The organism is Arthrobacter gandavensis, from assembly GCF_039528575.1.
GTDB classification, from domain to species: domain Bacteria; phylum Actinomycetota; class Actinomycetes; order Actinomycetales; family Micrococcaceae; genus Arthrobacter_B; species Arthrobacter_B citreus_B.
The window spans coordinates 82034-122717 of the sequence record NZ_BAAALV010000001.1 but is presented as its reverse complement, the minus strand read 5'-3'; the positions used below and the strand labels follow the sequence as shown (position 1 = coordinate 122717).

At 64.9% G+C, this 40684-nt stretch carries 37 protein-coding genes and 1 riboswitch; of the genes, 16 read left to right on the top strand and 21 right to left on the bottom strand.

The features are described 5' to 3' along the window. Window positions 1-13: 13 nt before the first annotated feature. The 7 genes from galK to ABFX29_RS00605 are packed head-to-tail and all read right to left on the bottom strand — an operon-like array spanning window position 14 to window position 10751. Window positions 14-1156: a galactokinase gene (gene galK, locus ABFX29_RS00635; RefSeq protein WP_152228140.1), complete on the bottom strand. Its 1143-nt coding sequence runs from the start codon at window positions 1154-1156 to the stop codon at window positions 14-16. Then, window positions 1153-2304, bottom strand: coding sequence for a galactose-1-phosphate uridylyltransferase (galT, locus tag ABFX29_RS00630; RefSeq protein WP_152228142.1), 1152 nt, complete (start codon window positions 2302-2304; stop codon window positions 1153-1155). The genes galK and galT overlap by 4 nt, the downstream gene beginning before the upstream one ends. Further along, window positions 2301-4409, bottom strand: a complete 2109-nt coding sequence (locus tag ABFX29_RS00625; protein ID WP_152228144.1) for an alpha-galactosidase — start codon at window positions 4407-4409, stop codon at window positions 2301-2303. Before ABFX29_RS00625 ends, galT begins: the two co-directional genes overlap by 4 nt. After that, a complete protein-coding gene (locus ABFX29_RS00620; RefSeq protein WP_152228146.1) occupies window positions 4406-7483 on the bottom strand; it encodes a glycoside hydrolase family 2 TIM barrel-domain containing protein in 3078 nt (1025 codons plus the stop codon). The genes ABFX29_RS00625 and ABFX29_RS00620 overlap by 4 nt, the downstream gene beginning before the upstream one ends. A gap of 35 nt (window positions 7484-7518) precedes the next feature. Next, window positions 7519-8460: a carbohydrate ABC transporter permease gene (locus ABFX29_RS00615; protein ID WP_152228148.1), complete on the bottom strand. Its 942-nt coding sequence runs from the start codon at window positions 8458-8460 to the stop codon at window positions 7519-7521. Further along, window positions 8457-9368, bottom strand: a complete 912-nt coding sequence (locus tag ABFX29_RS00610; RefSeq protein WP_152228150.1) for a carbohydrate ABC transporter permease — start codon at window positions 9366-9368, stop codon at window positions 8457-8459. The genes ABFX29_RS00615 and ABFX29_RS00610 overlap by 4 nt, the downstream gene beginning before the upstream one ends. 27 nt (window positions 9369-9395) lie before the next feature. After that, the gene (locus tag ABFX29_RS00605; RefSeq protein WP_152228152.1) at window positions 9396-10751 is read right to left on the bottom strand and encodes an ABC transporter substrate-binding protein; all 1356 of its coding nucleotides are present in this window, start codon (window positions 10749-10751) and stop codon (window positions 9396-9398) included. A gap of 252 nt (window positions 10752-11003) precedes the next feature. Between ABFX29_RS00605 and ABFX29_RS00600 the strand changes: the two genes are divergently transcribed. After that, complete coding sequence (locus ABFX29_RS00600; protein WP_152228154.1) at window positions 11004-11789, top strand: DeoR/GlpR family DNA-binding transcription regulator; 786 nt, start codon at window positions 11004-11006, stop codon at window positions 11787-11789. Here ABFX29_RS00600 and ABFX29_RS00595 read toward each other — a convergent pair. Beyond that, window positions 11786-12598, bottom strand: a complete 813-nt coding sequence (locus ABFX29_RS00595; RefSeq protein WP_152228156.1) for a lysophospholipid acyltransferase family protein — start codon at window positions 12596-12598, stop codon at window positions 11786-11788. The two genes, ABFX29_RS00600 and ABFX29_RS00595, sit on opposite strands and share 4 nt — an antisense overlap. 91 nt (window positions 12599-12689) lie before the next feature. After that, on the bottom strand, window positions 12690-13532 hold the full coding sequence (locus ABFX29_RS00590) for a class I SAM-dependent methyltransferase (protein WP_152228158.1): 843 nt from the start codon (window positions 13530-13532) through the stop codon (window positions 12690-12692). 129 nt (window positions 13533-13661) lie between these two features. Between ABFX29_RS00590 and ABFX29_RS00585 the strand changes: the two genes are divergently transcribed. Next, window positions 13662-14615 (top strand): alpha/beta fold hydrolase, encoded by a 954-nt coding sequence (locus tag ABFX29_RS00585; RefSeq protein WP_152228160.1) that lies wholly within the window; start codon window positions 13662-13664, stop codon window positions 14613-14615. Here ABFX29_RS00585 and ABFX29_RS00580 read toward each other — a convergent pair. The 4 genes from ABFX29_RS00580 to ABFX29_RS00565 all read right to left on the bottom strand — a co-directional run bounded on the left by ABFX29_RS00580 (window position 14612) and on the right by ABFX29_RS00565 (window position 18592). After that, window positions 14612-15364: a glycosyltransferase family 2 protein gene (locus tag ABFX29_RS00580; protein WP_152228162.1), complete on the bottom strand. Its 753-nt coding sequence runs from the start codon at window positions 15362-15364 to the stop codon at window positions 14612-14614. The genes ABFX29_RS00585 and ABFX29_RS00580 overlap by 4 nt on opposite strands. Before the next feature lie 163 nt (window positions 15365-15527). Then, window positions 15528-16151, bottom strand: coding sequence for a malonic semialdehyde reductase (locus tag ABFX29_RS00575; RefSeq protein WP_152228164.1), 624 nt, complete (start codon window positions 16149-16151; stop codon window positions 15528-15530). An 86-nt stretch (window positions 16152-16237) separates the two neighbouring features. Continuing rightward, the gene (gene ligD / locus ABFX29_RS00570; protein ID WP_152228166.1) at window positions 16238-17275 is read right to left on the bottom strand and encodes a non-homologous end-joining DNA ligase; all 1038 of its coding nucleotides are present in this window, start codon (window positions 17273-17275) and stop codon (window positions 16238-16240) included. A 54-nt stretch (window positions 17276-17329) separates the two neighbouring features. Further along, entirely contained in the window at window positions 17330-18592 is a 1263-nt protein-coding gene (locus ABFX29_RS00565; RefSeq protein ID WP_246167489.1) for an MFS transporter, read from the bottom strand. A 229-nt stretch (window positions 18593-18821) separates the two neighbouring features. Between ABFX29_RS00565 and ABFX29_RS00560 the strand changes: the two genes are divergently transcribed. Further along, window positions 18822-19238 (top strand): VOC family protein, encoded by a 417-nt coding sequence (locus ABFX29_RS00560; protein WP_152228170.1) that lies wholly within the window; start codon window positions 18822-18824, stop codon window positions 19236-19238. Window positions 19239-19286: 48 nt separating this feature from the next. Here ABFX29_RS00560 and ABFX29_RS00555 read toward each other — a convergent pair whose 3' ends face one another. Beyond that, entirely contained in the window at window positions 19287-19700 is a 414-nt protein-coding gene (locus ABFX29_RS00555; RefSeq protein WP_152228172.1) for a hypothetical protein, read from the bottom strand. A 182-nt stretch (window positions 19701-19882) separates the two neighbouring features. Here ABFX29_RS00555 and ABFX29_RS00550 point away from each other — a divergent pair, with 182 nt between their 5' ends. The 4 genes from ABFX29_RS00550 to ABFX29_RS00535 all read left to right on the top strand — a co-directional run bounded on the left by ABFX29_RS00550 (window position 19883) and on the right by ABFX29_RS00535 (window position 24399). After that, on the top strand, window positions 19883-20503 hold the full coding sequence (locus ABFX29_RS00550) for an L-threonylcarbamoyladenylate synthase (protein WP_152228174.1): 621 nt from the start codon (window positions 19883-19885) through the stop codon (window positions 20501-20503). A 145-nt stretch (window positions 20504-20648) separates the two neighbouring features. Further along, a complete protein-coding gene (locus tag ABFX29_RS00545) occupies window positions 20649-22943 on the top strand; it encodes an alkaline phosphatase (protein WP_246167491.1) in 2295 nt (764 codons plus the stop codon). A 126-nt stretch (window positions 22944-23069) separates the two neighbouring features. Beyond that, entirely contained in the window at window positions 23070-23723 is a 654-nt protein-coding gene (locus ABFX29_RS00540) for a hypothetical protein (protein WP_152228176.1), read from the top strand. Between the two features lie 418 nt (window positions 23724-24141). After that, window positions 24142-24399, top strand: a complete 258-nt coding sequence (locus tag ABFX29_RS00535; RefSeq protein WP_152228179.1) for a metal-sensitive transcriptional regulator — start codon at window positions 24142-24144, stop codon at window positions 24397-24399. Between the two features lie 23 nt (window positions 24400-24422). Here the strand turns inward: ABFX29_RS00535 and ABFX29_RS00530 are convergent, their stop codons facing one another. The 4 genes from ABFX29_RS00530 to ABFX29_RS00515 form a co-directional block, all read right to left on the bottom strand. Then, window positions 24423-26324, bottom strand: coding sequence for a glycerophosphodiester phosphodiesterase family protein (locus ABFX29_RS00530; RefSeq protein WP_170287761.1), 1902 nt, complete (start codon window positions 26322-26324; stop codon window positions 24423-24425). A gap of 98 nt (window positions 26325-26422) precedes the next feature. Beyond that, a complete protein-coding gene (locus tag ABFX29_RS00525) occupies window positions 26423-27283 on the bottom strand; it encodes an oxygenase MpaB family protein (protein ID WP_152228183.1) in 861 nt (286 codons plus the stop codon). Between the two features lie 125 nt (window positions 27284-27408). Further along, entirely contained in the window at window positions 27409-28104 is a 696-nt protein-coding gene (locus ABFX29_RS00520; protein WP_211372384.1) for a potassium channel family protein, read from the bottom strand. Continuing rightward, complete coding sequence (locus ABFX29_RS00515) at window positions 28097-29452, bottom strand: TrkH family potassium uptake protein (protein WP_246167493.1); 1356 nt, start codon at window positions 29450-29452, stop codon at window positions 28097-28099. Before ABFX29_RS00515 ends, ABFX29_RS00520 begins: the two co-directional genes overlap by 8 nt. A gap of 243 nt (window positions 29453-29695) precedes the next feature. Between ABFX29_RS00515 and ABFX29_RS00510 the strand changes: the two genes are divergently transcribed. Continuing rightward, a complete protein-coding gene (locus ABFX29_RS00510; RefSeq protein WP_152228185.1) occupies window positions 29696-30862 on the top strand; it encodes an XdhC family protein in 1167 nt (388 codons plus the stop codon). Here ABFX29_RS00510 and ABFX29_RS00505 read toward each other — a convergent pair. Together ABFX29_RS00505 and ABFX29_RS00500 are read right to left on the bottom strand one after the other, a co-directional pair. Further along, complete coding sequence (locus tag ABFX29_RS00505; protein WP_152228186.1) at window positions 30857-31987, bottom strand: DNA alkylation repair protein; 1131 nt, start codon at window positions 31985-31987, stop codon at window positions 30857-30859. The genes ABFX29_RS00510 and ABFX29_RS00505 overlap by 6 nt on opposite strands. A gap of 194 nt (window positions 31988-32181) precedes the next feature. Continuing rightward, window positions 32182-32532, bottom strand: a complete 351-nt coding sequence (locus ABFX29_RS00500; protein ID WP_152228187.1) for a hypothetical protein — start codon at window positions 32530-32532, stop codon at window positions 32182-32184. A 347-nt stretch (window positions 32533-32879) separates the two neighbouring features. On the opposite strand from ABFX29_RS00500, the gene ABFX29_RS00495 reads away from it, so the two are divergent. Genes ABFX29_RS00495 through ABFX29_RS00470 form a run of 6 tightly spaced genes read left to right on the top strand, consistent with a single transcriptional unit; the run spans window position 32880 to window position 37761 of the window. Then, window positions 32880-34034, top strand: a complete 1155-nt coding sequence (locus ABFX29_RS00495; RefSeq protein ID WP_152228189.1) for an ABC transporter substrate-binding protein — start codon at window positions 32880-32882, stop codon at window positions 34032-34034. Continuing rightward, on the top strand, window positions 34031-35125 hold the full coding sequence (locus ABFX29_RS00490) for a FecCD family ABC transporter permease (protein WP_246167495.1): 1095 nt from the start codon (window positions 34031-34033) through the stop codon (window positions 35123-35125). The genes ABFX29_RS00495 and ABFX29_RS00490 overlap by 4 nt, the downstream gene beginning before the upstream one ends. Next, on the top strand, window positions 35115-35936 hold the full coding sequence (locus tag ABFX29_RS00485; protein ID WP_152228191.1) for an ABC transporter ATP-binding protein: 822 nt from the start codon (window positions 35115-35117) through the stop codon (window positions 35934-35936). Before ABFX29_RS00490 ends, ABFX29_RS00485 begins: the two co-directional genes overlap by 11 nt. Beyond that, entirely contained in the window at window positions 35933-36619 is a 687-nt protein-coding gene (locus ABFX29_RS00480) for a hypothetical protein (RefSeq protein ID WP_152228193.1), read from the top strand. Before ABFX29_RS00485 ends, ABFX29_RS00480 begins: the two co-directional genes overlap by 4 nt. Then, window positions 36616-37272, top strand: a complete 657-nt coding sequence (locus ABFX29_RS00475) for a hypothetical protein (RefSeq protein ID WP_152228195.1) — start codon at window positions 36616-36618, stop codon at window positions 37270-37272. Before ABFX29_RS00480 ends, ABFX29_RS00475 begins: the two co-directional genes overlap by 4 nt. Before the next feature lie 48 nt (window positions 37273-37320). After that, entirely contained in the window at window positions 37321-37761 is a 441-nt protein-coding gene (locus tag ABFX29_RS00470; protein WP_152228197.1) for a hypothetical protein, read from the top strand. On the opposite strand, the gene ABFX29_RS00465 is transcribed toward ABFX29_RS00470, so the two are convergent. After that, window positions 37758-38426 (bottom strand): MBL fold metallo-hydrolase, encoded by a 669-nt coding sequence (locus ABFX29_RS00465; protein ID WP_152228199.1) that lies wholly within the window; start codon window positions 38424-38426, stop codon window positions 37758-37760. The genes ABFX29_RS00470 and ABFX29_RS00465 overlap by 4 nt on opposite strands. A 294-nt stretch (window positions 38427-38720) precedes the next feature. Continuing rightward, window positions 38721-38886: riboswitch (cyclic di-AMP (ydaO/yuaA leader) on the top strand. A gap of 3 nt (window positions 38887-38889) precedes the next feature. Here ABFX29_RS00465 and ABFX29_RS00460 point away from each other — a divergent pair. Further along, entirely contained in the window at window positions 38890-39804 is a 915-nt protein-coding gene (locus tag ABFX29_RS00460; protein ID WP_152228200.1) for a LysM peptidoglycan-binding domain-containing protein, read from the top strand. A 334-nt stretch (window positions 39805-40138) separates the two neighbouring features. Next, window positions 40139-40651 (top strand): CarD family transcriptional regulator, encoded by a 513-nt coding sequence (locus ABFX29_RS00455; RefSeq protein ID WP_170287762.1) that lies wholly within the window; start codon window positions 40139-40141, stop codon window positions 40649-40651. Window positions 40652-40684: the final 33 nt, after the last annotated feature.

Sequence of the window (40684 nt, the reverse complement as noted above, 5' to 3'; positions counted from 1 at the left end):
GGATCTGCGGCGCTTAGTGATCCCGATGCGCTCCGGCTCCGGGCTCGACGGCGAAGATGTCCGGCGCGGTGTAGCCGGCGCGCCCGAAGGCCCGCACGACTGCGGCGCCAACCTGCCCGGCCTCCCGGGCATCCACCAGGGCGATCGCTGAACCTCCGAATCCCCCGCCGGTCATCCGCGCTCCGGCGGCACCGGCTGCCGTGGCTGTTTCCACGGCCAGGTCCAGCTCCGGGGAGGAGACCTCAAAGTCATCCCGGAGTGATTCGTGGCTTGAGGCAAGCACCTGCCCAAGGGCGCGGATCGGACGCCCCGATTCCAGGTGCGCGACGGCGGTGAGCACCCGGGCATTCTCGCTCACTACGTGCCGGGCCCGCCGATAGGCCAACTGGTCAAGCTGCGGTGCCGCCAGGACCAGGTCCGGCAGGGTCACCTCCCGCAGCGACTCCACGCCCAGCGCCCCGGCCGCCCGCTCGCAGTCGCTTCGGCGCTCGGCATACCCGCCGGAATCATGGGCGTGGCTGACTTTCGTATCGATGACCAGCAGGGACATCCCCTGTCCGGCCAGGTCCAGCGGAACCAGCCGGCTTTCCCGCGACCGGCAGTCCAGGAACAGTGCCTGCCCGGCTTCGGAGAGCAGCGAGGCCGACTGGTCCAGGATTCCGGTGGGAGCGCCGGCGAACTCGTTCTCTGCCTGCTGGCAGAGCAGTACCAGCTCTTCGTCAGGCAGGTCCGCGCCGGAGAGCTCCCTGACGGCTAAGGCCGCAGCGCACTCCACCGCGGCAGACGAGGACAGACCGGCACCCACCGGGACGTCAGAGTCCAGGAGCATGTCCATGCCTGGTACCGCCGCGCCGCGAAGCCCAAAGGCCCAGTGCACCCCGGCCAGGTAACGGCTCCACCCGGCCAGACGTCCCGGCGCCAGTTCCGCCACCTTGATGTGTGCCCTGTCGCTGCCCGGTGCAGTCGTGGCCAGCCGGAGCACTCCGTCCGGCCGCGCAGCAGCGGCGATCCGGGCCCGGCGGTCAATCGCCAGCGGGAAGACGAACCCCTGGTTGTAGTCGGTGTGCTCGCCGATCAGGTTGACCCGGCCGGGAGCGGACCAGATGCCCTGTGGTTCATACCCGTAGAGTTCGGCGAACGCGGCCCGGATGTTCATGCCGTTCCTCCGCCCCGGGCGTCAAAGGGAGGAAGGGTTTGTCGCAGCCGGGCGGCTGTTTCTTCCGGACTGACATCAGCGATGAAGGCCCCCATCGCGGCCTCGGATCCGGCGAGGTACTTCAGTTTGTTCTCGGCCCGCCTGGGTGAGGTCACCTGCAGGTGCATCCGGTAGGAGTTCCTGCCGGGATGCTCCACTGGAGCCTGGTACCACGCCGCGATATAGGGGGTGGGAGTTGGATACAGGCCCTCTATCCGGCGCAGGACGTCCAGATAGAGCGCGGACAGTTCTTCCCGTTCATCGCCGGTGAGTGAGGCAAGGTCCGGAACGTTCCGGTGCGGCACCAGATGGACCTCCAGCGGCATCCTTGCAGCATAGGGAACGTAGGCTGTCCACCACCGTCCGCGCGCCACCACCCGGTTCCCCTCCTCCAGCTCCCGTGCCAGGAGATCACCAAAAAGGTCACCGCCGGTTTCCGCACGGTATGCCTGGACCGATTCAAGCTGGCGCAGCGTCCGGGGGGTCGCGAACGGGTAGGCATAGATCTGGCCGTGCGGATGGTGCAGGGTCACGCCGATCTCGGCACCGCGGTTCTCGAAGATGAATACCTGCGCTACGCCTTGGATGCGGGAAAGTTCAGCCGTGCGGTGCGCCCACGCCCGGATCACCGTACGGGCACGCTCCAGGGTCAGTCCCGCGAACGAAGCATCGTGCTGTGGCGCGAAGGCCACTACTTCGCACCGCCCGGCTGCGGGGGCATCCGCTTGGGCAGCATGGACGCCGGATCCGGTGCCTGGACCGAATGCCGGAAACCGGTTCTCGAAGACCGCGACGTCGTACGCACGTGCCGGAATCTCGGTGGCACGCTCCGGTCCGGAAGGGCACAGCGGGCACTCCGAAGCCGGCGGCAGGTGCGTACGCCTCTGGCGGTGTTCGGCGTAGGACACCCACTCCCCAAGCAGCGGGTCGTAGCGCATCCGCGGTGTTTGCGGGCGCGGGGGCAGGCGGCGGGTATCAGCAGGCGGGGTTGCACGGGAACGCGCCGGGGCTTCTCCGGCGTCGAAGAAATACAGCAGCTCCCGCCCGTCGGCCAGGTGCATCCGTTGGGGTTCAGTCTCCGGTTCAGGGTGGATGGCAGGGGCGCTCATGCACCCTCCGTTCGGCGGGCATGCAGCAGCATGGCACGCTCCGGGTTAAGGACGGGAAGGGGAACGCCCGCCGTGCCCAGCCAGGCGCCGCCGGCGTGCAGGCCTGTGGCAAGCCAGGCCGGCGGGGTGCGCTGCAGGAAAGTTCCCGGTTCATCAAGTATCACTGGATCCAGCCTATAGCCCTGTTCCGGATCCAGCCCCGGCAGGGCGGCCCTCCCGGGAGTTTCGTCCAGGGTGCTGTCCAGTGTCGCGTAAACGTACAGCGCTTCACTGCGGTCCGGAGCGACGGCGCCGTAGAGCTGCAGCCCGGGGTCCGCCAGGTCAGCCCGAACGGCTGTTCCGTTGTGGATCAGGGTGCGGTGCTGCTTGTAGAGGGCAATGAGTCCGGCCAGCAGTTCCCGGTCCCGGCCCTTGGCTTCCCGAATGTCCCATTCCATCCCGAAGTGCCCAAAGAGCGCCGTCAGGCCCCGGAAAACCAGGCTGTGTGTCCTGCCGGAGGTATGCGCCTGCGGCGGACCGATGTGCTGGCCCACCAATTCCGGGGGCAGCAGGCGCTGGGTCCATTGCTGGATCCGCTGCCGCTCCAGTGCGTCGTTGGAGTCCGATGCCCACACCCGGTCCGCGAATTCAAGCACGCCCAGGTCCACGCGTGCGCCGCCGGAGGAACAGGCTTCGATTTCAACGTGCGGGTGACGGGCCTTGAGCTCGCTCATGAGCCGGTAGGCAGCCAGGGTCTGGTTCCGCGCAGATGGCCTGCCCTGCGATGCCATGTCGGTCAGGTCCCTGTTCTGGTCCCATTTCAGGAAGGAAATCTGATGGTTCGCCAGCAGGTCATCCAGCTGACGGAGTACATGCTTGAAGGCTTCTCCGCGGGTCAGGTCCAGCACCTGCTGATGCCGCCATTGAGGAGGAAGCTCCTCGGTGCGCGCGCGGCAGATCCACTCCGGATGTGAGCGTGCGGTGTCCGAGTCCAGGCTGATCATCTCCGGCTCCACCCAAAGGCCGAATTCCATGCCCAGGCCGCGGACGTGGCTGATCAGCGGATCAAGCCCCTCCGGCCACGCCTCGGGCGAGACCGTCCAGTCCCCGAGGCCCCTGTGGTCGTCCCGGCGCCCGCCGAACCACCCGTCGTCCAGCACAAACCGCTCCGTGCCAAGGGCAGCGGCTGTGTCGGCCAGTTCCCGGAGTGTTTGGAGGTTGTGGTCGAAATAGACCGCTTCCCAGGTGTTGAGCACCACCGGCCGCGGCCGGCGCGGATGGTTTGGCCGGGTACGCAGCCAGGTGTGGAAGGCGGCGGTGATGCCGTCCAGCCCGGCGTTCGAATGGGCAGCGTAGAGCCACGGCGTGGTGTACGACTCGCCCGGTGCGAGTTCGGCTTCGCCCGGACCGAAGAGTTCCTCGGCTGCGAGCATCCTGGAGGGATCGGGTGTCCGTTCGGCGCGCACGCGCCAGTTCCCGCTCCAGGCGAAATGCACCGCCTGGACCTTGCCGTGCCGGTTTCCGAACCCCGGAGTCCCGGCAGCCAGCAGCACGGGGGCATCGTGGCCTGTGCGCCCGTGACGCCCCTCCCGCAGCCAGGTTCCCTGGCCGAAGGGAAGCCGCTGGGGTGAACGTTCCCGGGTCCAGCGGCCAGTAGTATCCAGCAGTTCCCCGGCCTCTGGGGCCACAGGCAGGCACACCGAGAGATGCAGCAGCTGGTAGGGGCCGCTTCCAGTGTTCGCAAGGGTGTTCCGTATCCTCAACAGGCCCCCTTCAAGAAGCTCCAGCTCTGTCTTGAGCTGCAGGGCTGTATCGGCGTCCTCAGCGGTCAGGGTGAGGACGAAGCCTGACTTCTGCACGTCGGGATTCCGGAATCGGGGAGACGCATCGGCACGGTTCCGGGAACCCGAGACCAGAGGAGTTCCCCGCCACCCTTCAGCTGCCGCCGGCCACAACGGGTTGGCAACCACTGGGAAATCGTACCGGGAGTGGACCACGGGGGCGGCAAGGTCCGAAGCTGTGGGGATCTGTCCCGGCAGCACCGCTCCCCAGTGCAGGACCTGTGGAAGGCCGGACACGTCCAGGATGACGGCGGTGCCGTCCCTTTCGAGTATTACGCTGCTCATGGCTCGCGGTTCCCTTCCGTGGTGTTGCCCTTGACTGTGAAGCGGATCAGCAGGTGCATGGATTGTGCCGTGTAGGCGTGTTCGGGAAGCACGTCGATTCCGCAGGACCGGCTGCCCAGTCCGTGGGCGCCGCCGTCAAGCACCAGGTGCCAGCGGCTGGAGGCCGGGAGCTCGGCGTCGTGCCCAGCCGCGGCCAGTTCGGCTGCTGAGTAAGGAAGCAGGGTGAAACCTGCCTCGGACGGCGCCTCCAGCAGTTCGACGCGAAGTGTGCGTCCTTGGGAGAGGCCGGCTTCAAGCCAGCGGACGCTGCTGCGCCTGCCGTTCTCCTGGGGACGGGGATACCGGGTACCCAGGGCGGCGGCTGGAAGCTCGTGGACTCCCCAGTGCTGGGCTGTGCAGGAATCAGGGTAGGCCTCGCCGGGGCCCAGGCCCAGCCAGCGTACAGCTGCCGTTTCGCCCAGCAGGCCTGCCGGCAGCGTGAACACAAGTCCCAGCCGGGCCAGCGGGAAGCCCCAATCCGTGAGGGACTCCACGCTGGCGCCGAGGATCAGCCCGTCGGCCTGCGCAGTCCAGTCCAAGCTGACGCTGAATCCGCCGGCGGCGGATGGAGGTGAATACCTGTGGGTAACGGCGGCGGAGGCACTGTCCCTCCGGTCCAGGTTTTCGGTCCGTTTGCAGAGGCGGTCCAGGCGTGCGGCTTCCCAGTGCTCTGCGAGGGCGGTCACCGGACCCGGAGCAGTCCCGGCATAGCCGTCCCAGTCGAACCCTGCCGGCTGCTCAGTGCGCAGCTCCCGGTTAGGCTCGATAGTTCCGCGGTCGTTGTCCGTTGGTGCCCGCCAGGGCAGCAGTACCGGGCCCTGGAGACGTATTCCGTGAAGCGACTCGAGGAGGCCGTCTTCGGCGAGGTGCAGGGCGGCGCCCCGGGCAAAGGCCGGCAGGCCCGGTTCAGGCACCGTCCCGGCACCTGGCTCCGCCGTTGCGGGAGGAAGTACCCGCTGTCCCCAGGCCACAACGTGGCCAGCCGGCGCCCACGGGCGTTGACCCCGGGTTTTCGCCGAGATCCGCAGCGCGGCCCCTGAAGCCGGAGGCAGGGACATCGCATCAGCTGCTTCCGGCGGCAGCGGCACCTCCACCTGCCCGCGGGGCGCGGCGTCGGGCAGTGCCAGGGTGCCGCTGGCAAGTGTTTTGCCTTCGCCGTCCCGCACCTCCCAAACGAGGTCATAGCCGCCGGAGCCTGCAAAGTCCTGCCGGTTGGTGACGGTGACGGTCTGCTCCCCCACGGTTATCCGGAACGGTTCAAACACCTTGGCAAGTTCCACCAAACCGGGACTCGGCGTTCCGTCGGCCATGGCCAGCCCGTCTAGGACAAAGTTCCCGTCATGGACCGGTTCGAGGAAATCCCCGCCGTAGGCAACTGCCGGCTTGCCGTCAGCCGTGAACGCGTCAAGCCCGTGGTCTTTCCATTCCCAGATGAATCCGCCCGCGAACCTGGGATGGGCATCCATCAGCTCTTCATAGGCGGACAGGCCGCCGGGGCCGTTTCCCATGGCGTGGGCATACTCGCAGAGCAGGAAGGGCTTCGACGCGACCCTTGCTGCGGCGGCAGGTTCCATGCCCGGTATCGGGTGGCCCGCGGCAATCGAGCGGCATTCCTGAACCGTTGCGTACATGCGCGAGTACACGTCTGTGTATTCGCAGGTGCGGTCCCCTTCGTAGTGGATGGGGCGGCCCGGGTCCGTGTCCCGGAGCCAGGCGGCCATCGCCGCAAGGTTCCGTCCAGTGCCGGACTCGTTGCCCAGGGAGAACATAATGACGCTTGGGTGGTTTGCATCACGGGTCCACGTGCGCCGGATCCGGTCCATGAGGGCATCGGACCAAACGGGCGAATCCGCCGGGTTGTCCTTCCAGTCCGTGAAGACAAACCCATGGGTCTCGAGGTCGCACTCGTCGATGACCCAGAAGCCCAGTTCATCCGCCAGGTCAAGCAGGTGGCTTGCCGGCGGGTAGTGGCTGGTACGGATGGCGTTGATGTTGTGGCGCTTCATGGACACAAGCTCCGCGCGGGAGAATTCGCGGGTCACGGCGCGGCCTGCAGCGGGGTGGAACTCGTGGCGGTTGACCCCCTTGAGCCGGACCGGAGCACCGTTCACCAGCAGGCGTCCGCCTTCGGCCTGCACGGTCCGGAAACCAACGCGCAGGCGCACCTGTTCACCCGGGCTGCTCACGGACACCTCGTACAGCCGCGGCGTCTCCGCCGTCCAGGGATCCACGCCGGCCACCGTGACGGTATGCGGTTCGGGTGAGTTCAGCTGCAGCTCCAGCCCGAGTTCAACGATCACTGCTCTCAGCGGATAGGCATCCGGTGCCGACTGGGCGCTCAGCGTGAGCGTCCCCCTGCCGGCGTCGTATCCGGTATCGGCAACTACGTTGCGGATACCCCGGCGCGGCTGTCCCACCAGGGTGACCGGACGGAAGATTCCGGGCAGCCACCACTGGTCCTGGTCCTCCAGGTAGCTCGATGCCGAGAATTGGTGCACCCGGACCACCAGGCGGTTCCCTGCGGGCCGCAGGTGTGCGGTGACGTCGAACTCATGGGTCAGCCTGCTGCCGGAGGCATAGCCAAGTTCGACGCCGTTCAGCCACACCTTGAAGGTGGATTCGACACCCTCAAAACGCAGCAGTACCGCCTCCAGTGCGGCTGGATCCGCCAACGCCGTCCCGTGCAGGTCAAACTCCCGAAGGTAGTCACCGGTCCCGTTGGCGTCCGGGACAAAGGGCGGGTCCAGAGGGAAGGGGTACTGCACATTGGTGTACCAGGGGCTCCCGAACCGGTTCTTCTCCCCCAGCACCAGCGGGCCGTTGGCGGCATCGAGCATCCAGTGCCCGGGAACATTGACGGTGTCCGGAAATGCTTCACCGTCCGGGTCAGCCGCCGCGCCCGCAATGGACGGGCTCCAGCGGAAGCCCCAGCTGCCGTCCAAGCTCACTTCCGGGCGGTCGGACTCGAAGGACGCCCGGGGAGGGAGGGACCCTGCGCCTGGGCCCGGGTCGGCATAGTACGGGAGGGAAGCCACGTGGACCTGCTTTCTGGAAAAGGTGGAACCGCCGGCTACTTGGTGGATCCCATGGTGAGGCCGGCTACAAAGTGCTTTTGGAGAAGGACAAAGATAATGACGGTGGGCAGGGCAACCAGGATTGCCGCCGCTGCCACCAGGTTGTTGTCCGTAAAGAAGGCGCCTTTAAGGTTGTTGAGGGCGCTCGTCACCGGCATTTTGTCACCGTCCCGCAACAGGACCAGGGCCCAGAAGAAGTCGTTGTAGATCCACGCGAACTGCAATGTTCCAAGGGCGGCCAGCGCCGGACGGGTCAGCGGCATGACGATCTGTGAGTACTGCCGCCACACGCCCGCTCCGTCCACCTGGGCGGCCTCCGTGAGTTCGTGCGGGAGTGCCCTCATGTAGTTGCTGAGCACAAACACGCAGAACCCCATCTGGAAGGCGACGTTGATGAGGATGATTCCCAGCTGGCTGTTGTAGAGCCCCAGCGAGAGGAACAACCGGTAGAGCGGGGTGATAATCACCTGCTGGGGCAGCAGGTTCGCGGCCGTGAAGAACATCAGGAGGGCGATGTTGAACCGGAAGCTGAAGCGGGCCAGGACAAACGCCGCGCAGGATGCGGCGAACAGCACCAGGATCACCGCCGGAACGGCGATGATCAGGGAGTTTAGGAAGTACTTGGGCAGCTCCGCCTGCGACCAGGCCGTAGCGTAGTTGTCAAAGGTCAGGGTGTCCGGCAGGGACACATAGCCCTTCTCTGCCGTTTCCGAATACGGCCGCAGTGACGTGTACAGGGCCCAAAGCAGCGGCAGCAGCCATATCAGTGCCCACAGGGCCAGGCAGGCGTGCAGGACTATCCGGGCTGCCTTCACCCGCTGGGTGCGCTGCGCCGGCACGGTCTTCCCGGTTTTGCTGCCATGCGTGCCCGGTGATTCCGGCCCCGCAGTGTTGCGCGCCGGCTCGGCAGCGCCTCCGGCCTGGAGTGTGTGGCTCATGCCGATTCCTTCCTGAAGGTCTGCACCAGGTAGGTGATGATGAAGGCCAGTGAAATGAGCAGGAGCACGACGGCGATCGCCGACCCAAAGCCGATTCGGCTGGCTTCCCCGACGATGTTGTTGGTGATCAGCACCGAGAGCAGTTCCAGGCCGTTGGTTCCCTTGTTGATGATGTAGACGATGTCGAAGGCACGGAGGCCTTCAATGACCGTCACCACCAGAACCACGATGTTGATGGGTTTCATGGCCGGAAAAACCACGCGGCTGAAGGTCTGCCACTGATTGGCGCCGTCAAGGGCAGCCGCTTCCTTCATGGAAGCGTCCACGCCTTTCAGGCCCGCGAGGTAAAGCACCATGATGTACCCGACGTGCCGCCAGCCCGCCGCCACCAGGACTGCCGGCAGGTTGATGGAGGAGTCGCCGAGCCAGTTGACCTCCAGCCCGGAGAGCTGGTTGATCAGGCCCTGGTCCTGGGAATAGATCAGCGTCCAGATGAATCCGACCAGGGCAAGCGAAAGCACAACCGGCAGGTAGAAAACGCTTTGGTAAAAGCGGCTGCCCCTAATGGACTTGTCCAGGATGACCGCCAGCAGGAGGCCCAGCGGAGTGGCAATCAGCGCCAGAGCCAGGAGCCAGACGATGTTGTTGCGCAGCGCCGGCCAGAAGGGCGGGTAGATGGTGAATGCCTGCGTGTAGTTCTCCCCGCCGACCCACACCGGATCCGTCACGCCGTTCCAGCGGGTCAGGGAAAGGAACACCGAGGCCAGTGCCGGCCCCCAGATGAGCCCAGCGACCAGCAGGGCCGGTACACCAAGCATCAGGACCATCACCAGCCGGTCGCGCGCGGAGTACTTGCGCACGCGGCCGCGGGGACTGCGGATTCCAGCAGCGGGAGGTAGGGCGCTCATTCTGTGCCTGTTCTCTGGTCTCGGTTCTCAGTCCACGAAAATGGACTTTTTCTGTGTCTCGATGTCCGAGAGCACACTGTCCACGTTGTCCGGGTCATTGATGAAGGCCTGCAGTGAGGGGATCATCACCGTTGACGCGAAGTCCGGACGGGTGTCGCGGTCCATGAACTGGGCGATGTGTTTCGCGGAGGAAACCAGCTCCATGCCCTTTTGCTGCAACGCCGTGTAGCCCGAGGTGTCCGCGCCGTTCACGGGTGCGATGAGGCCCTTGTCCGAATCCGTGTTGATCTTCTGTGCCTCGGGGGAACCGAGGAACTCGAGCAGGTCCATGGCGGTACCGCCGTTTTGAGTGGTGGCGCTCATCATGAACCCATCAATGGGTGCATCGATGCTGTCCGTGCCGAACTCGGGGTTGATTTCCGGGAAAGCGAAGAAATCCAGGTCTTCGAGGGCTTCCCCGCCTTCGGCGTCCTGGAACTGCTGGGACACGAACATGCCCAGCAGGTAGGTTCCGCTGGTCTTCTGCAGCAGTCCCTGCGCAGCCTCCTGCCATTCCCGTCCGAGGGCGCCTTCCTGGTGATAGGGCAGCAGGGTCTTCCACGTCTGGAAAACCTCCTTGACCTCGCCTGACTCCCAGGATTCCTCTCCTGCCAGCAGCCGCGTGTGATAGTCGTAGCCATTGATGCGCATGTTCAGGACATCGAAGGTTCCCATTGCTTCCCAACCGCCCTGGTCGGCGAATCCGATGGGCACCAGACCGTCCTGCTGCATCGCCTTGGACAACTCGATGTACTCATCCAGGGTGGTTGGGATGGTGTAGCCGTTGTCAGCGAAAACGGACTTCCGGTAGAAGACAGCCCACGGGTAATAGGACAGCGGTACGAAGTACTGCTTCCCGTCGCTGGCCGTGGCGGCCTCCTTGAAGGACTGGCTGAAGCCGTCACCGAAACGGTCCCAGACGCTGGAGATGTCCCCCGCGAGCCCCTGGTCAGCGAAGAACTTCATCCGGTAGCCGCTAAACCAGGTGAAAACGTCGTCGGGATCGCCCTGCAGGTAGCTGTTGATCTGTTCCTGGAACGTGTTGTGGTCAACCGTATTGATCTTCACGTCGGCGCCGGAGGACTCCATGAACGCATCCATGATGTTGGCGTAGGCGGCCTTGGGGACGGCGTCGGACTGGTTGGAACCCACCGTGATGGCGCCGGTCCCCTCGGCAGTGGATCCGCCGCCGCCGCAGGCGCTCAGGGCAGCCATGGAGCCGAGGCCGAGGGCCCCGCCAAGGAGTGAGCGCCGGCTGACATTCACCCTTGCTGCGGCTGAAAGCGCAGAGGGGGCCGGGGAAAGCGGACGGGAAGCTGCGCGCGGGTCGAAACGGGGTGCCATGGCGTCTCCTTTGAATCAATGGCAGTGCCTGAAGGTGCTGGAGGGTGCAGAGCATGAGCCTTAAAGCTCACAGATATGAACATGGTCGATCAGATTCCAACGCGATCTCGGAATGCCCACACTATGGCACAGGTCACACTGACGTGCAACAGTCACACTTGGCTGGGCAGCACACGGCTAAGCCGGAATGTTCGAATATGTTGATTCGGGTTCGCCTCCGTGGCAGTCTGAGAGCCTAAGAGAGGAAAACGCATGGCAGAAATGCTCCCCGCCCAGCGTCAGCAGCGGATCATCGACCGGCTGAACTCGGACGGGCAGGTGCGGGTGAATGAACTGGCCGCCGCCCTGGGTGTGTCCGATATGACCATCCGGCGCGATCTCACGGAACTCGAGGGCCGCGGGGCCCTGGTCAAAGTCCACGGCGGTGCCACGCTGGAAGCGGCGGCAACAAGCCTTGAGCCGGGCTTCGCTGCGAAACTGCAGCGGGAATCTGCGGAGAAGGCGGCCATCGCGGGGCTCGCGCTAAAGATGATCCGTCCGGGCATGTCCGTTGCGCTGAACTCGGGAACCACCACCTTCGCGCTGGCCAAGCGGCTCGCCGGGATCCAGGACCTTACCGTCGTCACCAATTCCCCGCGCATAGCGGACGTGCTCTGGCAGGCGGATGAAGCCGGCCAGACGGTGATCCTGACCGGCGGTGTGCGCACACCCTCCGATGCTCTGGTGGGGCCCCTTGCCCTTTCCGCCCTGAGCCGGCTGCACGTTGACATGTGTTTTATGGGGGTCCACGGAGTGACCCTGGAAGACGGGTTCACCACCCCCAACATGCTCGAGGCACAGACCAACCAGGCATTCATTTCCTGCGCGGCGCAGGTCGCCGTCCTGGCCGACCACACCAAGTGGGGAACAACGGGGCTCTCACAGATTGCGCCCGTGTCAGGCGCTGACTACCTCTTCAGCGATGCTGGGCTGCCGGAGAAGGCACGTGCCGAACTCCGCCAGGTGATCGACGTCGTGCAGACAGCCCCCGCCGCCTAACCGGTGATCTTGTACTTGGCCCGGTCCGCTTCGTCCAGGACCACCTGCTCCTCGGGGGTCATCGCTGACCCGCCTCGGCTTACGGGCATCCACCAGGCGCCTTCGGGGGCCTTTTCGGGATAAGTGTCGATGCACTCGTCGATGCCGGCCTGGAGGATCTCCTGCAGGCGGGCAGTCTCCTCCGGCACAGAGGCGGCCGGGTCGATCTTCAGCGGTTCGCCAATGTGGATACGGACCGGGGTCTTCCACACTGCCTTCAGGCTCAGGCCGTGTCCGCGGGTGAGCATCCGGTGCCCGCCCCAGACAGAAACGGGAATGATGGGCACATCGGCTTCCGCCGCCATGCGGACCGCTCCGGTCTTCAGCTGGCGCACGGTGAAGCTTCGGCTCACGCCCGCCTCGGGCAGCACTGCCAGGTAGTCGCCCCGGTGCAGCTTCTCCACGGATTCGGTGTAGGCCTCTGCCCCGTTGGACCGGTCCACCACTACGTGTTCACACCAGTCACAGACCGCTGCCACGAACTTCTTGCGTGCTGCCTTCTTGGTAACGAGGTAACGCATATGAACCTTGAGCTGCTTCCACAACAGGTACTCAGCGAAGACAAAGTCCAAGTAGCCGAAGTGCGTGATCGCGACGACGGCGCCCTTGCCCGGCTCCACCGTGCGGTTCAGTCCGCGAATAATCTCGTCCTGCGGCAGGTGCTCAAGCCCGGAAGGAATGACCTTGACCCGGAACAGCTTCACTGCTGCAACTCCGGCAAAGACGATGGAGCGGTAAACGTACTTGTTGGGCCGGCGTTTCGGGGGCACAGTCGACTCCTTGGCTGGGAACGGGACAGCAATGGCAGTTTATCCCCTGCCGTGCCCCGCCGAAAAAACCATTCCGTCAGTCTCCGCGTTGCTAACCGGCTGCGGTTCCCCGCAGCAGCAGGTATTCCCAGTCCATCTCGATGCCGCCTGCGGTGCTGCGGGCGTGGCGTTCGGCGAGGGAGGACAGCTCCCGGTCCAGTGCCGCGCTGCGTTCAAGATCGTCCCCTATCAGCCGGTAGGCGCCTACCACGGGTCCGAAATTCGCCTTGAAGAACTCCTGGAAGTGCTCAGGGTTCTCGAACCGGTCTACGGTGACCATCTCTTTTCGGCTTCGCCAGCCGGTAACCGTTCCCTCCTGGAACAGTCCGGTCACGTAGTCTTCCCTGCCCCACAACGGCGGCCCGGGGGCAGCTGCCTGCGGCGGCTGGTAGTCCCGCATGATGGCTATCAGTTCTCCTACGAACCCCTCGGGCGTCCAGTTCAGCAGCCCTATGGTTCCGCCGGGCCGGCAGACCCGCACCAGCTCCGCCGCAGACTGGCGGTGATTGGGCGCAAACATCACGCCAACGCAGGAAATGACGGCGTCGAAGGTGGCGTCCTTAAACGGCAGGTCCTCGGCATCACCTTCAACCCATTCCAGGTCCAGCCCCTGTGCTCCTGCTGCGCCCCGCCCCGCTTCGAGGAGCTCGGGAGTCAGGTCAAGTGCCACCACCCGGGCGCCGGTCTGCGCGGCGGGAATGGAAGCATTCCCGGTACCGGCAGCCACATCCAGGACGTAGTCCCCCGCAGAGATCCCGGCTTCGACGGCCAGCACTGCACCGAGTTCAGGCACCACTTGCGATGCAACGCTGCCGTAGTCGCCCAGGGCCCACATCCTGCGGTGCCGGTCCTTGAGCTCACTGGACTGATGGGGACGGGACTGGGGTGTATCCATGGCAGGTCTCCTGCGCCAAGCATTCGGATGGGTGTGTGTGGTCCGTTCCGGCAATTCTGATCTTGCCCCCGCGGGCTGTAAAGGCGTGCACACAGGTTCCCGCGGCACCCGCGCTGGCTATCGTTAGGTATGGCCCTTCCGGATGGCGAGGTTCCAGAGGCGTTCGACGGCGCTGCGTACGGTACTGCCGCCCCGCCGGCAGCCGAACTGGATTCGCAGCTTGGATCCATTGACTGGTCCGTCCTGCCGCCGGGCGCTGTCCGGGTTGCCCTTGACGCCCCCAGCGGCAAGCTTGCCGCTGCAGCCATGGGAGAACCGGGCAGGACACCGGTGCTGCTGGTTCCCGGCGTCATGGGTTCCAAGGAGGACTTTTCACTCTTGATGCCGCTTCTGGCTGCCCAGGGTTACTACGTCCAGGCATACGACCTTGCCGGCCAGTACGAGTCGGCCGCTGCCGGTCCGGAGAACCTTTCCCCTCCGCGCAGCCACTACGACTATGACCTGTACGTTCAGGACCTGCTTGCTGTCCTGGACGTCCTGGGCGAACCCGCGCACGTTCTGGGCTATTCGTTTGCGGGCGTAATTGCCGAGCTGGCCCTGCTGCGCCGTCCGGACAGGTTTCGCACCCTGACGCTGATGAGCGCACCCCCTGAACCCGGGCTGGCCTTCCGCTCGGTCAGCATCCTGGGCCCGCTCTCCCCGCTGGTATCCGGTCCGGTAAGCGCAGACCTCATTGTCTGGGGTGTGAAGCGGAATTTCGTTCGGGTGCCGCCCTCCAGGATGGATTTTGTGCGCACGCGCTTCAAGTACACCCGCAGGCAGTCGATCCGGGACATCATCACGCTGATGCGCCATGTTCCGGATGTCCGCCCCCAGCTGGCGGCCCAGCCGCTGCCGAAGCTTGTGGCGGTGGGTGAACACGATGTCTGGCCCAACCGGGTCCATGCCGGGTTTGCCCGGGCCATCAAGGGCCGGCTGGCGGTTTACCGCGGCGGACACAGCCCCTGTGAGACGGCACCCAACCAGCTGGCCCGCGACCTGCTGGCACTTTACGGGGATGCCTCGGGGCCGTCCGGCCCCTAGGCCCTGCCCGCTTGCTGTTCCAGCTGCCACTGCCTGCGCAGCCTCCGCCGCTGCAGGGGACCCTGCTGGCGGAAGTCTGCCGCAAAGGTTGTCCAGGCCATGGAGAGCCGCCTCCCCAGTCCGGACCAGGTGTCCAGCGGACGGGCGGAAACCCCAACCCGCAGGGAGTCCACCCAGAGAACATTCATATCCGGCGCCACTTGCCAGCTCAGGTCCAGATCGTCGTGGATGCGTGAACTTGAACGGTGCACGCCTTCGCGCATGCGCTTCCACATCGACGCAGGAAGGGCGAAGTTGGACCCGAAGATCGGCGGATGTCCCATGAGCAGGTTCATCGACCAGCGGTACCCGGCTATGTAGAGGTGTTCCGCGATCCAGCGGGTCAGCCGGTTGCCGCCGTAGAAGTTTCCGGGGCCGGTAACGACAGTGAGCGGTCCGGCAGCCTCCACCAGGTCCTCCATGCGTTCCAGCCAGTCCGGGGGCGGCACCGAGTCGGCATCGAGCCTGGCCAGCAGCTCGCAGTTCGCAGCATCGAAACCGCAGGCCGTCGCTGCGGCGACTCCCGCAAGGGGCTCGGCCACGCGGCGGACCCCGGCCGCTTCGCAGACGGCAGCGGTGTCGTCAGTGGACTCGTTATCCACCACCACAATCTCGTCTGCCCGGCGGGTCTGGTGCTCAAGGGCCAGCAGGCACCTGCGGAGGAAGGCGGCGTCGTTTCGTACGGGTACCACTACTGAAATGGTTGCCATATCCCCTGCTTTATCCCCTGCTTTCCGGCCTACGCAATCGTCCCACCACCGGAGCCGGGCGTGGAAGGCCAGGTGTCCACGCAGACGCGCCGGCAGCAAAAAGGGCCGGCAAACGCCGGCCCTTTGCTCCCCGGGTTCCCTTTCGGAAACGGACGGGCGGCGGTTAGAGCGTGGTGGTCACTTCGTCGTAGTCGTAGCGCGGCAGGCGGTCGAACCAGGGGTTCTCCCCGGGCTTGCCCACGTTGATGACCATGAAGGTGCGGCGGTTGGTGCCTGCGTGGAATTCGGCGTCGATCCCTGCGGCGTCGAACGCGCCCATCGGACCCGCTGCCAGGCCTACGGAACGGACAGCCATGATGAAGTAGGCAGCCTGCATGTGGGCGTTGTTGTTGCCCATGATGCTGCGCAGCTCGTCATTGCCGTCAAACATGGCCTTGCGGTCCGCAGCGTGCGGGAAGAAGGTCGGGAAGCCTTCGTGCCATTCTGTGTCGAAGCTGAGCACAGCCACGGCCGGCGCTGAGGCCGTCTTGGCCTGGTTGCCCTCGGCCATGTGCTTCACAAGCCGTTCGCGAGCTTCCGGCGAGTTCACCCAGGTGATGCGCATCGGTTGGATGTTCATCGACGTCGGACCCATCTTGGTCAGTTCGTAGATGGCCCGCATCTGCTCCTCGGTCACCGGTTCGGAGCTGAACGTGTTTGCGGTGCGTGCTTCCAGGAAGAGGGTGTCGAGGGCTTCACTGTCCACGACGAACTGATCCTGGCTAATCTCGGTGGTGCTGTTGCTCATGAGGGCACTTTCTGGTTGGCGGACTTACCAGAGGTTGTTAACACCGCCCCGGGGGTCCAGCTTCCCAAAAGTGGCCGTGATGGTCCTCACACCTGGGTATCCGGCAGGCCCATCCTGCGCCGGCTGGGCTGCACCCGAGGCGGCTCGCCGGGCATCTTCGGGTAATCGGGCGGAAAGGGAAGCTCGCCCAGCCCATTGTCCAGGTCCCGCTGCCACCACTGCAGCAGGATGTCGATGCTCCCCCGCCGGTCGCCGAACCCGGCCCACGGGTCCCCGGTCTCTGACAGCCGCCCCGGCACGGTCTCCACGGTGAACTGCCGGGGATCCACTTCTCCAAGTTCCTCCCAGGTGACGGGAGTGGAGACCGGTGCATGCGGCAGTGCCCGCGGGCTGTATGCCCCGGCCATGGTTCGGTCCCTGTTTGCCTGGTTGAAGTCCACGAACACTTTTTGCCCGCGCTCCTCCTTCCACCACGACGTCGTTACCTGCGCGGGGAGACGTCGCTCGAGTTCGCGGGCGGCGGCTATGACGGCGTGCCGGACGTCCTGGAATTCCCGTACGGGTTCAATCGGGGCGAAGACGTGCAGGCCGCGGTTGCCGGAGGTCTTGATGAAGGCCTCCAGGCCTGCTTCGGCCAGCACTTCACGCAGTGCAACCGCGGCCGGGACAGCGTCGTCAAAGCCGGTGCCGGGCTGGGGATCCAGGTCGATGCGCAGCTGGTCAGGGTTGTCCGGGTCCCCGGCCAGGGACGGCCAGGGATGGAAGACCACGGTGTTCATCTGTACCGCCCACACTGCTGCGGCCGGTTCATCGATGACCAGCTGCGGATGGGACCGGGCACTTGGGTAAACCACCATCACGTCCCGGACGTACTCCGGGGCTCCCTTGGGCGGATTCTTGGAGAAGAACTGTTCGCCGTCAATGCCGGCGGGGAAACGCTGGAGTGAAAGGGGCCGGTCGCCGTTGGCTGCCGTGAAGGCATCGCCGACCGCCACCATGTAGTTGGCCAGGTCCAGCTTCGTGAAGCCGGACTCAGGCCACAGCACGCGGTCCGGACTGGAGATGCGGACCTCACGGACGCCGTGCGGCCCGGGCACGGACAGGGTGGTTGCTTTAGCCGCCATGCAGGCAGGCTACCCGCTGCGGACCGTGCTGTCAGCGGTTGCCGTGCCGCTGCCTCAGGCGGTGGCCTTCCGGCCTGCGAACCGGCCGTGGACAAAGTGGTACAGGATCATGGCCGCAGCAACAACGGCGGTGAGGACCGCGTACATTCCGGAGAAGCCTGTCAGGGGAATGAGCAGGCCCAGCAGGAACGGGCCCAGCCCAATGCCGGCGTCGAGGATCAAAAAGAACGTGGACGTGGCAATGCCGATCCGGTGGTCCGGAGCCACGGTAACGGCGATCGCCTGCGCCGTAGGCATCAGTGCCCCGAAGCCCATCCCCACAAAGGCGCCGGCCAGGGCCAGCACAGCTGTGTTCGGCGCCCACGCCAGCATGCCGAGCCCGAGCGCGAATGAAGCCAGGATCGGATATACAACCGCGTTGTCTCCGCGGCGGTCCTGGAGCCGGCCGACAATGAAACGTGAGATGAACACGATCCCGGCGTAAATCAGGAAGAACGCCGACGCCGCGGCCACCATGTCCTTCTCCTGTGCGTAGGAGTTCAGGAAGGTCAGCACGCCGGAGTAGGCCACGCCGGCCACCAGCATCACCGACGCGATCGCCGCGGCGCGGGGTTCGAAGACATCCCCCGGCCGCATGCGCCACTTGGCTGCGGCTTCAGCCGGTGTGATGGCCCGTTCGGGAAGCTTCAGTGCCAGCGCCACCAGCAGTGAAGCGGCAGCGCAGCCGGCGGTGACCAGGTAGAGCGTGTCATAGTCCGTGCGGTCCACCAGCAGCACGGCCAGGAACGGCCCGACGGCGGTGGCCAGGGTATTCGAAATGGAGAAGTAACCCGTGCCCTCGCCCCGGCGTCCCGCGGGGATCAGGCCCATGACCGAGGCGGAGATGGCGGTACTCGCCAAACCGAATGCGGCTCCGTGAAGCACGCGGATGGTTATCAGCACACCCAGGCTTCCGGCCGGGATGTAGAAGAGGGCGGCAACGGTGTAGAACAGCAGCCCCACCAGCAGCATCCTGCGGCGGCCCACGAAGTCCAGGAACTTGCCGGCGAAGATCCTGGCGGCCAGGGCCCCCAGGACAAATGACCCGGCGGTCAGCCCCGCGGCAGTGTCCGAAGCCCCAAACCGCTCCACTGCGTAGAGGGCCATGGATGTCATGAGCAGATAGAAAACCAGGGAGATGAAGAAGTTGACCGCGATGGCCAGGCTGAAAGCCCTGGTCCACAGCCCGCGCGGCCTGCCCTCATCCCGGTTGTGGGCCTGCTTGGCCGCCGGTTCATCCCGGCCCGGTTGTCCCTTGTATTCGCCTTCTTGCGGCAACGTGCGCTCCGTATCCAGTTTCTGCCTGCCATGAGGTTGCCTAACCCAACTTTCCAACGCTACGCCGGACGGCAGGAGGAACAGAATTGATGTCGGCCTCCGCTGAAGGCCTGCTGCCAGCAATTTCACGGCGAATCCGGGAGCCCCCTTCCCCGCCGGTGTGGCCAAGCGCATACTTTTCCAGACACCGGCCCGTGCCGGACACCCGGAGAATATTGGAGGAACTGCCATGCCCAGCCAGCTGAACCCCTATTTGAGTTTTCGTGACAACGCCGCCGAAGCCATGGCGTTCTACCAAAGTGTTTTCGGCGGGACGCTGGAGAGCTCCACCTTTGCGGACATGAACGCCAGCGACGACCCGTCAGAGGCCGGCAAGATCATGCATTCAACGCTGACCACGGACAAGGGCTTCGTCCTGATGGCCTCGGATACCCCCAACAGCATGAACCTGGATGAAGGCAGCAGCTACTCGATCTCACTGAGCGGGAACGACGGCGATGACCTGCGCGGCTATTGGGACAAGCTCCTCGACGGCGGACAGATGACGCTGCCTCTGGAACGGGCGCCGTGGGGAGACATGTTCGGGATGCTGGTGGACCGTTTTGGGACCAGCTGGATGGTCAGCATCGAAGACGGCGGCTCCTAGGCTCCGACGCTGGCCGTCCGCCCGGTCTGGGCTGAAAACGCGCCGGTTTCAGTCTTTGAGTGCAATGCGGACAGCCAGTGCTGCGACTGCTCCGCCAATGGCCGCGTAGAGAGCTCCAAGAAGCTGGAATTCGACCACGGCCGCCTCCCAGACTTCCAGTCCCACCAATGCTGCTCCTGCTGCCCCGGAGACCACCGGCGCCGCCGGGTGCCGCACCAGCTGCAGCGCTCCGGCGGCCAGGTAACCTCCTCCGCAGCCTCCTGCGAGCAGCAGTCCCGGAACACGCCAGTCCCGGAACGGCGTCCGCCTCAGGATCCACGGACCCGTGTGCAGGAAGGAACCATCAGGGCGCGCTGCCAGCAGTACGCCGGAGGCAAGGGCAGCCGTTCCCGTGCCGAGTTCCAGGCCGATCAGCCACTTTTCGGCCCTCGTGTACCGCCTGGGCTGGCCTTGGTCCCGCATCGTTGTCCTTTGCTGAGCATCCACTGATCTGGTCCCTGGGCCTGAAGTGCGCAGCAAGCCGGCAGCTGCCGGGCCTGCCCACCTGCAGTATCCAGCGTCCTGCCTGCGCCGTCCATCCCTCCCAACCGTGTCCGGGGCCAGGTTCCCAGCACGGGCCCGGACACTGAGCGTAAGCTCTGCACATGGCCAGATACTTCGACGTCCATCCCGATAATCCCCAGCCCCGCACCATTTCCCAGGTCACTGCCGTCCTTCGGGACGGAGGGCTCATCGCCTACCCAACAGACTCCTGCTACGCCCTGGGTGCCCAGCTTGGCAACCGCGAGGCCCTTGACCGGATCCGCAGCATCCGCGAGCTCGACTCCAAACACCACTTCACCCTGATGTGCCGCGATTTTGCCCAGCTGGGCCAGTTCGTCCAGGTCAACAATGACGTATTCCGGGCGATCAAAGCCGTGACTCCGGGCAGCTACACCTTCATCCTGCCCGCCACCAAGGAAGTTCCCCGCCGCCTCCTGCACCCGAAGAAGAAGACGGTGGGTGTACGGATTCCCAATAACAAGGTGGTGCAGGCCCTCCTGGAGGACCTCGGAGAGCCCATCCTTTCGAGCACGCTGCTGCTGCCGGGGCAGGAAGAAGCCCTGACTGAAGGGTGGGAAATCCAGGACACCCTCGGAAACCAGCTGGACGCCGTGGTGGATTCGGGTTTCTGCGGACCGGATCCCACAACGGTCATCGACTACTCAAGCGGTGCCGCGGAAGTTGTCCGGCACGGTACGGGAGATCCGTCCCGGTTCGAGTAGGTTCTTCCCGTCCCGCCTTGACGGGGATTCGGCGGCCGGATTCCGCCGGTGCGGTTGACACTGGCGTCAGCGTGCCGGAAGGGTGAGCGCACTTGATGAGGGGGCATGCGTCATCACTCGCGCACTCTGGGACGGGAATCCACAAATGAACAAGGGAAAACTGACAGTAACGACGGCGATACTGGGCGGCCTGATCCTCTCCGGCTGCAGCGGCGGGACCGGGCTGGCCGCAGACCTGCCGGATCCGGCGCCGGGCCTGGAGCAGGCCGGAAACAATAAAGACCACGGACCCCGGAAGCCCCGGCCGGACAAACCCCAGGGTGCCAGGAACATCATCCTGATGGTTGGGGACGGCATGGGCACAGCCCAGCGCAATGCCATCCGGCTTTCCCATGTGGGGCTCACGGGTGAACTCGTGATGGACTCACTCCCCGAGCTGGGACTGGTGCACACCAACTCTGCGGATCCGGAGACCTTTGTCACCGATTCCGCTGCAGCCGCAACCACCATGTCCACGGGCGTCAAGACGTACAACGGGGCAATCGGCGTCGACCTTAACGGGGTCCCGGTCCCCACGGCACTTGAGATCGCTGCCGCCCTGGGCAAGTCGACCGGGCTTGTGACCACGGCCCAGGTGACGGACGCGACCCCGGCGGCCTTCGGTTCGCATGTAGCCGACCGCGGCGAACAAAGCGAAATTGCACGGCAGTTCCTGGAATCCAGCCGGCCCGACCTCATTCTGGGCGGCGGTGAAGACCACTGGTATCCCGCCGGGAACCCCGGGATGCACCCGGATAACCCGCCTGAGGATCCTTCCGAGGAGAGCACCGGACCGGTCAACCTCGTGGGGCAGGCCCAGGCTGACGGCTACGAATACGTTTGGGACGAGGCAGGTCTCCTGCAGGCACAGGGACCCAAGGTCCTGGGCCTCTTCGCCAACGAGGAAATGTTCCAGTACGGCGATGACGTCGAGGAGATCTACGAACCGAACGTTCCATTGACCACCATGACGCAGAAGGCTCTTGAGCTGCTCTCCTCCCCCGCATCGCAGGCACGTCACGGCGGTGGACCCGGTGGCGGCCACGGCGGCGGCTCCGAGGGTGAGGGATTCTTCCTCCTTGTCGAGGACGAGGGCATCGACTCGATGTCCCACGTCAACGACGCGGCTCTGACGATCAAGGCAGGCATAGCGTTTGAACAGTCCGTAGCTGTCGCCCGGGACTTCGCTGAGGCTGACGGGAATACCCTGCTGATCGTGGTCGGTGACCATCAGACCGGCGGCATGACCATCGAGGCCTTCAACGACACTGAAGACGAGTCCGGGGATGGCATCTCAGCCGAGGACGGTCCGCTTCCGGTTGCGAATTCGGACCAGGTCTTCTCCGTGGACTGGACTACCGACGGGCACACTGCCCTGGACGTTCCGCTGACCGCCATGGGTCCGGGTTCGGAGAAACTGGGCGGGTTCTACGAGGACACGCACATCTTCGACGTCATGGTTGAGCAGATGCGCGCCGGGGTCCAGCGTTCCGGGCTCGACCTGCAGTCACACCGCGGCGGGCGGGGTGAATACACGGAGGAATCGCTGGCGGCTTTCAGGCATTCGCTGGAACTGGGCGTGAGCACACTGGAACTGGACACGCATCTCAGCGAAGACGGCGCAATCGTTGTCTGGCATGACGACGTCATCCTGGCCGCAAAATGCCGTGACACCGAACCGGCTGCCGCCGGCGATCCGGATTTCCCGTACGTGGGAGACCGGGTTACCGAACTGACGCTGGCGCAGCTGAAAACACTCGACTGCGGTTTCGCGCAGCTTCCCGGCTACCCGGAGCAGCAGGTTGTGGAAGGAAACAGGATCGCGGAACTGAAGGACGTATTTGCCCTCGTCCGCGAGATGAGGGCGCGCGGCGTCGGCTTGAATATCGAAACCAAGGTCGAGGATGGACGCGCCGGCGGTCCCGGCATGGAAGCGCTGACCCGGGCTGTCGTCCGCGAGGTCCGCAGATCCGGTATGGCGGACCGTGTGACCATCCAGTCCTTCGACTGGTCGGCCCTGAACCTTGTGGGCCGCCTTGACCCCCGTCTTGTCCGGGTCGCCCTGGTGGCAGCTCCGGCAACCCTGGAAATCGGGCAGCCGGGTGCCGCACCGATCCTAGGCGGGATCGATATTGACGATTTCGACGGATCCGCGGTGAAGGCAGCCGCCGCCCAGGGGTACGACGTAATCTCACCCATCTACACCTCGGTCACCCGGCAGATGGTGGGTGAAGCAAGGGAGACCGGTTTGAAGGTCGTGCCCTGGACGGTGAATGAGCCAGCTGCGATGAACTACCTCATTGACCTCGGTGTGGACGGCATCATTACCGACTATCCCACCCGGCTAAGGCTGGTCATGGAGCAGCGCGGGATCCCGCTCCCCCGGGCGTACGGTTCCTGAGAGGGGCATCACCGCCCCGAACGACGACGGCGCCTTCCGCACCTGCCGGGCGGCGCCGTCGCCGCCGCGCCTGGAACGGTTACTAGACTTGGGTGCGTCCCATCCGCACCACCGAAGAAGTCCTGAATGTCCCGAGGTAAGCATCATCCGCCGCGTCCGAAACCCGCCAACAGCGAGGATTTCCTGATCGCCGGGGATTTGAAGAAAGAACGCGGGTGGACGGATACACAGATCAAGGTGTTCCTTCCAGAGCCGGACCGTACCGCACGCAATCCGTTTTCCCGGAAAGCCGCACCCATGAAGCTCTACTCCCGGGAACGGGTCGAAGCCGTGGAGGTTACTGAGGAATTCAGGAAAGCACGCGAGGCATCGCGCAGGCGCCAGCTTGCTGCCCGGGAGCGTTCCCTGGCGAAGAAGAAGGAAGCGGTCGCCGCTGCGCAGGCACTGGAGCTCCGCATCGTTCCTGAGCCGTGGGATGTGGTGCAGCAGAAGGCACTGGACCACTACAATTCCCGCCTGCGCCGCAGCCAGTCTCCCGCGGGACCAGGTACCTCCCAGGCCCGGCGGGATCGGATGACCGTGAACTACCTGAGGCACAAACAGACGTCCTATGAGGAGGAACTGAAGGAGTTCAAGGGAGTTGTCGGTGTAGGTGAAGCCTATTTGATTGTGCGCAACCGGATCCTGGATTTGATCGCCGAAACGTATCCTCCCCTGCAGGCCGAATGTGAGCGGCAGAAGTTCGATGCTCCCCAGCTGCCTGACGGGGTTGTGCTTTAGCCGGCAGGTTTTCCGGCTGATCCTGCGGCCGCTCCCGGAGGGCGCAGAACCGCCGCGGCGGAGCCTGCGCCGTCCAGTGCAGGCCCCGTCAGCGGCCGAACAGCTTAGCCAGCCAACCCGCACCCTCGGCCTTCGGGGCCGGTGCGTTCCGGTCACAGGTGCAGCGGTCCGACGTGGGAATATTCCGCATTACGTCCTGTACGTGATTCCCGCAGCCCGCCCAGGTGGACTTTCCGCAGCTGCGGCACTTTACGGCACGGCACATGATTTTCTCCTCGCAGTGTATTTGCCCTCCGGACCGATGTCCGGCAGCAGCACCACTATCCCGCATACCCCAGGGGGTATGCAAATTACCCTCCGGGGTATAGCATTGTGATGAATCGTGCCGGCAGCGGCACACCGCCGCACAGGAGACACCATGCAGCTCGACAGTGAAGACACCACGCCCATCATCAATCGCCTCAAGCGCGCCCAGGGACAGCTGGCAGCGGTAACCCGCATGCTCGAGGAAGGCCGGGACTGCAAGGACATCATCACGCAGCTCTCAGCGGTATCCAAAGCGGTCGACCGCGCAGGTTTCGCCATCATCGCTTCGGGCCTTGAGCAGTGCCTCACCAGCGAGGATCCCACCCTGGACCGCAAGGAGATGGAAAAGCTCTTTATGTCCCTCGCTTAGAGCAACTGCCGCGGCGCCGCCGGCTAGAAGATCACGACAAAGCGCATGACGGCGTCGTAGAGCTTGGAACTCATGAATTCATCCGTCCCCATCGAGTTACGGTCCCGGAGCGCCACATCCGGGTGGTCAGTAATGATGCCGTCAACGTTGTCCCGCAGCATGCTGCGGATGGCATCACCGCCGTTCACGGTCCACACGTAAACCTCCTTGCCGTCAGCCCACGCTGACTCGCGGACCGCAGCGGTATACGACGCTTCCTCCACCACAATGAAGTCCGCGGTGGTCTGCGGAGATGCAACGCCAGCCACAGCGAGAGTCAGGCCCACGTAGAGCTCAGGCCGCAGCAGCTTCAACTCTTCGGCCTTCTCCTGGCTCAATGAGTGATAGATGTTCTCCTGAAGCGCGTCCAGGGACTCGAGTTCAGCAACCAGCCGCTCGACGTAATCCTCCGTTTCTCCACCATGGAGCTTTAGCTCGATCAGCAGCGGCTGCCCTGCCTCCTGGGCGGCAAGTACATAGTCACGGAGTGAGGGAATCGAGTCGGCATGGCCAAACTGGTCGTGCACGGTGATGGACGTCAGCTCGGCCAGGGTCAGATCCCCCACCGCATCCTGGCGCCCCGCCAGCCGCTGCAGCGATGCATCATGCATCGCGGCAAACTCGCCGTCCGCCGTCTGCATGACGTCCATCTCAACGAGATCGGAGCCTGCCGCAGCAGCGGCGTTCAAGCCGGAAATCGTGTTCTCGACCCCGCCGCCGCTGAACCCGCGGTGCCCCAAGACCAGGGTTCGGGGAACATCACGCAGGCCCTCCATGACCGGAAGGTTGATCACGCCCAGGATCAACGCAGGGACGACGGCGGCACCAGCCACCGCGGCAGCCGTCCGGCGTCGACGGCGCCGGGCCACGGACGGTCGGACTTCAGCCGGCGGGGCCGTGGACACCTGGCTGATCTTCCGCGTTCCCGGCTGCACATCGGAAGGAAGCAGGGGGATGCTGCGGTCCATGAGTTCCAGGAGCATTCCGGCAACAAAGAGCACCAAACCGCCGGCAATGGCCACACCGGCAACCTGGGCAGCCCCCAGTGCAAACGCGGCCACGCCGGCGGCTGCACGGGGAAAGAACAGGTCGGCGGCAAGGGTGGGAAGGAGTGTAAGCACCACCAGTCCGGCGCCTGCAAGCATGCCTGCCGCAACTCCCACGGCACCGGCAACCAGCAGCGCCGGAGTGGTCCGGCCGGTCGCGCGCCAGCTCAGGCGCATCGCCTTTCCGCCGGCAACTCCGCCTACCGCAAACAGCGGCACTGCCAGTGAATACCGCAGCGCAGCGGTTCCTGCCACAACAAGGAACGATACGTAGACCAGCGTCCCCTGCGTCGACTTCAGCAGTTCTCCGCTAACGAAGTTCGGAATAGCAATTGAATGCGTCAGGACCGAAAAGAAGCCCGCCTGCGTGAGGGGAACCACAAGGAACAGGTACGCCCCCAAGGGCAGGAACCCGGGTAGCGCCAGACGCCGAATCACGGGCAGGAGCCTGGCTGCCAGGGCTGAGGGACGCAGGCTTGCCCCGCTGCGGACCTGGGCCGCTGCCACTGCCAGAACGCTAAGCTGCAGGGAAACTGTCAGCAGTGCAAGCACACACAGCCCCGCAATCCACGCGAGGGAGACTCCGCTGGAGAGCATTGTGGCAATCCCGGCAGAGGTCACCGCGTGGAACCCCGCGGAAGCCAGCGCCTGGGTAAACATCCAGTGGATCAGCGGAGAAACCAGGGCCAGCGGGATGGCCTGGCTGACTGCATACACGGCCAGCAGCCGCCATCCGCCCTCTTTCAATAAATCCCGGCCGGCTCGAAGGAGGCCCGGCAGGAGGGACCGGAATGCCAGCCCGGCAGGCAGCGGCTGCCGCCCCGAGGGCTTGGATTTCACTCCGGACGATGCTGCCTCAGCGGGCAGGTCAGTGCGATGCGCACCCTTAGGCATGGATCCGGCTCCCGGAACCCTGAAAACCCGACAGGCTCTCCAGACTAGATTCCGGCACGGTTGCGGACCTTGCGGTAGGGATGAGTATCCACCTTCGTGGTGAGGTCCGTGATGACGTCCTCGTACGGGCGGTTTCGGCGGGCGGCGGCCATCATCGCCCTGGTCGTCTTTGCCGCGCTGCGCAGGTTCATCGGCCGCCCCGCCACGCCGTAGAGAAGAAGTGCCCAGTCCGGGAGCAGCGAGAGGATCCCGTCCTGGATGACTATTCCCGTCCAGACTTTCACCGGATTGCCCCGCAGGGACGGCTTGCGGATTGCCTGGCTTACCTCCGCGGCAGGCAGGCAGAGGGCCAGCCAGTCCTTTTGGGCGTCGATATACTTCTGCAGCTCCGCATAGGTTGCGGGAAGGCGTGCGGGGTCGATTCCCACGAGCCTGGCGGCAATGTGCTGCTCAACCACGAACTGGTCCTGCTCCTGCACGGACAGCCTCGGACCAAATGCTTCGGCAGCCCGGAGTACCGCAAACACAAGGGTGTTGTGGGTCCAGTCCATCCAGTCTTCGGTCTCCGCGCGCAGGGTCTGCCCGGTTGCCGGGTCCTCCCAGTTGGCATGCTTGTGCATTCCGCGCACGGATCGGGCGGCGGCGTCGGCATGCGCCTTGTCCCCAAAGATCGTTGTGTCGATGTACTGCCCTGTCCGCTCGCCCCTGGCTGCGGCATCCTGGCCGGCAACGCTGACGTTGGAAAACAGGCGCATCATGCTGGGATTCAGCGCCTGGAGCAGAAGCGCGGCTATGCCGCCAAGCTTCGATGACGGATCGGAGTAGAGCTTCCAGCTGATGCTCTCCGGGCCGAAGTACCCAAAGTCCTGTCTGGGCTGGTCTGTTGGCCGGGCAGTCTGAGTCACGGTGGCTCCTTAGGAAACGGGGCATTCATTTCGTTGGAATCCAACCAAATTTGGACAGCATCCAACGCGCTGTCGAGTATATAAGCTCCGTCATAGTTGCTGCGTCATGATGGCGACACAAACAACTAACGCCTGCTGAAGGCCTCGGCCTTTTTCGTGGGTCCGGCCACCAGGAGTTCGTCGCCTTCGTCGATCTGGAGGTCGGGCTCGGCAAACTGCCACTCGCCGTCGGACTTGCGGACCGCAACGATCACCACGCCGAACCGCCTCCGGACCTGGGACTGATAAATCGTGGAGCCGGCCAGGAATTCACGCGGGGCGGTTTCGATCACGGCGAAGTTCCCGCCCAGCGGAATGTAGTCCAGCAGACTGCCCTGGACCAGGTGCGCCACCCGGCGCCCCATGTCCTTTTCCGGAAAGATCACGTGGTGCACGCCCAGCTGCTCAAGCACCGTACCGTGTGCTTCACTGACCGCTTCCGCCCAAATCTCCGGCACGCCGAAACGCAGCAAAAGGGATACTGCGAGAATGCTGGCCCCGATGTCCTGGCCGATGGCCACCACAACCCGGTTGAACTCCGGAATCGACAGCTGGCGCAGAACATCTTCCCGGGTCGCGTCGGCCATCACCACGTAGGTCAGCCGCCCGTCCAGGCCCTGCACCACCTGCTGGTCCCCGTCCACACCCAGGACGTCGACGCCGTTAGCCATCAGCTCCAGCGCGAGTGACTGACCGAATCGCCCAAGACCGATCACCGCTACGGCGTCGGACTCGCTGATCCGCTCCGCCTCCCTGCCGTTGAAAAGGTTGAGCTTAGCCAATGATCGGCCTTTCCTCAGGAAGTTTGTACTTGAGCCTGCGCTCCCGCAGGACCAGCGCCGAGGCGAGCAGAATGGGCCCGAGCCGGCCTGTGAACATAAGTACCACCAGGATCAGCTCCCCTGCTACAGGCAGTGCCGACGAGACACCGGCAGAGAGCCCAACCGTTCCAAAGGCAGAGACCGTCTCGAACAGCAGCCGGTCCATCGAGTAGTCCGACATGGCCATCAGTGCTCCGGTTGAAACAGCGATCAGTCCGGCGGCGACGAGGACCACAACCAGCGCCTGCCGTGCGGCATAGGCAGGCAGCGCCTTGCCCAGGGCCGTCACCTGCTCGTTCCCGCGTGCCTCAGCCACGACGGCGAACACCAGCACCGCGAACGTCGTCACCTTGATCCCGCCGCCGGTTCCGGCCGGTGCGGCACCAATAAACATCAGCACATCCATTCCCAGCCAGGACAGCGGATCCATTTGGGCGACGTCGACGGAGCTGAATCCCGCCGTCCTGGTCTGGACTGACATAAAGAATGCAGCCAGGAACCGTTCCGGTCCGGAGAGGGCACCGAAGGTCTGCGGGTTGTTCCATTCGCACAGGGCAATGAACACCGTTCCGGCCGGCAGCAGGATGACCGTCCCCCAAAGCACCAGGCGGGTGTTGATGGTCCAGCGCAGCGGTTTCCCCCAGGCGCGGCGCAGCTGGACCAGCACCGGAAAGCCCAGTCCTCCGATGATGACGGCGGCGGCTACCGGAAGGCACACCAGCGGATCGGTTGCGAAGCCCTCGAGGTTGCGCGGGAAAAGCGAGAATCCAGCATTATTGAACGCAGAGACAGCATGGAACACTCCCAGCCAGATGGCTTCGCCCGGGTCCTTGCCGTAGCCGAGCCAGAAGCGCAGGGCCAGAAGCAGTGCTGTCACGGCCTCGGTTGCGAGGGAGATGCGCACGACGCCGCCGATCACCCTGGGTGTGCTGTCCAGGTCCTGGCTGCGGTTTTCGGCCACGGCCTGCAGCCGCGACCGGAAGCTGAACCGCCCAATGACTGCCAGGCCAACGATGGAGGCAAACGTCATGACACCCAGTCCGCCGACCTGAATCAGGGCAAGGATGACAACCTGTCCAAAGGTGGACCAGTACACGTGTGTCTCAACCACTGAGAGCCCGGTGACGCAGAGTGCCGACACCGCAGTGAAAAGCGCGTCCGTGAAGGAAGCACTGCCGGGAACCGCATCTGAGGCGGGCAGCATCAGCAGTCCCGTTCCGCAGAGGGCTGCGGCCACGAAACCGAGAAAGACCACTTGTGAAGGGCGCGGGACCCGCCGGCGGCTGCCCGGCCCGGCACGCTCAGGCACATTCCGACAGTACGCCCGAGTGCCGCCGCGGTCACCGTCCGGCGAGTGCCACCAGCCCGAGGGACTGAATAACAGCGACCCGGGCGGAGGCTTTCCCTGGCTGCCCGGACAGGGATTGACACACCTCCCGCACGGGGGGCAGCCTTGGCGCACGGTCCACCGCAGTCCACGGGACTCGATGTGGCACGCGAAAGCGGGACTGACGTGGAAGGAGCAGCAGTTTGGGCATGGATCAGCACAGCCATGAATGACGTCCTGGAGGCGTTGCAGCGTGAATGGGCGGCAGGCCGGACCGCGGCCCTGGCCACCGTAGTCCGGACCTTCGATTCTGCGCCGTGTCCAACCGGAACCATGATGCTGGTGAGTTCCTCCGGGGGTGCAGTTGGTTCAGTATCCGGCGGCTGCGTTGAAGCAGCGGTGTACGAGCAGGCACTGGAGTGCATCAACGGTGCGGGTCCTGTCCTTGCCCGTTACGGCGTCAGCGACGGGGACGCCTTTGCCGTTGGCCTCACCTGCGGAGGCACAATTGAAGTCTTTGTCCAGGCCCTTGCACCGGAACAGTCAGCGGTGCTGGGCAAAGCCCTGTCTGCCATAGAAGCCCGCGTGCCGGCCGGCATGGCGACGGTGGTTGAGCACCCGGATCCCGGATGCCTGGGGCAAAACATGGTCATCCTCCCCGGGGGAACCTATGGTTCGCTGGGCAGCAGGCGGCTGGACCAGACCACGGCCGACGACGCGCTGGGCCTGGTTGCGGCAGGGCGCAGCGGGACCTTGGCGTACGGACTCGAAGGCGAACGCCTGGAGGCGGGCCTTAGTGTCTTCGTCAGGACTTTCGCGCCGCAGCCGCGCCTGCTGGTTTTCGGAGCCACGGATTTCGCGTCCGCCTTGGCCCGGCTGGGTTCGTTCCTCGGATACCGTGTCACGGTCTGCGACGCACGCCCCGTATTTACGACGCCGGAACGCTTTCCGGATGCGGACGAGGTTGTCATTTCCCGGCCCCATGTCTATTACCAGGACCAGTTGGAGGCGGGCGCGGTGGACCGCCGAACGGTGGTCTGCGTCTTGACCCATGATCCCCGCTTCGACGCGCCGCTCCTGGCAGCAGTGCTCAACGGAGCGAAGGTCGCCTACGTTGGCGCCATGGGATCCCGGCGCACCCACCACCACCGCATTGAACGGCTGCTGGAGGCAGGGGTGTCACCCGCTGCCCTGAAGGCGCTGCGCAGCCCCATTGGACTGGACCTGGGGGCACGGACGCCGGAAGAGACTGCCGTGTCCATCGCAGCGGAGTTCATTGGCGAGGCATGGGGCGGTTCGGGTGCTCCGCTGAGACTTATGAATGAGCGCATACACCATAAGGACCGGCTCCCTCTCGCGGCTCCCTCGCCTTCGGAGCATTCCCCGTCATGACTCCAGGCTGGCAGGTGATGCCGGCGAAGGCTCAACCGGATCCAGTTCTACCTCGAACGCCAAGGAGCCGTGCCGGGTCCCGTTCACCTGGATCTGCAGACGGTGTATTCCGGCATAGTGACGGCGGGTTGTCATCTGGTGCAGTGCGTGTGAACCGGTAAGGGTGCGGGACTCCCCCGCCGGGAGTTCCAGGACAGCAAGCTTGAAGACTGCGGGAGCGGTTCCGCCGCGGGCTTTGACGTAGTGCACTACATAGTCCACGGCGAGCCGCGCCGTCGTCCTTCCAGTGTTGGTCAGTGTAAAGCCGAAGCGGAGCCTGCCGGGAAGGGTGATGGCCGGTGTGGTGGTGGCAAGATCCTCCACAAGGACCTCCGCCGGCTCAAATCCCAGCAGGGCGAGGGCACCAGGATGGGCTTTCTTAACCAGGGTCCGGAGGCTGTGGCGGACCAGCCGCTCAGTGGTGGGTGCCGGCGCGTCCAGCCATCGGGCGCAGGCCTGGACGGTGATTTCGGGCGCATGGCGGGAGATGTCGTTGAGGTGGTTGGCAACGGAGCGGCGCACGTCCTCGCTGGGATCATCCCGGAGGGCGGCCAGGATGGGCAGCGTGGCTTCGGGATCCTGCAGCAGTCCCGGGACCCGGATCGCCCAGGGCAGATAGGGCCGGGTCCCCTCGCTGGCCAGCCGCCGTACATGCGGATCGGGGTCCGCTGTCCAGGCCTGGATGAGTGCCAGGGACCGGTCCAGGTCCGCTGTAAGGAGCCTGCGGATTGCGAACTCGCTCGTCAGGCGCGGAGTGAGGGCGGCCAGCAGGTCAAGGGCGTCGTCAAAGTCTGCGGGGTCGCCCCCGGCCAGCGCCAGCGTCACTGCGGATTCGGTGACAGGCCACATCATCCAGCCCTTGAACTCCGGATCGGCCAGGGCGCCCCGGTAGGCTGCAGCTGCTTGCGCGTAAACGGGGTATGCACGGACCAGCTGCCCCGCCAGGAGGTCCGTCCGGCCGCGGAGTGACAACGGGTCGAGCTGAGGTATCGCGGCGAGAAGCCCTTGGAGTCCGGCGACTGGTGCAGCAGAGGTGAGGCTGCGGTGCAGCGCCGTGACTTCGGCAGGACCCAGCAAATCATCCATGGCACCCAAATGAAGTCCCCCGCAATAGTTGGTGCCCGGCATAACCGGGTCAGCGACCGCCGGCCTGGTTCAGCCGGCGGGTTCACATCCTATCGCCGTTCGGGATCCGCCGGCCGCTGACCGGAGGAGCGCTGCACTGGCTGGAAAAACGACGCGGTTTGGAGCCGGTGAGCCGTGGAAGCTGCTGGACACCGCTAGAGGTTGGCGTCCGTGTAACTCCCGCGGCCGCCGGCGGCCGGATTCCGTGTTCCGGCCGTGGACCCGAAGGCGGCCGTGTAGCTGTCAACCGGGGCTGCGGCGTTGCGGTGCGTGTCGCCGTCGAACCGTGCGGTGTAACCGTGGCCGGAGGAGGAAACACTGGACAGGGCGCCGTGCCGGCTGGCCGGGGCGGACTGGGGGCGGCCGAACCCAGCGACGTAGTTTCCGCCCAGCGCGGCTCCGCGGCTTCCCGAAACAACCCGTGAAGCCGTGCCCCGGCTCTGCTGCCGGGACGGGTCCTGCACCTGGATGGTGTGGGCGGGGATGGAAGTGGTGGTTTCGAACATTGTTCTCCTAGTAGACGGGTGGCGTGCTGTCGGGCAGCACAAAGTACGCCGGCTCTTGGGCGGCGTTGCGGCAAAAGTGGGAGCAGCCGGCCTGTGCCAGGCTGCGGAGGTCCGCGGGCCCTTGGTGCGTGACCGGCTGTGGACTGAATGCCGGACGGGAAGCGTCAGGCGCTGAGAAGACTCTAACAGTTATTCTGAGTCATTCATAAAAAGCGGCAGTGTCAGGTTCGTCTCACTCATGTCAGGGACTGTCACTTTTGAATAAGGTCATGTTTTTATTCGCTAATATGAACTCCGGCTGGCTTAGGCAAGCCTTACCAACCTTGTAGCCCGTGAATGGAGTTCCCTTGTCCCGCCTTAACCCCACGTACCCCCACCCGCCCCGCCGGTCTCTTTTGGCCGGCGGACTGGGAGTCCTGGCGCTCGCTCTCGGCGCCTGCTCCACCCGCGAGACAGTGTCCGCGGGCACCGTCCCAGCCGGGACTGGAACAGCATCACCCGGCCCGGGGTTCACCGTCACAGACATGCGCGGGAAGACCATCACGTTTGACACCCCGGTGCAGCGGATTGCCACTACCGTGATCCCCTCACCGTCGATGATCGCAGCGGTGGACGGCGGCTATGACCGCATCGTCGGCATCAATGAATCCACCCTGCAGGCAAACAAACAGGGACTCTTCGGTGAGATCTTCCCGGAGTCCAGGTCCACCACGACCATCTCCCCCTCAAGCTTCACCCCCAATATTGAGACCATTACCGAACTTGCCCCCGACGTCGTCTTCCAATGGGCAGACCAGGGAGAGGGCCTGGTTGAACCGCTGGAGAACGCCGGCTTCAAGACCGTGTGCCTCCTCTACGGCACGCAGGAGTTCCTGGAAACCTGGGTCCAGCTGTTCGCTGCGATTCTCGGCAAACCGGAACGCGGAACAGAAATCACCGACTGGATGCATGCCGAACTGAAGCGGCTGCGCTCGGAGCTGGGCACTGCGGCGCCGGTGCGCACGGTCCATCTTGGCCAGTCCGGTGAAGGCTACTCAGCCTCCAACAAGGCTTCCTACATGCATTTCTGGATGGAGCTGGCAGGCGGCCGGAACATGGCCGCAGACAACGTTTCCACTGACAATACGGTCAGCGCGGAACAGCTGATCGAATGGGATCCGGAAGTCATCACTCTTGGCGGCTTTGATGCGCGCACACCTGCGGATGTCTATGCCGACGGCGCACTGGCCTCCATCTCCGCAGTCCGCAACAGGCGGGTGTACAAGGCACCCCTGGGCGGATACCGCTGGGAGGTCCCGTGTGCTGAATCGCCGCTGATGTGGCAGTGGGCTGCCGAGCTCTACCACCCTGAGCTGACCAGCCACGCCCTGCGGAACACCATGCGGGAGAAGATCGGCTATCTCTACAACTATGACGTCTCCGACGCGCAGATCGACGCGGCGCTGAGGCTGGAGATGAACCGCGGAAGCCGCGGCTACGAAGTTTTCGAAGCGACGCCGTGAGCCTGGCTCAACGCACGCCCGGTGCTGCACCCGTGCCTTCCCGGCGCCCGCGGATTCTGCGCCGGCATCCGGTAGTCATCAGCCTCGTCCTGCTGCTGATGGTGGCGGTTGGGTCCATGGCGGCAGGCCGCTACTGGGTCCCGCCGAATGAAATCCTCCGCCTTCTTGCCGGTGAGGCCGGATCGTTTCTGGGCAGCGACGGGCTGCTGAGAAGGACGTGGACGGACCAGGAAGCCACCGTCATTCTGGACGTCCGGCTGCCGCGGGTCCTGCTGGCGTTCCTGGTGGGCGGTGCACTGGCACTTGGCGGTGCCTGCCTCCAGGCGCTGTTCCGCAACCCCCTGGTGAGCCCGGACATCATTGGAGTCACAGCCGGAGCCTCCTTCGGTGGAGTCCTGGTGCTGACACTGGGGCTTTCCGGCGCGTGGATGGTTGGCGGCGCCTTTGGATTCGGCCTGGCAGCCCTGGCCTTCGTCCTGTTCCTGGCACGCCTGGGCCAGGGCAACCGGATGCTGATGATTGTGCTGGGCGGAATCGTGGTGGCCGCGTTCTTCAACGCGCTTGTTTCCTTTATGACCTACATTGCCGATCCCTACTCGGAGCTGCCCTCAATCGTGCACTGGCTGCTGGGCTCCATCGCAGCGGCCAGCTACGAGAAGGTGCTGATTGCGCTGGTTCCGGTGGGACTGGGTGCGGCAGTGATCATTGCCCTGCGCTGGCGTCTGAACGTTCTCTCCCTGGGGGACGACGACGCCGCTGCCCTCGGCATCAGCCCCCACCGTTCACGGCTGGTACTGCTGGGTGCCGTCGCGCTGATGACGGCAGGGACGGTAGCTGTCGCGGGCGCCGTGGGCTGGGTGGGACTGGTGGTCCCGCATCTGGCCCGCCTCTGGGTCGGCTCCGATAACCGGGTACTGCTGCCTGTCTCCCTGCTGTTGGGCGGAACATACCTGATCCTCATTGACACGCTAAGCCGGACCATGACCAGCAGCGAGATACCGCTGGGCATCCTGACCGCCATCATTGGTGCGCCGGTCTTTGTGGCGCTGCTCGCCCGATCCCAGAAGAAGGCAGAAACGCATGGAAACTAAGCAAGCCGGCAACACGGTGCTCCTGGAAGCCCAGGGGCTTGGATTCCGCTACTCCAAGCTGAGGCCCTGGCTCTTCCGCGGCCTGGGTTTCAGCCTGGAACGCGGGGAAGTCCTCTCTATCCTGGGGCCCAACGCCCGCGGGAAAACCACACTGCTCAAATGCCTCTCAGGGCTCCTGAAACCCGTGGAAGGAACCCTCACAACCGACCCGTCCGTGGGCTACGTCCCCCAGGATCACGGAACCGGTCCGGACTTCATGGTCCAGGACATGGTGCTTATGGGCTGCACGCGGCATCTGCGCCCTTACCAGGTCCCCCGTGCTGGAGACCGTGACGCCGCTGCCCGGGCAATGGAACGCGTGGGGGCGGCGGACTGGGCAGAACGGTCCTATTCCGAACTTTCGGGCGGGCAGCGCCAGCTGGTCCTGATCGCCCGTGCCCTGGCCTCCGGATCCCAACTGCTGGTACTCGACGAGCCCGCCTCAGCCCTCGACCTGCGTAACCAGTCCCGGGTACTCAGCGTCCTGGACTCGCTCGCAGCCGAGGGAATGGGAGTCATCATGACAACCCATCATCCGGACCATGCCCTCCACGTTTCACGTAACGCCCTGCTGTTCGTTAACGGCCACGACACCCGCTGGGGCCCGGTCGAAGAACTGCTGACGGGGCCGGCGCTCTCCGACGTCTACGGATTGCCGATCTGCACACCGACCGTGGACACGGTCTCGGGCAACCGCACCATCGCGGTCCCGGACTTTGGTCCCTCCTGCAGGCGCACCTGCGCCCCGAACCTCCGAAAGGACCTTCCATGAGAATCATTCGGCTCTCCGGATCAAACACCATGCGAGAACTTGGCGATCCGGACTGGCGCGGTGCCATCGAGGACGCCGACTGCTACCGGCTCGACGATCCGGCTGAACGCCGCTCCATCCTCGCGGCAGGCGCCCTGATCATCAGCGGTGCTGCCGACCATGTACTGCTGTACAAACACCGCACCCATTTGTCCGGATTCGTCCGCGACGGCGGGCGGATCCTGGTCAACGGGCAAGTGGTGCTGCCCTTCATTGACGGCCTGGCCCGGTGGCTGAAACTGGACTACCGCAGTCCGTGGGACCTGCGTCCCCATGCACTCTCACCCCACCCCGTATGGGAAGGGGTGGATTACCGTGACCTGCATTTCCGCACCGGAGTTCCGGGTACGCACTCCTACGAACAGCTCCAGGAAATTGGCGTTGCCGGCTTCTACGGCCGTGGCTATTCGTCTCCGCTTCCCGACGGCGCCGTCCCCGTCACAGGGATTGGCCCCAACTCGCTGCCCCTGGACTACGAATTTCCCCTAGGAGCCGGTGCCGTCCTGGTCCACGGAGGCCTGGACCTGGAGGGATTCGCGGACGAGAGGTACAGCAGCGCCCGGCTGGGCCCGAACCTCGTTGCCTGGCTCAGCCCGGGCTCCAGCGCAGCCCCCGCAGCCCACCTGAAAGAAGCATCCGCATGAGCACAACACCACGCATTGGCCTCCTCCACACCGGCACCTTCACTGCACTGCGCACACTGGAAGACCCCGCTCTCCAGCCCTACCGCATCGAGGGCATCTACCTTCCGGACGCCGACCCGGCCGGGGTGAAATCCCTGGATGTCGTGATCGTAGGCGACAGGCTCCACGCCGGAGTCCGTTCACGCTTCGAGCCTGCCATCCGTGAGGCCCTGCAGGACCCCGGCAAGATTGTCGTAGTATTGGGCGAAAACAGCGTCCAGGACTGGCTGCCCGGAATCGGATACTCTTTCCGCCCCACCGTCTTTTGGGCCTGGCGCACCGGCACGGACACCGGCACGCGTCTGCGCCTGCCGGAGGATCCGCTCTGGGAGTTCTTTACCCGCCGCGCAGTGGACTGGCACCACCACGGACTGCTCCACCCGCCGTCGGGCGCCCGGAGTCTGGTGACCATGGAGGAAAACGGAACGGACAGCGGGGCGCTGCTGTTCATTGATGAAGTGAACCAGCCCGCCCGCCTGCTCGTAACAACCATGGACCCGGTCTACCACCATGGTTCGGGTTTTATGCCCGGAGCAACCCAGCTGCTGTATTCGATCCTGCGCTGGGCTACAGCGGCCCACATCCAGGCCCGGAGCGCGGTGCAGGGCCAGTAAACCGGGGGGCGGACAGGGACCAGCAGCCGCGGCGATACAGTTGTGTACATGAGCAACACCCCCGCCCGGACCCGCAGGTCTGTCTTTTTCCTTGTTCCGCTGGGCGCGCTGGCAGGCATGGCCCTGGCTCTGTTGAACTTCCAGCTCAACTATGCCTCGTCAGTAGGCTCCGAAGAGCTGGCGAGCTACATCCTGTGGACCATGATTGGCGGGGCGGGGCTCGGCGGCTCCTTTGCCTGCCCCGCCAGCGTGGCGGCCTACGCAAGCGCCTCGTCGGGAAAATCCCCGGGGTTCTGCGCCGGTGCGGCAGGTGCAGCCCTGGCTGTCTGCTGGCTGCTGTACGCAGCCGTATCTGCCTCGGGGGGAACCCCTGTGACCTGGCTGCTTCCGGCGGCCGCAGCCCTCACGACGGCAGGCGGCGCCTGGTTCGCCTGGTTTATAGTCCACAGGCTGGCCCCCGGGCATAAAGCCCGAAAAACCGGAGACTAGCCTCCGTAGGGGCCACCCACCAGGCGCACCAGTGAACCCGTTGGCGAGGGGACTTCTCCACCGTGGGCAAACAGGATGCGTTCCGGTGCCAGTGCAGCGATCCGCTCCAGGGACTCCTCGGCACGCGAAGCGTCCGAGGTGAAGGCCGCAGGGCTCCGGACAACGAAGCCGTGACTCGTCGCAGCGGCGTCACCGGCAAACAGGGTGCCGGTGGCTTCATGGAAGATGCTCACATGGCCCTGCGTATGGCCGGGAGTGGCGAGAACCTGAAGGTCCTGGATCGAATCCCCCTCCTCCACCGCCTGAATCCTCCGGGGGGACCGGATGTCCGGCGAATCGTTGCCGCCGGCATGGATGGACGCCAGGGGTGCCTGCTCGGCGATCGCAACCAGGGAACCCACATGGTCCATGTGCAGGTGAGTCAGGACAATGTCGCGCACGTCCTTGAAGGTGCCCCCCAGTGCGTCGATTGCCTCCGCGATCGCTCCGACGGCGTCCGGCATCCCTGTGTCAATGACCACTATCCCGCCCGGTTGAGCGACGGCATAGCAACGTACGTCGGAAATCACCGGTTCCGGACCGGCCACGCCAGCCGGAATGCTCATTTCACGGACGACTTCCTCAAAGGGCAGACGGCTGTTTCGACTGCTGGATACCTGGGCCACGACAGCTCTCCTTCGCCGGAATACGGGGGTTTAAGCGTATTCCCGCGGGGCCGGTTCCGTCCTGCTGCCGCGGTAAGATTTCTGCCGCCGAACGCGCCGGGGCAAGTACAACCCGCGCGTGACGCGTGAGACAGCGGTGAAACAACTCGAAAGCCTGCTTGGCAGTATCAGTAGTGACCCGCTCCACACAACGGCAACACGCCGCCGTTACCGAATTGCAATCAAAAAGAGATTGCTGTTAGTGTCCTTTGCATGCCGCAGACCTGATGCGGCGCCCCGGGCTTGTTACCTAGCTCTGCCGCTTGGCCGGGGTCCCTTTTGCAATACGACGGCAGGGGCGGGGGAACCAATATTTTGGGTCCTTTGAATCCTTGGGGTTAAGCCGACCGGATGAGACCGGCGGCCGGGTGACTCCCATCCGAACCCGACAGCTCACCTCGCAGGTATAGGGAGAGGTAAAACCTTGTCTTCTAAGAATCGCGGACGTCATTGCGCAGAGTCCAGCATCTGGACCAGCATCGCAAAAGCAGCACCCGGTAAGGCACGCACCGTCACCGGCACCGCAGCAGCCGTTCTGGCAGGCTCAGGCCTCATGTTCGGTATGGCAGCTCCGGCCCAGGCCAGCGCAGTCATCAACGAGGCACCGGCACCGGCAGCAAGCACCTTCGCTGCTCCGGCAGCACAGCCCGCAGTTGCTCCCGCAGCCGAAACTCCGGCTCCGGCTGCAGCCGTTACCCACACCGTAGTTTCCGGTGACACCCTGAGCGAAATCTCCGCCGCCTACGGCGTGAGCCTGGACAGCGTCCTGGCACTCAACGGCCTGTCCCTCACATCCATCATCTACCCCGGTGACGTCATTACTGTTTCCGGAGAAGCAGCAGCAGCTCCCGCCGCTGCCGCAGCACCGGTTGAGACCTACGTTCCGGCAGAGACCTACACAGCTCCGGCCCAGGCCGCAGCACCTGCCGCCGCGTACACCGATCCCGGCACGTACACCGGCTACGACAGCAACGTGACCACCCAGGCCGTTACCCCGGCACCTGCTGCAGCAGCTTCCGGCGCCGGCGCGATCATGCTCAGCTCTGCCTACGCCCAGCTGGGCGCCATGCAGGACTGCACCATCCTCGTCGAGCAGGCCCTGCGTGCAGCAGGCCACTCGGTGGGCGACCTGGCCCCGGCGCAGCTGGCCGCCTACGGCACCCCGGTATCCAACCCGCAGCCGGGTGACATGATCTACTACGCCAACGGCGGAGCAGGTGTCCCCCACATCGCCATCTACATCGGCGACGGCCAGGCCATCCACAGCGGAATGAACGGCAACCAGACCGTTATCGCCACCGCCAACCTCGGCTCCGGCCCCGTCTACTACCGCGCATAGTCCGCGTAGCTGCCGGGCCGCAACCTAGCCCGCAGCAGGCAGGGTGCCCCTTCCGGATTCCGGGAGGGGCACCCTGTTTTAACGGCTGCCTGCCCTGATCCGGGCGCTGGGCAGCCGCCTCCGCTCCAGGCAGGGTACATCTGCACCGGACGTGAAATAATGGAAAATGCCAGACTCGCGGCCGCCGGAACCTTCACCCATGTGCTGGTACCGCCTCCGCGCTCCCCTCGCAACGCTCACCGGGCATAAGAGGGGACGGCCTTCCCCAGTGTGCCCGTCCATCCGGGCCGCGGAGATGCCGGGTCAGGAATCGACGCAGCCAGAGGTAAACACATTGACGTTTAACGTAGGTCAAACCGTAGTCCACCCCCACCACGGCCCCGCAGCCATCCGCCAGGTCGCCACCCGCAAAGTCCGTGGTGAAGACATGGAGTACCTCGTGCTTGAGGTCCAGGCGAACAAGCTGGAGGTCTGGGTCCCCCTGGCGAAGGCTGCCGAAGTGGGCCTGCGCCCGGTCCTTAACGGCGCCCAGCTTCAAAAACTCATGGAAGTGCTCAAGGCCGGCGCGGATGCCGAGGAAACGCAGTGGTCCCGTCGTTTCAAGGAAAACACCGAGCTTCTGGCCAGCGGCAGCATCACCGACGTCGCCCGTGTGGTCCGCAACCTCACCCTCCGTTCCCTGGAGAAGGGACTCTCCCACGCTGAACGGGACATGCTGCGCCATGCCCGGCGCCCTCTGCTCACTGAGATTTCGCTGTCACTGGGCGTCACCGAGGACGAAGCGTCCGCAGTGCTCGACGGCGTCTGGCAAGGGTCCTCGGATTCCCTCGCCGAACCTGTTACCTAAGTCTCCCCGCACCTCATTCCGGCGCAGGAGTCC

Coding starts and splice junctions, on each gene's coding strand:
- galK (WP_152228140.1), bottom strand. CDS start 1,156: ATGAACATCCGGGCCGCGTTCGCCGAACTCTACGGGTATGAACCACAG.
- galT (WP_152228142.1), bottom strand. CDS start 2,304: ATGAGCGCCCCTGCCATCCACCCTGAACCGGAGACTGAACCCCAACGG.
- ABFX29_RS00625 (WP_152228144.1), bottom strand. CDS start 4,409: ATGAGCAGCGTAATACTCGAAAGGGACGGCACCGCCGTCATCCTGGAC.
- ABFX29_RS00615 (WP_152228148.1), bottom strand. CDS start 8,460: ATGAGCCACACACTCCAGGCCGGAGGCGCTGCCGAGCCGGCGCGCAAC.
- ABFX29_RS00610 (WP_152228150.1), bottom strand. CDS start 9,368: ATGAGCGCCCTACCTCCCGCTGCTGGAATCCGCAGTCCCCGCGGCCGC.
- ABFX29_RS00605 (WP_152228152.1), bottom strand. CDS start 10,751: ATGGCACCCCGTTTCGACCCGCGCGCAGCTTCCCGTCCGCTTTCCCCG.
- ABFX29_RS00600 (WP_152228154.1), top strand. CDS start 11,004: ATGGCAGAAATGCTCCCCGCCCAGCGTCAGCAGCGGATCATCGACCGG.
- ABFX29_RS00590 (WP_152228158.1), bottom strand. CDS start 13,532: ATGGATACACCCCAGTCCCGTCCCCATCAGTCCAGTGAGCTCAAGGAC.
- ABFX29_RS00585 (WP_152228160.1), top strand. CDS start 13,662: ATGGCCCTTCCGGATGGCGAGGTTCCAGAGGCGTTCGACGGCGCTGCG.
- ABFX29_RS00580 (WP_152228162.1), bottom strand. CDS start 15,364: ATGGCAACCATTTCAGTAGTGGTACCCGTACGAAACGACGCCGCCTTC.
- ABFX29_RS00575 (WP_152228164.1), bottom strand. CDS start 16,151: ATGAGCAACAGCACCACCGAGATTAGCCAGGATCAGTTCGTCGTGGAC.
- ligD (WP_152228166.1), bottom strand. CDS start 17,275: ATGGCGGCTAAAGCAACCACCCTGTCCGTGCCCGGGCCGCACGGCGTC.
- ABFX29_RS00560 (WP_152228170.1), top strand. CDS start 18,822: ATGCCCAGCCAGCTGAACCCCTATTTGAGTTTTCGTGACAACGCCGCC.
- ABFX29_RS00555 (WP_152228172.1), bottom strand. CDS start 19,700: ATGCGGGACCAAGGCCAGCCCAGGCGGTACACGAGGGCCGAAAAGTGG.
- ABFX29_RS00550 (WP_152228174.1), top strand. CDS start 19,883: ATGGCCAGATACTTCGACGTCCATCCCGATAATCCCCAGCCCCGCACC.
- ABFX29_RS00545 (WP_246167491.1), top strand. CDS start 20,649: ATGAACAAGGGAAAACTGACAGTAACGACGGCGATACTGGGCGGCCTG.
- ABFX29_RS00540 (WP_152228176.1), top strand. CDS start 23,070: ATGTCCCGAGGTAAGCATCATCCGCCGCGTCCGAAACCCGCCAACAGC.
- ABFX29_RS00535 (WP_152228179.1), top strand. CDS start 24,142: ATGCAGCTCGACAGTGAAGACACCACGCCCATCATCAATCGCCTCAAG.
- ABFX29_RS00510 (WP_152228185.1), top strand. CDS start 29,696: ATGAATGACGTCCTGGAGGCGTTGCAGCGTGAATGGGCGGCAGGCCGG.
- ABFX29_RS00505 (WP_152228186.1), bottom strand. CDS start 31,987: ATGGATGATTTGCTGGGTCCTGCCGAAGTCACGGCGCTGCACCGCAGC.
- ABFX29_RS00500 (WP_152228187.1), bottom strand. CDS start 32,532: ATGTTCGAAACCACCACTTCCATCCCCGCCCACACCATCCAGGTGCAG.
- ABFX29_RS00485 (WP_152228191.1), top strand. CDS start 35,115: ATGGAAACTAAGCAAGCCGGCAACACGGTGCTCCTGGAAGCCCAGGGG.
- ABFX29_RS00480 (WP_152228193.1), top strand. CDS start 35,933: ATGAGAATCATTCGGCTCTCCGGATCAAACACCATGCGAGAACTTGGC.
- ABFX29_RS00475 (WP_152228195.1), top strand. CDS start 36,616: ATGAGCACAACACCACGCATTGGCCTCCTCCACACCGGCACCTTCACT.
- ABFX29_RS00470 (WP_152228197.1), top strand. CDS start 37,321: ATGAGCAACACCCCCGCCCGGACCCGCAGGTCTGTCTTTTTCCTTGTT.